The sequence below is a fragment of the Mesorhizobium sp. LNJC394B00 genome (assembly GCF_000502555.1).
Classification (GTDB): Bacteria; Pseudomonadota; Alphaproteobacteria; order Rhizobiales; family Rhizobiaceae; genus Mesorhizobium.
Window position 1 is genome coordinate 55686 of sequence record NZ_AYWH01000011.1, and the last position, 54839, is coordinate 110524.

The 54839-nt window shown below is 63.1% G+C and carries 60 protein-coding genes and 2 pseudogenes (2 of these 62 cut by a window edge); 33 read left to right on the forward strand and 29 right to left on the reverse strand.

The genetic code is table 11. The annotated features are described in order from the left end of the window. Nucleotides 1-1489, reverse strand: partial view of a phosphoribosylformylglycinamidine synthase subunit PurL gene (purL, locus tag X751_RS138475; protein ID WP_023745974.1) — the 5' portion only. Its footprint begins 743 nt before the window's first position; 1489 of the gene's 2232 nt are visible here — the first part of the coding sequence; its start codon is at nt 1487-1489; the stop codon falls past the left edge of the window. A 188-nt stretch (nt 1490-1677) separates the two neighbouring features. On the opposite strand from purL, the gene X751_RS1000000167605 reads away from it, so the two are divergent. Further along, nucleotides 1678-1842 carry a hypothetical protein gene (locus X751_RS1000000167605; protein WP_023669098.1) on the forward strand — a complete coding sequence of 55 codons (165 nt, stop codon included), beginning with the start codon at nt 1678-1680 and terminating at the stop codon, nt 1840-1842. A 42-nt stretch (nt 1843-1884) separates the two neighbouring features. Here the strand turns inward: X751_RS1000000167605 and X751_RS138470 are convergent, their stop codons facing one another. Then, on the reverse strand, nt 1885-3294 hold the full coding sequence (locus tag X751_RS138470) for a PLP-dependent aminotransferase family protein (RefSeq protein ID WP_023745975.1): 1410 nt from the start codon (nt 3292-3294) through the stop codon (nt 1885-1887). 93 nt (nt 3295-3387) lie between these two features. On the opposite strand from X751_RS138470, the gene X751_RS138465 reads away from it, so the two are divergent. After that, entirely contained in the window at nt 3388-3633 is a 246-nt protein-coding gene (locus X751_RS138465) for a DUF1127 domain-containing protein (RefSeq protein WP_023739389.1), read from the forward strand. A 12-nt stretch (nt 3634-3645) separates the two neighbouring features. Here X751_RS138465 and X751_RS138460 read toward each other — a convergent pair whose 3' ends face one another. The 6 genes from X751_RS138460 to X751_RS1000000168510 form a co-directional block, all read right to left on the reverse strand. After that, nucleotides 3646-4290, reverse strand: coding sequence for a Pr6Pr family membrane protein (locus X751_RS138460; protein ID WP_023684887.1), 645 nt, complete (start codon nt 4288-4290; stop codon nt 3646-3648). A 4-nt stretch (nt 4291-4294) separates the two neighbouring features. Next, nucleotides 4295-4705, reverse strand: a complete 411-nt coding sequence (locus X751_RS138455) for a hypothetical protein (RefSeq protein WP_023669094.1) — start codon at nt 4703-4705, stop codon at nt 4295-4297. A gap of 41 nt (nt 4706-4746) precedes the next feature. Next, nucleotides 4747-5415 carry a phosphoribosylformylglycinamidine synthase subunit PurQ gene (gene purQ / locus X751_RS138450; RefSeq protein WP_023684888.1) on the reverse strand — a complete coding sequence of 223 codons (669 nt, stop codon included), beginning with the start codon at nt 5413-5415 and terminating at the stop codon, nt 4747-4749. Between the two features lies 1 nt (nt 5416). Further along, a complete protein-coding gene (gene purS / locus X751_RS138445; RefSeq protein WP_023669092.1) occupies nt 5417-5659 on the reverse strand; it encodes a phosphoribosylformylglycinamidine synthase subunit PurS in 243 nt (80 codons plus the stop codon). An 88-nt stretch (nt 5660-5747) separates the two neighbouring features. Beyond that, complete coding sequence (gene purC / locus X751_RS138440; RefSeq protein ID WP_023745976.1) at nt 5748-6542, reverse strand: phosphoribosylaminoimidazolesuccinocarboxamide synthase; 795 nt, start codon at nt 6540-6542, stop codon at nt 5748-5750. Between the two features lie 105 nt (nt 6543-6647). Next, nucleotides 6648-6770 (reverse strand): hypothetical protein, encoded by a 123-nt coding sequence (locus tag X751_RS1000000168510; RefSeq protein WP_280790911.1) that lies wholly within the window; start codon nt 6768-6770, stop codon nt 6648-6650. Nucleotides 6771-6817: 47 nt separating this feature from the next. Between X751_RS1000000168510 and X751_RS138435 the strand changes: the two genes are divergently transcribed. Continuing rightward, nucleotides 6818-7138, forward strand: a complete 321-nt coding sequence (locus X751_RS138435; RefSeq protein ID WP_023669091.1) for a DUF1476 domain-containing protein — start codon at nt 6818-6820, stop codon at nt 7136-7138. 184 nt (nt 7139-7322) lie between these two features. After that, nucleotides 7323-8096, forward strand: coding sequence for an HpcH/HpaI aldolase/citrate lyase family protein (locus X751_RS138430; protein WP_023669090.1), 774 nt, complete (start codon nt 7323-7325; stop codon nt 8094-8096). Nucleotides 8097-8115: 19 nt separating this feature from the next. Here the strand turns inward: X751_RS138430 and X751_RS138425 are convergent, their stop codons facing one another. Then, complete coding sequence (locus X751_RS138425; RefSeq protein WP_023690188.1) at nt 8116-8670, reverse strand: alpha/beta hydrolase; 555 nt, start codon at nt 8668-8670, stop codon at nt 8116-8118. A 194-nt stretch (nt 8671-8864) separates the two neighbouring features. Between X751_RS138425 and X751_RS138420 the strand changes: the two genes are divergently transcribed. After that, nucleotides 8865-9680, forward strand: a complete 816-nt coding sequence (locus tag X751_RS138420; RefSeq protein ID WP_023726920.1) for a VOC family protein — start codon at nt 8865-8867, stop codon at nt 9678-9680. A 15-nt stretch (nt 9681-9695) separates the two neighbouring features. Here X751_RS138420 and X751_RS138415 read toward each other — a convergent pair whose 3' ends face one another. The 4 genes from X751_RS138415 to X751_RS138405 form a co-directional block, all read right to left on the reverse strand. Beyond that, nucleotides 9696-10424: a metallophosphoesterase family protein gene (locus tag X751_RS138415; RefSeq protein WP_023745977.1), complete on the reverse strand. Its 729-nt coding sequence runs from the start codon at nt 10422-10424 to the stop codon at nt 9696-9698. Between the two features lie 8 nt (nt 10425-10432). Further along, on the reverse strand, nt 10433-11734 hold the full coding sequence (gene purB, locus X751_RS138410) for an adenylosuccinate lyase (RefSeq protein ID WP_023745978.1): 1302 nt from the start codon (nt 11732-11734) through the stop codon (nt 10433-10435). Nucleotides 11735-11793: 59 nt separating this feature from the next. After that, nucleotides 11794-12213, reverse strand: coding sequence for a hypothetical protein (locus X751_RS01000000164200; RefSeq protein WP_245261990.1), 420 nt, complete (start codon nt 12211-12213; stop codon nt 11794-11796). A gap of 101 nt (nt 12214-12314) precedes the next feature. Then, nucleotides 12315-13040, reverse strand: a complete 726-nt coding sequence (locus tag X751_RS138405; protein WP_023745980.1) for a DUF2259 domain-containing protein — start codon at nt 13038-13040, stop codon at nt 12315-12317. 136 nt (nt 13041-13176) lie between these two features. Here X751_RS138405 and X751_RS138400 point away from each other — a divergent pair, with 136 nt between their 5' ends. Beyond that, nucleotides 13177-13431 (forward strand): DUF2171 domain-containing protein, encoded by a 255-nt coding sequence (locus X751_RS138400; RefSeq protein WP_023669083.1) that lies wholly within the window; start codon nt 13177-13179, stop codon nt 13429-13431. Nucleotides 13432-13438: 7 nt separating this feature from the next. Here X751_RS138400 and X751_RS138395 read toward each other — a convergent pair whose 3' ends face one another. Together X751_RS138395 and X751_RS138390 are read right to left on the reverse strand one after the other, a co-directional pair. Further along, the gene (locus X751_RS138395; RefSeq protein ID WP_023745981.1) at nt 13439-14458 is read right to left on the reverse strand and encodes a P1 family peptidase; all 1020 of its coding nucleotides are present in this window, start codon (nt 14456-14458) and stop codon (nt 13439-13441) included. Continuing rightward, nucleotides 14458-15528 (reverse strand): branched-chain amino acid ABC transporter substrate-binding protein, encoded by a 1071-nt coding sequence (locus X751_RS138390; protein ID WP_023745982.1) that lies wholly within the window; start codon nt 15526-15528, stop codon nt 14458-14460. Before X751_RS138390 ends, X751_RS138395 begins: the two co-directional genes overlap by 1 nt. Before the next feature lie 180 nt (nt 15529-15708). Between X751_RS138390 and X751_RS138385 the strand changes: the two genes are divergently transcribed. The 9 genes and pseudogenes from X751_RS138385 to X751_RS1000000168105 all read left to right on the forward strand — a co-directional run bounded on the left by X751_RS138385 (nt 15709) and on the right by X751_RS1000000168105 (nt 23588). Continuing rightward, nucleotides 15709-16236, forward strand: a complete 528-nt coding sequence (locus X751_RS138385; RefSeq protein ID WP_023745983.1) for a flavin reductase — start codon at nt 15709-15711, stop codon at nt 16234-16236. Further along, a complete protein-coding gene (locus X751_RS138380; protein ID WP_023711480.1) occupies nt 16233-17162 on the forward strand; it encodes a MoxR family ATPase in 930 nt (309 codons plus the stop codon). Before X751_RS138385 ends, X751_RS138380 begins: the two co-directional genes overlap by 4 nt. 4 nt (nt 17163-17166) lie before the next feature. Beyond that, a pseudogene (locus X751_RS01000000164205) lies at nt 17167-18500 on the forward strand (VWA domain-containing protein). A gap of 58 nt (nt 18501-18558) precedes the next feature. After that, nucleotides 18559-18897, forward strand: coding sequence for an XdhC family protein (locus X751_RS138375; protein WP_023734542.1), 339 nt, complete (start codon nt 18559-18561; stop codon nt 18895-18897). A 2-nt stretch (nt 18898-18899) separates the two neighbouring features. Further along, nucleotides 18900-19604, forward strand: coding sequence for an XdhC family protein (locus X751_RS138370; RefSeq protein WP_023745984.1), 705 nt, complete (start codon nt 18900-18902; stop codon nt 19602-19604). Further along, nucleotides 19601-21211 carry a molybdopterin-binding/glycosyltransferase family 2 protein gene (locus X751_RS138365; RefSeq protein WP_023736529.1) on the forward strand — a complete coding sequence of 537 codons (1611 nt, stop codon included), beginning with the start codon at nt 19601-19603 and terminating at the stop codon, nt 21209-21211. The genes X751_RS138370 and X751_RS138365 overlap by 4 nt, the downstream gene beginning before the upstream one ends. A gap of 185 nt (nt 21212-21396) precedes the next feature. Continuing rightward, a complete protein-coding gene (locus X751_RS138360; protein ID WP_245260151.1) occupies nt 21397-22308 on the forward strand; it encodes an alpha/beta hydrolase in 912 nt (303 codons plus the stop codon). 74 nt (nt 22309-22382) lie between these two features. Next, nucleotides 22383-22913 (forward strand): epoxide hydrolase, encoded by a 531-nt coding sequence (locus X751_RS1000000168100; protein ID WP_245265829.1) that lies wholly within the window; start codon nt 22383-22385, stop codon nt 22911-22913. Between the two features lie 51 nt (nt 22914-22964). Beyond that, nucleotides 22965-23588, forward strand: coding sequence for a hypothetical protein (locus tag X751_RS1000000168105; RefSeq protein ID WP_245265830.1), 624 nt, complete (start codon nt 22965-22967; stop codon nt 23586-23588). A gap of 36 nt (nt 23589-23624) precedes the next feature. On the opposite strand, the gene X751_RS138355 is transcribed toward X751_RS1000000168105, so the two are convergent. After that, nucleotides 23625-24683, reverse strand: coding sequence for a DUF1176 domain-containing protein (locus X751_RS138355; RefSeq protein WP_023690172.1), 1059 nt, complete (start codon nt 24681-24683; stop codon nt 23625-23627). 125 nt (nt 24684-24808) lie between these two features. On the opposite strand from X751_RS138355, the gene X751_RS138350 reads away from it, so the two are divergent. Further along, the gene (locus X751_RS138350; RefSeq protein WP_023690171.1) at nt 24809-25315 is read left to right on the forward strand and encodes a DUF1993 family protein; all 507 of its coding nucleotides are present in this window, start codon (nt 24809-24811) and stop codon (nt 25313-25315) included. Between the two features lie 58 nt (nt 25316-25373). Here X751_RS138350 and X751_RS1000000166165 read toward each other — a convergent pair whose 3' ends face one another. After that, complete coding sequence (locus X751_RS1000000166165) at nt 25374-25538, reverse strand: hypothetical protein (protein WP_023706483.1); 165 nt, start codon at nt 25536-25538, stop codon at nt 25374-25376. A 400-nt stretch (nt 25539-25938) separates the two neighbouring features. Here X751_RS1000000166165 and X751_RS138345 point away from each other — a divergent pair, with 400 nt between their 5' ends. The 3 genes from X751_RS138345 (at nt 25939) to X751_RS138335 (ending at nt 29284) form a co-directional block, all read left to right on the forward strand. Next, the gene (locus X751_RS138345; RefSeq protein ID WP_023745985.1) at nt 25939-26406 is read left to right on the forward strand and encodes a hypothetical protein; all 468 of its coding nucleotides are present in this window, start codon (nt 25939-25941) and stop codon (nt 26404-26406) included. A 495-nt stretch (nt 26407-26901) separates the two neighbouring features. After that, complete coding sequence (locus tag X751_RS138340) at nt 26902-27969, forward strand: aldo/keto reductase (protein WP_023745986.1); 1068 nt, start codon at nt 26902-26904, stop codon at nt 27967-27969. A 52-nt stretch (nt 27970-28021) separates the two neighbouring features. Beyond that, a complete protein-coding gene (locus tag X751_RS138335; protein ID WP_023745987.1) occupies nt 28022-29284 on the forward strand; it encodes a cysteine desulfurase-like protein in 1263 nt (420 codons plus the stop codon). 4 nt (nt 29285-29288) lie between these two features. Here X751_RS138335 and X751_RS138330 read toward each other — a convergent pair whose 3' ends face one another. From X751_RS138330 to X751_RS138315, 5 genes and pseudogenes are all read right to left on the reverse strand, one after another. Continuing rightward, nucleotides 29289-30317 carry a histone deacetylase family protein gene (locus X751_RS138330; protein WP_023745988.1) on the reverse strand — a complete coding sequence of 343 codons (1029 nt, stop codon included), beginning with the start codon at nt 30315-30317 and terminating at the stop codon, nt 29289-29291. After that, complete coding sequence (locus tag X751_RS138325; protein ID WP_031247278.1) at nt 30314-30817, reverse strand: GNAT family N-acetyltransferase; 504 nt, start codon at nt 30815-30817, stop codon at nt 30314-30316. The genes X751_RS138330 and X751_RS138325 overlap by 4 nt, the downstream gene beginning before the upstream one ends. Nucleotides 30818-31026: 209 nt before the next feature. After that, nucleotides 31027-31967 (reverse strand): annotated as a pseudogene (locus tag X751_RS01000000164215) (3-keto-5-aminohexanoate cleavage protein). Between the two features lie 10 nt (nt 31968-31977). Continuing rightward, nucleotides 31978-33351 (reverse strand): aspartate aminotransferase family protein, encoded by a 1374-nt coding sequence (locus X751_RS138320; protein ID WP_023745990.1) that lies wholly within the window; start codon nt 33349-33351, stop codon nt 31978-31980. Between the two features lies 1 nt (nt 33352). Beyond that, a complete protein-coding gene (locus X751_RS138315) occupies nt 33353-34984 on the reverse strand; it encodes a N,N-dimethylformamidase beta subunit family domain-containing protein (protein WP_023745991.1) in 1632 nt (543 codons plus the stop codon). 169 nt (nt 34985-35153) lie between these two features. Here X751_RS138315 and X751_RS138310 point away from each other — a divergent pair, with 169 nt between their 5' ends. The 6 genes from X751_RS138310 (at nt 35154) to X751_RS138285 (ending at nt 39232) form a co-directional block, all read left to right on the forward strand. Then, nucleotides 35154-35402, forward strand: a complete 249-nt coding sequence (locus X751_RS138310) for a ParB N-terminal domain-containing protein (protein ID WP_008875526.1) — start codon at nt 35154-35156, stop codon at nt 35400-35402. Between the two features lie 117 nt (nt 35403-35519). Further along, nucleotides 35520-36476 (forward strand): alpha/beta hydrolase, encoded by a 957-nt coding sequence (locus X751_RS138305; protein ID WP_023745992.1) that lies wholly within the window; start codon nt 35520-35522, stop codon nt 36474-36476. 187 nt (nt 36477-36663) lie between these two features. Continuing rightward, a complete protein-coding gene (locus X751_RS138300) occupies nt 36664-37062 on the forward strand; it encodes a GFA family protein (RefSeq protein ID WP_023697596.1) in 399 nt (132 codons plus the stop codon). Between the two features lie 116 nt (nt 37063-37178). Next, nucleotides 37179-37370, forward strand: coding sequence for a hypothetical protein (locus X751_RS138295; protein ID WP_023669058.1), 192 nt, complete (start codon nt 37179-37181; stop codon nt 37368-37370). Nucleotides 37371-37507: 137 nt separating this feature from the next. After that, nucleotides 37508-38572 carry a GH25 family lysozyme gene (locus X751_RS138290; protein WP_023684920.1) on the forward strand — a complete coding sequence of 355 codons (1065 nt, stop codon included), beginning with the start codon at nt 37508-37510 and terminating at the stop codon, nt 38570-38572. A 153-nt stretch (nt 38573-38725) separates the two neighbouring features. Further along, nucleotides 38726-39232 (forward strand): DUF2314 domain-containing protein, encoded by a 507-nt coding sequence (locus tag X751_RS138285; RefSeq protein WP_023684921.1) that lies wholly within the window; start codon nt 38726-38728, stop codon nt 39230-39232. On the opposite strand, the gene X751_RS138280 is transcribed toward X751_RS138285, so the two are convergent. Further along, on the reverse strand, nt 39222-40181 hold the full coding sequence (locus tag X751_RS138280; protein ID WP_023684922.1) for a LysR substrate-binding domain-containing protein: 960 nt from the start codon (nt 40179-40181) through the stop codon (nt 39222-39224). The genes X751_RS138285 and X751_RS138280 overlap by 11 nt on opposite strands. A 104-nt stretch (nt 40182-40285) precedes the next feature. On the opposite strand from X751_RS138280, the gene X751_RS1000000167610 reads away from it, so the two are divergent. The 3 genes from X751_RS1000000167610 to X751_RS138270 are packed head-to-tail and all read left to right on the forward strand — an operon-like array spanning nt 40286 to nt 41977. Further along, on the forward strand, nt 40286-40459 hold the full coding sequence (locus tag X751_RS1000000167610) for a hypothetical protein (protein WP_198022463.1): 174 nt from the start codon (nt 40286-40288) through the stop codon (nt 40457-40459). 28 nt (nt 40460-40487) lie between these two features. After that, nucleotides 40488-41096 carry a class I SAM-dependent methyltransferase gene (locus tag X751_RS138275; RefSeq protein ID WP_023684924.1) on the forward strand — a complete coding sequence of 203 codons (609 nt, stop codon included), beginning with the start codon at nt 40488-40490 and terminating at the stop codon, nt 41094-41096. After that, entirely contained in the window at nt 41093-41977 is an 885-nt protein-coding gene (locus tag X751_RS138270; protein ID WP_023745993.1) for a DMT family transporter, read from the forward strand. Before X751_RS138275 ends, X751_RS138270 begins: the two co-directional genes overlap by 4 nt. Nucleotides 41978-41997: 20 nt before the next feature. Here the strand turns inward: X751_RS138270 and X751_RS138265 are convergent, their stop codons facing one another. Then, nucleotides 41998-42939, reverse strand: coding sequence for a phosphoribosylaminoimidazolesuccinocarboxamide synthase (locus X751_RS138265; protein WP_023734562.1), 942 nt, complete (start codon nt 42937-42939; stop codon nt 41998-42000). 163 nt (nt 42940-43102) lie between these two features. Here X751_RS138265 and X751_RS138260 point away from each other — a divergent pair, with 163 nt between their 5' ends. From X751_RS138260 to X751_RS138250, 3 genes are read left to right on the forward strand one after another with little or no spacing between them, the layout of a single operon-like run. Then, entirely contained in the window at nt 43103-44074 is a 972-nt protein-coding gene (locus X751_RS138260; protein ID WP_023669050.1) for a DUF3592 domain-containing protein, read from the forward strand. Between the two features lie 13 nt (nt 44075-44087). Then, nucleotides 44088-44624 carry a hypothetical protein gene (locus X751_RS138255; RefSeq protein ID WP_245265831.1) on the forward strand — a complete coding sequence of 179 codons (537 nt, stop codon included), beginning with the start codon at nt 44088-44090 and terminating at the stop codon, nt 44622-44624. A 4-nt stretch (nt 44625-44628) separates the two neighbouring features. Beyond that, nucleotides 44629-45231, forward strand: a complete 603-nt coding sequence (locus tag X751_RS138250; protein WP_245265832.1) for a hypothetical protein — start codon at nt 44629-44631, stop codon at nt 45229-45231. A 23-nt stretch (nt 45232-45254) separates the two neighbouring features. Here the strand turns inward: X751_RS138250 and X751_RS138245 are convergent, their stop codons facing one another. From X751_RS138245 to X751_RS138235, 3 genes are read right to left on the reverse strand one after another with little or no spacing between them, the layout of a single operon-like run. Then, nucleotides 45255-45461, reverse strand: a complete 207-nt coding sequence (locus tag X751_RS138245) for a type II toxin-antitoxin system HicB family antitoxin (RefSeq protein WP_023669048.1) — start codon at nt 45459-45461, stop codon at nt 45255-45257. A gap of 4 nt (nt 45462-45465) precedes the next feature. After that, the gene (locus X751_RS138240) at nt 45466-45666 is read right to left on the reverse strand and encodes a type II toxin-antitoxin system HicA family toxin (RefSeq protein ID WP_023669047.1); all 201 of its coding nucleotides are present in this window, start codon (nt 45664-45666) and stop codon (nt 45466-45468) included. Between the two features lie 6 nt (nt 45667-45672). After that, nucleotides 45673-49437 carry a vitamin B12-dependent ribonucleotide reductase gene (locus tag X751_RS138235; RefSeq protein WP_023745995.1) on the reverse strand — a complete coding sequence of 1255 codons (3765 nt, stop codon included), beginning with the start codon at nt 49435-49437 and terminating at the stop codon, nt 45673-45675. A gap of 731 nt (nt 49438-50168) precedes the next feature. Between X751_RS138235 and gltX the strand changes: the two genes are divergently transcribed. Continuing rightward, a complete protein-coding gene (gene gltX / locus X751_RS138225; protein ID WP_023745996.1) occupies nt 50169-51542 on the forward strand; it encodes a glutamate--tRNA ligase in 1374 nt (457 codons plus the stop codon). Here the strand turns inward: gltX and X751_RS138220 are convergent. After that, on the reverse strand, nt 51460-52653 hold the full coding sequence (locus X751_RS138220; protein WP_023745997.1) for a DUF2865 domain-containing protein: 1194 nt from the start codon (nt 52651-52653) through the stop codon (nt 51460-51462). The two genes, gltX and X751_RS138220, sit on opposite strands and share 83 nt — an antisense overlap. 203 nt (nt 52654-52856) lie before the next feature. Between X751_RS138220 and X751_RS138215 the strand changes: the two genes are divergently transcribed. Beyond that, on the forward strand, nt 52857-53477 hold the full coding sequence (locus X751_RS138215; protein WP_023745998.1) for a DUF1287 domain-containing protein: 621 nt from the start codon (nt 52857-52859) through the stop codon (nt 53475-53477). 5 nt (nt 53478-53482) lie between these two features. On the opposite strand, the gene X751_RS138210 is transcribed toward X751_RS138215, so the two are convergent. Beyond that, nucleotides 53483-54839, reverse strand: the 3' portion of a protein-coding gene (locus tag X751_RS138210; protein ID WP_023745999.1) for an NADP-dependent malic enzyme. The gene runs 968 nt beyond the window's last position; 1357 of the gene's 2325 nt are visible here — the last part of the coding sequence; its start codon lies off the right edge, out of view; its stop codon occupies nt 53483-53485.

Consider the following 54839-nt stretch of genomic DNA (forward strand, 5'->3'; position numbering starts at 1 on the left):
TGAGGTTGTCGGTGGCCGCCAGCGGCAGCGCGCCGGTGGCGGTGAGGTTGCGCCAGCATTCGGCCACCGCCTGCTTGCCGCCTTCATACGGGTCGGCCTCGCAATAGCGCGGCGTCACGTCGGAGGAGAAGGCGAGCGCCTTGGTCGGATGGCCTTCGACGCGCACCACGCCTGCGTCGCCGCCCGGAAGCTGCAGCGAATTGCCCTGGATCAGCGTGTCGTACTGCTCCCACACCCAGCGGCGCGACGACAGGTCCGGCCCGCCGAGCAGTTTCAACAGCGCGTCGGCGACATCGGCCTTCGGCGCATCGCCGGCGGCAAGCGCCGCAGGTTTCTTCGGCTCGACCCAGGGGCGGTCATATTCCGGCGCCTTGTCGCCAAGGTCCTTGATCGGCAGGTTGGCGACCTCGTCACCCTGGTGAATGACGCGGAAGCGCAGATCGTCGGTGGTCTTGCCGACAATGGCGAAGTCGAGGCCCCATTTGTGGAAGATCGCCTCGGCTTCCTTTTCCTTCTCGGGGCGCAGCACCATCAGCATGCGCTCCTGGCTCTCCGACAGCATCATCTCATAGGCGCTCATGCGCTCTTCGCGCACCGGCACCTGGTCGAGGTGAAGCTCGATGCCGAGGTCGCCCTTGGCGCCCATCTCGACCGCCGAACAGGTGAGGCCGGCCGCCCCCATGTCCTGGATGGCGATAACGGCGCCAGACGCCATCAGCTCAAGACAGGCTTCGAGCAGGCATTTTTCGGTGAAGGGATCGCCGACCTGCACGGTCGGGCGCTTCTCGTCGATCTTGTCGTCGAACTCGGCCGAGGCCATCGTGGCGCCGCCGACGCCGTCGCGGCCGGTCTTGGCGCCGAGATAGACGACGGGCAGGCCGACGCCCTTGGCTTCCGACAGGAAGATCGCATCGGTCTTGGCGAGGCCCGCGGCAAAGGCGTTGACCAGGATGTTGCCGTTGTAGCGGGCGTCGAAATTGACCTCGCCGCCGACCGTCGGCACGCCGAACGCATTGCCGTAGCCGCCGACGCCGGAAACCACGCCGCTGACCAGGTGCCTGGTCTTGGGATGGTCCGGTGCGCCGAAGCGCAAAGCGTTCATCGCCGCAATCGGCCGCGCGCCCATGGTGAAGACATCGCGCAATATGCCGCCGACGCCGGTCGCCGCACCCTGGTAGGGCTCGATGTAGGAGGGATGGTTGTGGCTCTCCATCTTGAAGACGACGCAGTCGCCATCGCCGATATCGACCACACCGGCATTCTCGCCCGGACCCTGGATGACCTGAGGCCCGGTGGTCGGTAGCGTGCGCAGCCATTTCTTCGAGGATTTGTAGGAGCAGTGCTCATTCCACATCGCCGAGAAGATGCCGAGTTCGGTAAAGCTCGGTTCGCGCCCGACCAGGTCGAGGATGCGCTGGTATTCGTCGGGCTTCAGCCCATGCGCGGCGATGAGTTCCGGGGTGATCGGCACGGAATTGGAAATGGTCATGGGCGGCGATTGATGTCCATGGGAGAGGGGAATTTGAGTCCCCTCATATCGCAAGCTTTGGCGTGATACACCCCATTGGATGACGAAAAACGCCGGAAAACCACAGGGCGACGATGGTAGCGGGGAGCCGTTGGGGAACGCTATGGCATCCCGGCCGTTAGGCCTCAAACCAATCAGGAGATTTCGACATGGCCACCAAGCAAGGCAAGAAAGACAATCGCCTCTCCGACAAGGAGGCCATGCATATTGCCGAGACCACCGACGTGTCGCCCAAGCAGGCCAAGGACCTGGCCGAGAAGCACGGCAAGGACAAGGGCGCAAAGGAAGCCAAAAACTTCAAGGCAGAGGGCTGAACCTGAGATCGGTACACAGGCGCACGGTTTAGCGCCAACGATTCAGGACGAACTGTCGTAGCCGGCGCGGCCTTCCTCCAGCAGCCGCCGGATCACCGCGACGCCGCCGGTGATGTCCTCGCGCCGCCTTGGCTGCGAGACGCCGAAACGCACGCCGTGAAAAACCTGCTCGGAACGCCCCGCCTTGAACTCGTCCTCGTCGTCGAGGAGCACGCCATTTTCGAGGCATGCGCTCCTGAACGTGCCGGACAGCCAGGGATCGGGCAGCGTCAGCCAGACGAAGGGCACGCTGCCGTGTGACTTGAAGGCGAAACCCGCCAGTGTCTCGCGCACGATGGCGATGCGGGCGGCAATTTCGGCAATGCTGCGTTTGCGGATATCGCCAGCCTGCCCTGACAGCACCAGCCGCGCATTCACCTCCGCCAGCAGGAACGGCATCCCGCCGGTCATCATCTTGTGGGCGACGCGGATGCGATGGCGATAGGCGGGCGGGCAGGAGAGCCAGCCGCCGCGAACACCTGCCGCGACCGATTTCGACAGACCGCCGGCGACAATGGTGCGCTCGGGTGCATATTCGGCGATGAGCGGCGTCGGATCTTCGGTCAGGCCGCCATAGAGATCGTCCTCGATGACGATGACATTGTACGCGCGCGCGACACGAGCGATCGCCTCGCGGCGCGAACCCGACAGGATCGCCAGCGTCGGGTTCTGCACCGTCGGCATCAGGAAGATCATCTTCGGGTGCTTTTGCGCGCAGACGCGTTCGAAATCCTCGGGATCGAGGCCTTCTTCGTCCGATGCCACCAGTGCTATGCGCCGCCCGATCAGCCCGGCGCTGCGGGCGATCTGCGAATAGGTGAGGTGCTCGAAGGCGACATAGTCGCCCGGTGTGGTCAGTGCCGCAATCGCCGCCATCACCGCGGCATGTGTGCCAAGCGTGGGAACGATGGTGTCGGCCGCCGGACGGAACGAATTGCGCGACAGCCAGCGGGCGCCGGCCTCGAACCAGCGCTCCGGAAAATCCCTGGTGTAGCTCGAAATCTCGTGCGGGTGATCCTGCACCGTGCGCGAGAGCATGTCAGCGACAATGGCGCCCTGGCCGATGTCGGGCGCGGCAGTGCTGTCGAAACGCAGCTTGCCGGGCGGCGCATCGACATAGCGCGTGCCTTGCACGGCAGGCTCGGCGAATTCGGGTGACGGTTCCGATTGCTGCGCCAGCACATAGGTCCCGCGTCCGACTTCGCCGCTCACCAGCCCGCGTTCGCGCAGCAGCTGATAGGCTCGGCCGATCGTGCCGACCGTCGTGCCGATATCATAGGCGAGATCGCGCTGCGGCGGCAATTTTGCCCCGGCATCGATGACGCCCTTGTCGATGTCCGACTCGATGCTGTCGGCAAGGCGCTGGTAAAGCGGGCCGGAACCGATGGTGAGGTCAGGGAGCCAATTTGTCATGGTGACAATTCTGTATATTGCACCAGATCGGGTGTCAATGCATATCAGAACCGTACTAAGATGGGTACAATTTGCAAGGTTGGCAGAAAGACAATGGATACAATCGAGACAATCCGCTGCGCGGGCATTGAATTGGTCGGGCCGCGCCCGTCCAGCCGGCGAGGCTTTGTCGGCCGGATCGTGCATGTAGTCAGATCGCTGGCGCGATGGATCGACGTGCTGATCGAGCGCCGTCGCGGCCGCCTGGCTTTGCTCGAAATGACCGACGAGCAGCTCAGGGACATCGGTGTGTCGCGTGACGACGCTCACCGCGAAGGCATCAGGCGAATCTGGGACTAACTTGTAGTCTGGTCAGCGGCGTGTGCCCGGAGCCCTGAGGCGTGAGACGCCCTTATCGGCAAGCACGGCGAGGATGCACAGCACCAGGAAAACACCGGTGACGGCCAGCGCCGCAAGGGCGACGTTGGCCGCGCCGTTTTTCGCAACGTCGAGGAACGGGTAGGGCACTTCGCCTGCGATCGGTGCGCGCGCCAGCGCATAGGCGAGATAGGCGATCGGATAGGCCATCCACCACGAAATGTCGCTCCAGCGTGTCCTGCCGTCAGCGCCTGCAACAAGCCACCACAGCACGAACAGCACCGGCGTCACATAGTGCAGCAGCACGTCACAGAGCAGGAACAGCCCCTGCGGCTGCCAGAGCTGCGCCAGAACTGTCGCGTAGACGATGAAGACCAGGGCGATGGAAGCCGCCACGCCCGCCCGCATCCGCGGCCCGGCAAAGGCCGGCAGCCAGGCGTAGCCCGAAGGCGACAGCAGCGAGACATGGACCAGCACTGCACCGATGTTGGTCAGGATGGTGAAGAAGCTGAACAGAAAGACGATGGAGCCGAGAAAACTGCGGCCGGCTTCCATCGATGCCGGGATGGTGATGCACGCTTGCAGGACAAGCCCGGCCAGACCGATGATCAATCCCGCAAACTGCAGGAAGCGGCCCATGGCGTCAGGCGGCCGCGTTGCAGGAGGGGTTGCCCGTTTGCCAGCGCGCAATGTCGGATCCGATGCGCGCGCCGAGCGGATCGTCCATCAGCGGACCGAACACGTCGACGCGGCTGGAATTGCCTTGCGCCTGGACGACCAGCAGCGGCTTGCCGCCATAATGCTTGGCCGGCACCAGCAGGAAGCGGGGCGTGCCGCTGAACGAATTCAGCTCATTGGCCATCTGATAGGATTTGAAGGCGGGATCCTTGCTGGCGATCCAGCATTTGTGGGCCGATATCGCTACCTGTTCCATGGCCAGCAGCGAAGCGCTCTTGCCCGTGGGGACCGGCGCGCTCTTCGGGCTGGACTGGCAGGACGCCAACGCCAAGCCGGCAGCAGCCAGGGGACCTAGGCGAACAATCGTCAGTCTCATGGTCAACCGCCCCCGCGTTTTGAAAGGAATTCGAAGAGATATCAGGCGGCGATGCCGAGTGCGCCTTCGAACAGCGCCCGGCCGTCACTGCCGCCATGCGCGGCCTCGATCAGGTTTTCCGGATGCGGCATCAGGCCGAGCACATTGCCCTTCTCGCTGATGATGCCGGCAATGTCGTTGATCGAGCCATTGGGATTGGTGCCTTCGGCATAGCGGAACACAACCTGTCCTTCGCCCTCGAGGCGCGCAAGCGTGTCGGCATCGGCGAAATAATTGCCGTCATGATGCGCAACCGGCGTGCGGATGATTTGGCCCGGCTGATAGCGGCGGGTGAACATGGTGTTGGCGTTGGCGATCTGCAGCTTCACCTCACGGCAAACGAATTTCAGCGAAGCATTGCGCATCAGCGCGCCGGGCAGCAGGCCGGCCTCGACCAGAATCTGGAACCCGTTGCAGACGCCAATGACCATGACGCCCTTGGCGGCCTTTTCAGCGACTGCCCGCATCACCGGCATCCGCGCGGCAATGGCGCCGCAGCGCAGATAATCGCCGAAGGAGAAGCCGCCGGGAATGGCGATCAGGTCGACATCGGGGATTTCAGTGTCGGTCTGCCAGACGGTCGCCGGCGCCTGCCCGGAAATCTTGGTCAGCGCCGCAATCATGTCGCGGTCGCGGTTGAGGCCGGGGAGAAGAACGACAGCTGATTTCATATCAAGCGATCTCCACCGCGTAATTCTCGATCACCGTATTCGCCAGCAGCTTGTCGCACATGGCTTTCAGATCGGCTTCAGCCTTGGCCTTGTCGGTCTCCGAGAGCTCGAGGTCGAAGACCTTGCCCTGCCGCACCTGGCCGACGCCGCCGAACCCCAGTCCGGACAGAGCGTGCTCTATGGCTTTTCCCTGCGGGTCGAGCACGCCGTTCTTGAGGGTGACGGTGATGCGGGCCTTGATCATGCTGGACAGGTTCCTGTTCGAAGACTTAGCAATTCCAGGAAAAGTGTGAAGCGGTTTTCCGTCCGGAATTGCGTCAAGAAATGAAGACTTAATGCGGCTTGCCTTTGAGGCCATCGGTCGAGGCGACGAGCACCGGGCCGGTCGGGCGCGGCGGCTCGTTCTCGTTCATGATGCCGAGGCGGCGGGCAACTTCCTGATAGGCTTCGACGAGGCCGCCCATATCGCGGCGGAAACGGTCCTTGTCGAGCTTGTCCTGCGTTGCCACGTCCCACAGCCGGCACGAATCCGGCGAGATCTCGTCGGCAACGACGATGCGCATCATGTCGCCCTCGAACAGGCGGCCGCATTCGATCTTGAAATCCACGAGCTGGATGCCGACACCCATGAACAGGCCGGAGAGGAAGTCGTTGACGCGGATGGCCAGCGCCATGACGTCGTCGATCTCCTGCGGGCTTGCCCAGCCGAAAGCGGTGATGTGCTCTTCCGACACCATCGGATCGTCGAGCGCATCGGCCTTATAATAGAATTCGATGATCGAGCGCGGCAGAACGGTGCCTTCCTCGATGCCGAGGCGCTTGGACAGCGAGCCGGCGGCGATATTGCGCACCACCACTTCGAGCGGAATGATCTCGACTTCCTTGATCAGCTGCTCGCGCATGTTGAGCCGGCGGATGAAGTGGGTCGGAATGCCCATGCGGTTCAGATGGTTGAAGATGTACTCGGAAATGCGGTTGTTGAGCACACCCTTGCCGTCGATGACCTCATGTTTCTTCTTGTTGAATGCGGTCGCATCATCCTTGAAGAACTGGATAAGTGTGCCCGGTTCCGGTCCCTCATAGAGGATCTTGGCCTTGCCTTCATAAATGCGGCGGCGATTTTTCATCTGATTTTTCTCTGGATTTGCGGGCAGGCGGCAAGCGACCAGTTCCTGTCCGTCTGCCTAAATTGGTGCGGCGACGGGTGGGGTTCAATGCCGGGTCTATCCCAATCACAGCGTTTGCTCAATCGGCAAATCCTTTCCATCGACCGCTTTCAGGAATGAAATGCCGCAGCGCAGCAAGTGATGTAGCATATTGACCGGCCCGCGCCCTTTTGGTTTGTGCTGCGGCAACACACATATCCATCGCCAACGCGAATCGATTTCATCGGAGGGAAGCCATGAGCAGCATGAAAGACCGCGAAGAGGGTTTTGAGCGCAAATTCGCCTTCGACGAAGAACTTCGCTTCAAGGCTTCCGCACGCCGCAACAAGGCGCTCGGTCTGTGGGCCGCCGAAAAGCTGGGCAAATCCGGCACTGACGCCGACGCCTATGCCAAGGAAGTTGTGGTTTCCGATATCGAGGAAGCCGGCGATCACGACGTATTCCGCAAGATCCGCAAGGATTTCGACGCCGCCGGCGTCGACCAGTCGGATCACCAGATCCGCCGCACCATGGACGAACTGATGGCGCAGGCGATCGAGCAGATCAAGAACACCTGATCGGACCGAAACAGGTTCCGCAAAAGCGTTCTGCGTTTGTGACAGAACCTGCGACAAACCTGGAATGACTGGACCAATCGACCGCACGGCTCAGCCGGGCGGTTTTTCTTTGCCCTTTCAGCCTTTTCCGGCTGAAACTGTGCGTAGGCCTGTTACAAGGCTCTACCCAACGAGGAAAGCACCCATGTCCCTGAAGTCACGCCTGGCGGCGGATGAAACGCTGTTCACCGCCTGGTCCGGCGTTCCGGACGCTTTGACGGTCGAAATCATCGCCAAGCAGGGTTTTGACGCCGTCACCCTCGATATGCAGCATGGCGGACACCACGAAGACTCGGTCTTGCGCGGCCTGGTGCCGGTGCTGGCCGCCAACAAGCCGGCGCTGGTGCGCATTCCGGTCGGCCGCTTCGACATGGCCAGCCGCGCCCTCGATTTCGGTGCCGAGGCGGTGATTGCACCGATGGTGAATTCGGTGGCCGATGCAAAACTCTTTGCCGCGGCGATGAAATATCCGCCGATGGGCGAGCGCTCCTGGGGCCCGACCTATGCTTTTCCGCGCCATGGCAAAGGCGACCACGCCGAATGGCTGCGCGACACCAATCAACGCACCATGGCCTTTGCCATGGTCGAAACGCGCGCCGCACTCGATGCGCTGGACGGCATCCTCGACACGCCGGGCATTGACGGCATCTTCCTCGGCCCATCGGATTTCTCCATCGCCTGGTCGAATGGCGCCACCGTCAATTCGACGCTGGAAAGCATGATGGAAACCGTCGCCTCCATCGCCGAGCGGACGCGCAAGGCGGGCAAGCATGCGGCGATCTACGTCGTTGAGCCGGCGATTGCCGGCCGCGTCGTGGCGATGGGCTACCGGCTGCTGGCGATGGGCTCGGACCATGCGCTGATTTCGCTCGGCGCAAAGATACTCATCAAAAGCATGAACGATTCGATAAAGGGCTGAGGCGTGGTGCCTTGCCCGGTCAGGCCTTGAGGTCGGTCAGGAACTTGGCGAAGGTCATCGACCCTTCCGGCCACGGGCCGAAGCCGGCATCCTCATTGAGGTGACCGGTTTCGCCGGCATCGATGAACAGCGAACCCCAGGCAGCGGCAATGTCCTCGGCAACCTCGAAGGCGCAGAACGGATCGTTGCGGCTGGCGATGACGATGGACGGGAAGGGCAGCGGTTCGCGCGCATAGGGACCAAAGGTCATCAGGTGACGCGGCCTTATCTCCGGGTTGGCGACGTCGGGCGGCGCGACAAAAAACGCGCCGGCGACCGGCTTCCTGAACTGCGGAATGGCCTGCACCGCGGCCGCCACACCGAGCGAATGGGCAACGATCACCACCGGCCGCTCGGCCTCGTTGACAGCGTTCGCCACGCTCGTCGTCCAGTCCTCGCGCACCGGCTTCGACCACTCCGCCTGTTCGACCCGACGCGCTGTCGACAGTTTCGACTGCCAGCGTGTCTGCCAGTGTTCAGGGCCGGAATTGGTGTAGCCCGGCACGATCAGAATATCTGCGTCTTTGACTTTCATGGCGCTGAGATAGCGAGCGGCCGTGTCTCGTGCAACCCGCGCTGACGCATGCGGTGCATCACAATTGTGAACAACCTGTTCGATTCTTTCCATCTTGTGTGAACGATCAGGATCGACGATTTGAGGCAGGAAGAGATGGACGACAGAATAGACTGGTGGCGCGGCCTGGGATAATGCGCTGAACGGAGAGTTTTATGAGCGAACTGCCTTTTGCCGCGACGACCCCCGTCAGCGTGTCACGCGTGGGCCTGAAGGCGCGCGACGCCGAAGGACTTGCCGATTACTACCGGGCTGTTGTCGGCCTGCAGGAATTGAGCCGCGCCGATGGCGCCATCACGCTGGGCGCTGCCGAGCGCCCGCTGCTGGTGATCGAGCCTGATGCAGCGGCCAAGCCCGACGATCCGCGCAGCGCCGGCCTGTTCCACACCGCTTTCCTGCTGCCCAGCCGCGCCGATCTCGGCCGCTGGATAAACCACGCCGCCGCCAACAAGATCCGCATCGAGGGCGCCTCCGACCATCTGGTCAGCGAGGCTCTCTACCTGACCGACCCCGAAGGCAACGGCATTGAAATCTATAGGGACCGTCTGCCGCAGGAGTGGAAGTGGAACGGCGACAAGATCGCCATGGCGACCGAGCGGCTGAACCTGGCTGCCGTGGTTGGCAGCGTGCCGGCCGGTGACGCCGGCTGGCAGGGCGCGCCGCAAAACAGCATTGTCGGCCATGTCCATCTGCGCGTCGGCCGGCCGGAAGATGCCGAGGCCTGGTGGCACGACGAATTTGGCTTCGACACGGTCGCTAAGTATGGAGGGCAGGCGGTGTTCCTGTCGTCGGGAGGCTACCACCATCATATCGGTGGCAATTCGTGGCACAGCGCCGGCGCCGGGCGCCGCGATCCGTCCCGCTCAGGGCTGGCCTGGGTCGAGATGCGCTCGGACAGGACAACCGCTGAAACCACGCGGGAAGATCCGTGGGGCACGGTGATCCGCACCGTGCCGGGCGCCGCCGGCTGAGCGCCCGCTCGGTTCTTACAAGGAATTGGCGGCGTAGCCCGTCAGCAGCCCATGCGCCCAGCTGTCGAAGCCGGTCGCCGTGGAGCGGCCGGATGCCTCGGTCCAGTCATAATTGACCACGTGATGGCTGAAAAACCATTGTCCGTCCTTGCGCGTAGCGAGGGCGTAGCGGGCATGCGGACTGCCGGTCACGGTCAGGCCGGGGAATGCCTGGACGCCGACGCTGCCCGGATTGAGGATTGTCCGGTTGTCCGACAAACGCACAACGCGCGGCGTATGTGTATGGCCGCACAAGGTCAGCCCGGCGCCGGCGCTGCCCAGCTTGTGCCTGATCTGCTTTTCATTGGACGGGTGGAAGTGGCTGCCTCCGTCTTCCTCGAGCAGGAACACGTCGTCGTCACTGGGGCTGCCATGGCACAGCAGGATGTCCGGGGCAGGCGACAGGGTGACCGGCAAGGCCGAGAGCCAGGTCAGGGATGTCTCAGAGAGGCGTTGGTGGGTGAAAGCATCGACGTCTTCCAACCCGGAAGCAGGCGGCTCGATCAGCACACGGTCGTGATTGCCGCGCACGGTCGGCCAGTTCTGCGCCATCAGATATTGCGCGGTTTCTTCAGGCCATAGCGGCCCGGAAAGACAATCGCCCAGATTGACGATGATGTCGGGAGAAGCGTCTTTGATCTGCGCATGAACCGCCTCAAGCGCGCGCAGATTCCCATGGATGTCGGAAAGGACGGCCAGCCGCATCGAAAAACCTATCCGAAAACCCGCTTGAAGATCGTGTCGACATGCTTGGTGTGATAGCCCAGGTCGAATTTCTCGCGGATCTCGGCTTCGGGCAGCGCTGCGGTGACTTCCTTGTCACCCAACAATTCTTCAAGGAAATCAGCGCCTTGTTCCCATACCTTCATGGCGTTGCGCTGCACCAGGCGGTAGGCGTCCTCGCGGCTGACGCCGGCTTGCGTCAGCGCCAAAAGCACGCGCTGCGAATGCACAAGGCCACGGAACTTGTTCATGTTCTTCAGCATATTGTCGGGATAGACCAGCAATTTGTCGATGACGCCGGTCAACCGCGACAGCGCGAAATCGAGTGTTACCGTGGCGTCCGGGCCGATCATGCGCTCGACCGAGGAATGCGAAATGTCGCGCTCGTGCCAGAGCGCCACATTCTCCATTGCCGGCAAGGCCATGGACCGCACCATGCGGGCAAGGCCGGTGAGGTTTTCAGTCAGCACCGGGTTGCGCTTGTGCGGCATTGCCGACGAGCCCTTCTGGCCCGGCGAAAAATACTCTTCCGCTTCCAGCACCTCAGTGCGCTGCAGATGGCGGATCTCGGTCGCCAGCCGCTCGACCGACGAGGCGATGACCCCGAGCGTGGCAAAGAACATGGCGTGGCGGTCGCGCGGGATGACCTGCGTCGACACCGGTTCCGGCTTCAGCCCAAGCTTTTTCGCCACATGCTCTTCGACATAAGGGTCGATGTTGGCGAAGGTGCCGATCGCGCCCGAGATAGCGCAGGTGGCAATATCCTCTCGCGCGTGCACCAGCCGCTCGCGGCAGCGTGAGAACTCGGCATAGGCCTGCGCCAGCTTGACGCCGAACGTGGTCGGCTCGGCATGAATGCCGTGGCTGCGGCCGATGGTGACGGTGTCCTTGTGCTCGAAGGCCCGGCGCTTCAGCGCGGCGAGCAGGCCGTCGAGGTCGGCCAGCAGGATATCGCTGGCGCGGCCGAGCTGCACCGCAAGGCAGGTGTCGAGAACATCCGATGAGGTCATGCCCTGGTGGATGAAACGCGCATCCGGCCCGACGAATTCGGCGAGATGGGTGAGGAAGGCGATGACGTCGTGCTTGGTGACGGCCTCGATCTCGTCGATCTTGCCGACGTCGAATTGGGCGGCGCCGCCTTTTTCCCAGATGGTTTTGGCGGCTTCCCTGGGAATGACGCCGAGCTCGGCCAGCGCATCGCAGGCATGGGCCTCGATCTCGAACCAGATGCGGAAGCGGGTTTCCGGCGACCAGATGGCGACCATTTCCGGCCGGGAATAGCGAGGGATCATCCGTCAGTCCTGATGTGTCCGTGGTTAAGTGCGCGTCCTAACAGAGGCGGACCGAATGCTCAACGCTGCCGGCGTGCAAACCACACGCTGGCGGCGGCAAGCGCGATGAATCCGAGCGGAAAATAGAGCCTGATACCCAGCACCACGAACTGGTAGAGCGCCGTCAGCGAGGTGAAGACCAGTTCGAACGCCCACCGGGCGGTGAAGGCCTCCGCGTGCCATTCGGCATAGTAGGAGCGGTATTGCAGCGCAAACAACCCGCCGGTGAAGGCGAGCGTCGTGGCAAGCAGGCAGACGAAGGCGGCGGCGAACGCCACCTCCCAATGCCGGTCGAGCGAGACCAGCCGCGCCGCGAACAACCCGACGGGAAAGGCCAATGCCGCGCCGGTCGCAAACAGCAGGGCGACGAAGCGGATCTTTTCCGGGGTCTCCCAATTGTCGAGCCAAAGACCGGTCAGCGCGCTGGCGCCCATGGCCATCGCCCACAGCAAGGCGCCGACAAGCGCCGTGCCCGTCGCTGGTACGGCGCGGCTGACGCGTTTTCCGGCGCGCTTGCGCCAGCTGGATTGATCGAGCGCAGTCACAGGCGTCCGGTCACGGCGATCCAGCGAAAATCCGGCCCTTCGAAGCCGTATTGGCGCACCGCGATCAGCACCGCATAGGCGCTGATGCTGTCCATCGAGAACGTCTGCACCGCGCCGATCCTGTAGCCGTTCGGGCAGCCACGGCTTTTCGGGATCGATTTATCCTCATGCAGCAGATGGGTCTGGCCGCCATCCCTGGCCTCGATCCGCAGCAAGCGAAAACCGTTGATCTCGCCCTGGCTCTGGCAGCTTTCGGTGTCGTTCATGCCGATCTCGTCGAGCCGGAATTCCAGCGGCGGGTCGACCGGCGAAAAGATCGGCCGTGGGTTGACCACCATGCGGAACGGGTCGGCCGACAATTCGGTCACCGGGTTGAAGCCGGCGGTGATGCCGCGGTTGGCGGTAAGCTCGGCCTGGGCAATGATTGCTTCGCCTTTTTGCCTGGCTTGCTGACGGGCCGTCTCGAGCGAGGCGGTCTCATCCTTCAGCCGGACCCGGATTGGCGTGCCCTTCAGGAACGTGTCGTCGGCGGTGTTGATGTAGTAGCGATTGGCATAGGGAAAGCCCGAACCGTCTGCCACACCATATTCCTCGAAGGTGAAGACGCTGCCATCCTTGCTGAAGCCGAGGATTTCAAGCTCGGCGACATCGCCCGCTCGGGCGGCCATGGCGGATGCCAGATGGACCAGCAGGCAAACGCCAATCAGGACGAGATTTCGCATCGGGGTTCCGCTCCGCCTGCCTGGTTCGATCGTTCCCTATCACGAGACAGTCAAAACATCGTGCTATTCGAAAGGCGATGCATCCAATTTCGCCTCTGTTTGTTATCGTCGATCGTTTTCAAAAGGAGAACACCCCATGACTGAGGCCAGCAAGATTCGCGAGCATATGGAAGTGGTCGGCGCCGACGGCGTTCACATCGGCACCGTCGACAGGGTCGATGGCGAGCGGATCAAGTTGACCAAGGCCGACAGCGGCGAGGGCGCCCATCAGGGGCATCACCACTACATTCCCTTGAGCCTGCTTGCCGAGGTCGAGGGCCAGAAAGTCTGGCTGTCGGCGAATTCGGATGTCGCGGTCAGCTTCGAGGAAGAGGAGTCCGACCCGACCTGACTGAAAGTCAGCGCGACGACCACACCGGAAACAGATCGCCATCGGCCGGCGTCGCGGCATGGATGCCGCGGCTGATGGCGCGCGCCATGGTGGCGCCGGCGGCGGCAAAGAAATCGACGGCATCGTCGGCGCTGAGTTCTATGCCGCTCTTCCCCGTCGCCAGCGCGAACACCAGATCGCCGTCAGCCGGCGTGTGCACGGGCCAGATGGCGCGCACGAAGCCGTCATGCGCTGAAATGGCCAGCCGCTTGGCTGCCGCCTTGGTCAGCACGGCGTCGGTGGCGATGACGGCGATGGTGGTGTTGCCACCGGCCTCGGCTTGTCCACCGACACGCTTGTCGCGGTATTTCAACAGGATCCGCCTGGCATCGTCCGGCATTGGCGAGGGATAGCCGAGCCCGCCGAACTCATCGCCGATCTCGAAGGGCGCCGCCCAGAAATAGCGTGTACGGGCAATCGTCACCGAGCCGGTCGGGTTGGCGGCGGCGAGCGCGCCGATGGTGACGCCGCTGTCGAGCACAGTCGAGGCAGAGCCAAGGCCGCCCTTCAGCCCGGAACTCAGCGCCCCGGTGCCGGCGCCGATTGTGCCGAGCGGAAAGTCGACTGTTGCCGCCTGGGCGGCTTGGTAGCCGAGGTCGCGGTAGGGAGGATAACGGCCCCAATCCTTGTCGCCGCCATTGCGCAGGTCGAACAGGATCGCCGCCGGCACGATCGGCACGCGAAAGCCGCCGACATCGATGCCTATGCCGTTTTCACGCAACGCCGCCTGCACCCCCGATGCGGCGTCGAGGCCGAAGGCCGAGCCGCCCGACAGCACGACGGCATGAACCGCCTCGATGGAATTGTGCGGTTCGAGCAGGTCGGTCTCGCGCGTGCCCGGCGCGCCGCCGAGGATCTGCACGCCACCGACCGCCGGTTCATCGCACAGCACGGTCGTGACGCCCGATTTCAACCTTGCGTCCGACGCGTTGCCGACGCGCAGGCCGGCGACATCGGTGATCAGATTGCGCGGCCCGGTGCGAAACATCAATTCTTCTCCGCCGGCACGAAATGCGTCCCGTCGAAGCGGAAGGCGCGATAGAGGTTTTGGCTCAGATCGCCTTTGTCGTCGAACCGCAGCGGGCCGATCGCGGTGGTGAAATCATGCCCGGTTAGCGCGTCGGCCAGCCCCTTGCCCGAGGTCTCGGGCGCGGCCGAGGCCGCCTTGGCAATCTCCACCGCCGCGTAGGCCGGCAAGGCATAGCCATCCGGCGCGATGTTTTTGGCCGTAAACGCCGCCAGCACCTTGGGATCGGCGACATCGGCCCATTCCGGCGGCGCGATCATCAGCGTGCCGATGGCGTAAGGCACATCGCCGGGTGGCGTGCGCAAATTCTCGCCGCCGGCAAAGACGATGCCGGCCTCGAGCTGGCCGGCGTCGCGGCCCATAATGGCGATGTCGTCGCCGTCGCCACCGGCAAAGACATGCGTCGCGCCTGATTTCTTCAGCCGGCCGATCAGCCCGATCTGGTTGTCGAGCTGGGGCCGGAACGTGTCTGTGAAGACCGGCTTCAGCGCCGCCTGTTCGGCCGCTGCGCGCAGCGTCTCGGCGATTTCGCGGCCATAGATGGTGCCGTCATCGACGATGGCGAACAATTCGCTCTGCCACAGCCGGGTCAGGATGGCGGCCACCGCATTGCGCTCGTCGTCGCCGCGTGGCCCCAGCCGGTAGACCGGCCAGCCGGTTTTGGCGCGGCGGTCGGTCAGGCTTTCGGTGCGCACGCCAACGGTGATGACCGGTATGTCAGCGTCCTTGAGGATCGGCAGCGCCGCCTGGATCGCCTCGGTGCAGAGGAAGCCGACGACGATATCGACCTTCGCAGCGGCGAATTCCCTGGCGGCGGCAGCCCCGCCATCGGCGGTGCAGGCATCGTCGACCGTCTTGATCTCGGCGCTGTTGGCTTCTGCTGCCAGGGCAGCACCCGCCTCGATCTGCTTGCCCAGGATCGCCGACGGACCGGACAGGGGCGCGGCGACGCCGACAAGCAGCGTCTGCGCGCCGGCGCTTGCCGGCAGCAGCCAGAGCAGTGCCGCTATTACAGCTGTTGGGGGTCGCATTCTGACGACGAATTCCTCCGTGCCGGTCGCATGCTTCCAGCGTCTCTTCCGCCAAGACCTAAAGGCTGCCCGTCCCAGGCGCAACACGGGAATTTGCGGATTGGCGTCAACCACTTCGCTTGTGGCCTATTGTGTGCCGCCATATATAACGCTTGGATTCCCGCTTATGGAAAATCATCGGTGTTGAAGTTGAACGACATAGGGCCTCAGGCCTATCGCGACGCGATGGCGCATTTTGCCGGCCACGTCCATGTGGTGACCACCGACGGGCCCGCCGGCAAACGCGGCACGACGGTGATTGCGGCCTGTTCGGTGTCGGACACGCCGCCGACGGTTCTCGTCTGTCTCAACCGCGAGAATGCCAAGAACGAGCTCTTCGTGCAAAACGGCCGGTTTGCGCTGAACACGCTGGCTTCGCACCAGCAGCCCCTATCGGTGGCGTTTTCAGGCCTGACCGGGCTGTCTGCCGATGAGCGTTTCGGGTTTGGCGAGTGGGATGTCATATCGACGGGCGCGCCTACCCTGAAGGGCGCTCTTGCGGTTTTCGACTGCGAATTGATGGACACCAAGGATCTCGCCACCCATCGTGTGCTTTTTGGCAAGGTGACAGGCCTGCGCATGGGCGATAATTTGCGGCCGCTGATCTACCACGCCCGCGACTACCACGTGCTGCAGAGCGGAGCAGAGGCGGCAACGGAGAAAGAATGACCGAGCTGAAACCGCGCCCCGCGCCGCGGACGATCGACGAAACGCTCGATCTCCTGACCGGCGCGGACTATGTCGCGGACCGCTCGCTCGCAACGGTGCTGTTCCTGTCGCTGCGCATGCAGCGGCCGCTCTTCCTCGAGGGCGAGGCCGGCGTCGGCAAGACCGAGATCGCCAAGGTGCTGGCGCAGGCACTCGGCCGCCGGCTGATCCGCCTGCAATGCTATGAAGGGCTCGACGTCTCGTCCGCTGTCTATGAGTGGAATTACGCCGCGCAGATGATAGAGATCCGCATGGAGGAGGCGGCAGGCTCGGTCGACCGCTCCGACATGGAGCGCAATGTCTTTTCCGAAAAATACCTGATCCGCCGGCCGGTGCTCGATGCGCTGACCGGCAAGGCGGGTGCGGCCCCGGTGTTCCTGATCGACGAGCTCGACCGCACCGACGAAGCCTTCGAGGCGTTCCTGCTCGAAATCCTGTCCGATTTCCAGGTGACGGTGCCCGAGCTTGGCACGATCAAGGCGGAGGAGCCGCCGATCGTCATCATCACCACCAACCGCACCCGCGAAATCCACGACGCGCTGAAGCGGCGCTGCCTCTATCACTGGGTCGATTATCCCAATGCCGAGCGCGAGCTGGAGATCGTGCGGCGCAAGGTGCCGCAGGCCAACAGCCGGCTTTCGGCCGAAGTGGTGTCGTTCATCCAGAAGCTGCGCCAAGTCGAACTATTCAAGGCGCCGGGCGTTGCCGAGACCATCGACTGGGCCGGCGCGCTGACCGAACTCGACAAGGTGGCGCTCGATCCCGAAACCGTCTCCGACACGATCGGCGTTTTGCTGAAATACCAGGACGACATTGCCCGCATCGGCGCGGGCGAGGGCCGGCGCATCCTCGATGAGGTCAAGGCCGAACTGGCGGCGGCGGAGTAGGGCAGTGAAGGCGCCGGGTGCTTACCCCAAAGAGACCGAACCCAGAGAGGCGACCGAAGACGGGCGCATCGCCGACAACATCGTCTATTTCGCCCGCACCTTGCGCAAATCCGGCATGCGGGTCGGGCCGGCTTCGGTCAAGGATGGGATCGAGGCGGTGCTGGCAGCCGGCATCGGTTCGCGCGACGATTTCTACTGGACGCTGCATGCCGTGCTGGTGTCGCGGCACGAGGATCACCCTGTTTTCGACGAAGCCTTCCGGCTGTTCTGGAAATCGCGCGAGCTGATCGAGAAACTTCTGGTGATGTTCTCGCCGGTGGCGCCCGACACCAGGGAGAAGCAAAAGCCGCGCGCGGCAGAAAACCGCGTCAGCCAGGCCATGTTCGAAGGCCACGAGAAGAATCGGCCGGTCAGGGAAATCCCGGAGATCGAAGTCGACGCCCGGCTAACCTTCTCCGGGAATGAAGTGCTGCGCGGCAAGGACTTTGCCCAGATGAATGCCGACGAGATGGCAGACGCCAAGAAGGCGATTGCCCGGCTGCGGCTGCCGTTCGACATGGTCCGTACCCGACGCTTCAAGGCAGACCTGCATGGCCGCCGTATCGATCCACGCGCCATGATGCGCTCGGCCGCGCGCACCGGCGGCGAACTGNCCTGCATGGCCGCCGTATCGATCCACGCGCCATGATGCGCTCGGCCGCGCGCACCGGCGGCGAACTGATCCTGCCGAAATTCCGCTCAGCCCGCGAAGTGCATCCGCCGCTGGTGGTTCTCGCCGATATCTCCGGTTCGATGAGCCAGTACACGCGCATCTTCCTGCACTTTCTGCATGCGCTGACCGAAAAACGGCGGCGCGTGCACACCTTCGTCTTCGGCACGCGGCTGACCAATCTCACGCGGCAGATGCGCCATCGCGACCCCGATGCCGCCCTTGCCGACTGCTCGGCGGCGGTGAAGGACTGGTCGGGCGGCACCCGCATCGGCGATACGCTGGCGGAGTTCAACAAGCACTGGTCACGCCGCGTGCTCGGGCAGGGTGCGGTGGTGCTGCTGATCACCGACGGGCTGGAGCGCGACGATGTCGCCGGCCTGTCGGAGGAGATGGATCGCCTGCACAAATCCTGCCGGCGGCTGATCTGGCTGAATCCCCTATTGCGCTTCGACGGTTTCGAGGCCCGCGCCCGCGGCGTCAGAGCGATGCTGCCTCATGTCGACGAGTTCCGCTCGGTACACAATCTCGATGCGCTGGCCGACCTCTGCGCCTCGCTGGACAAGAAATCCGCCGCTTCGGTCGATCCGCGTCGCTGGCTGGACGCTGGTGTCAGGCGCGCCGCATAGCCATATTGGATTCCGAAAACAGGCTCCCAGAGAAAAACAGACTTTGAGGCAAGCGATCATGGACAACAGCATCTATCTCGATGAGGCCCGCGACCCCTTGATCATCGCGGAAGGCTGGATGAAGGACGGCAAGGATGTCGCCATCGCCACTGTGGTCGAGACCTGGGGTTCGGCGCCGAGGCCGGTTGGCAGTCATCTGGTCATCGACGCCGAAGGCAATTTCCACGGCTCGGTCTCGGGCGGCTGCGTCGAGGGCGCCGTGGTAAGCGAGGCGATCGACGTCATCGATAGCGGCAAGGCCAAAATGCTGGAGTTCGGCGTTGCCGACGAAACCGCCTGGCAGGTCGGCCTGTCCTGCGGCGGCCGCATCAAGGTCTATGTGGAGCGGCTTGGTTAGGCATGGATCCCTACGCTCTCAAAACGCTCAATGCCGAACGCCGGGCCCGCCGCGCCGCGATCCTGGTCACCGATCTCGGCGACGGCCGCGACCGCATCGTGCGCGAAGGCGACCAGGTTGCCGGCGATCTCGGGCAAGCGATCGCCAAGGCATTTCGCACCGGCAATTCCGGTTCGGTCGAGGCTGAAGGGCGCACCTTCTTCCTCAACGCGCATTTGCCGCAGCCGCGCCTGGTGGTAGTCGGCGCCGTCCATATCAGTCAGGCGCTGGCGCCGATGGCCAGGATCGCCGGCTATCCCCTGGAGATCGTCGATCCGCGCACCGCCTTCGCCACCCCGGACCGTTTTCCCGATGTAGCACTCCATGCCGAATGGCCGGAGGATGTGCTGAAACGCCAGCCGCTCGACAGCTATACGGCGCTCGCCGCCGTAACCCATGATCCGAAGATCGACGATTTCGCACTGAAGGCCGCGCTCGACGCCAACTGTTTCTATGTCGGCGCACTCGGCAGCCGCAAAACACACGCCAGGCGCGTCGAGCGCCTGCTGGCGCTCGGCGCCAGCGCCGACCAGATCGCCCGCATCCACGCACCGATCGGTATCGACATTGGCGCGGCGAGCCCGGCCGAGATCGCCGTCGCCATCCTGGCGCAGACGATCCACGCCTTTCGCTCGCGCGGGCTGGAATCGAAAGGCGCTGCGGCGTGAGATTCGGTCCGGTTCCAATCGACAAGGCGCAAGGCGCGGTGCTGGCGCATGCCACGACGGCGGGCGAGCGGCGTTTCCGCAAGGCGCACAGGCTGAGCACGCAGGACGTGGCGGTGCTGAAGGCGGCCGGCATTACCGAGATCGTCGTGGCGGTGCTTGCCGCCGATGACCTCAGCGAGGATGCGGCGGCCGAAAAGATTGCTGCCAGCATGGCCCACCGCAACATAGAGGCAAAACCGGCCGCGACCGGCCGCGTCAACCTCCATGCCAAGGCCGCCGGTCTCTTCACCGTCGATGCCGCCATGATCGACGCCATCAATGCGGTCGACCCGACCATCACCATCGCCACGCTGGCGCAGCACGCGCCGGTTGAGCAGGGCCAGATGGTGGCGACGGTCAAGATCATCCCGTTCGCCGTTGCCTCGGCCCTTGTCGATGCGGTGACAAAGATCTGCGCCGGCGGCGAGATCTTCGCCGTCAACGCCTACCATCCGGTGCGCATCGGCGTCATCCAGACGGTGCTGCCCGGCATCAAGGCGAGCGTGCTCGACAAGACGCTACGCGTCACCGAAGCGCGGCTGGCACGCTCCGGCGGCCGGCTGACGACGGAGCGCCGCACGCCGCACGAAATTGCGCCCGTCGCCGAGGCCGCCGCCGCGCTGGCGCGCGACAACGACATGGTGGTGATCTTCGGCGCCTCGGCGATGAGCGATTTCAACGATGTCGTTCCGGCGGCGATCGAGGCAGCAGGTGGCACGGTGATCCGCGCGGGCATGCCCGTCGATCCCGGCAATCTGCTGGTGCTGGGCACGCTCGACGGCAAGCGCGTCATCGGCGCGCCCGGTTGCGCCCGCAGCCCCAAGGAGAACGGTTTCGATTGGGTGCTCGACAGGCTGATCGCCGGTCTCGACGTCACCGCCAAGGACATCGCCGGCATGGGCGTTGGCGGCCTCTTGATGGAAATCCCGACCCGGCCGCAGCCGCGCGAGCCGCTGCCGGCGAGAGCCGGGCTGAAGGTCGAGATCGTGCTTCTGGCCGCCGGTCGCTCCAGCCGCATGGGCGGGCCGAACAAGCTTCTGGCGCTGTTCGACGGCAAACCGCTGGTGCGCCGGACAGTCGAGCGCGCACTGGCCTCGAAGGCAACCAGCACCGTTGTCGTCACCGGCCACCAGCGTGAGCGGGTGCACCAAGCCTTGACCGGCCTCGACGTGATCTTCGCCGACAATCCGGATTTTGCCGACGGCCTTTCCTCGTCTCTAAAAGCCGGCATTGCCCGCGTTGGAGCCGAGGCGGCCGGCGCCATGATCGTCCTCGGCGACATGCCGGGTATCTCATCGGCCGATCTCGACCGGTTGATCGAGGCCTTCCGTAGGGACGGCGGCCGCTCAGTGGTGCGTGCCGCCCATGACGGCCGCCGCGGCAATCCGGTGCTGCTGCCACGCGCGCTGTTTGGAGGCATCGCTCACCTCGAGGGCGACACCGGCGCCCGCCATCTGGTCGAGGCCGAGGGACTGGATGTCATCGACGTCGAGATCGGCGACGGCGCGTCGATCGATGTCGACACCCGTGAGGCGCTGGAAGACGCCGGCGGCGTGCTGCAGGATTGACAAAGCGAAGCCGAAAAACGCATGCCTTTAGCATGGCTCTCTCTTTACTTGCCTCAGCGCTTCTACCCCCCTCTGGCCTGCCGGCCATCTCCCCCTCAAGGGGGGAGATCAGCAGCCTCGATGGCGGCGTCTATCCTGCAGCTTTGAAGATTGGCGGAAGGCGGCGTGATATCCAATCTCCCCCCTTGAGGGGGAGATGGCCGGCAGCCCAGAGGGGGGCGGCCGCGCTCCATAGCCTTCTGATTTCGCTCTTTTTCCTGTTCTCTGCCGCCCACGCCGACGCGCTCGAACTAAAACCCTACAAGGATGACCTCTTCGCCTATCCGGCGACGCTCTCGTCCACGGACAAAGGCGCCTACACCGTCATCGACTATCGCGAGATGCGCGACATCAACGACCGCGACGAAGTGCCGGAAAAGCGCGTGCATGCGCAGTATACCGACACCGGCGTGCGCAAGGTGCAGCAGGATTTGATGCTGAAAACCGATGCCGGGGATGTCAGGCATGTCGCTGTCGGCAAGACCGATGGCGCCGGCATCATCGTGCTTTACCTGCACGGGCAGGGCGGCAGCCGCAAGCAGGGTGTCGACGACTTCACCTTCGGCGGCAATTTCAACCGCATCAAGAACCTGATGGCCGGCAATGGCGGCCTTTATCTCTCACCCGATTTCACCGATTTCGGCGACAAGGGCGCGGCGCAGATCGCAGCCCTGATCGGCCACTATGCCGAGGCCTCGCCGGACGCGAAGATTTTCGTCGCCTGCGGCTCGATGGGTGGTGCGCTGTGCTGGAAACTTGCCGGCCGCGACGATACCGGACGGCGCATCAGCGGGCTGCTGCTGCTCGGCTCGCTATGGGATGACAGCTTCCTTTCGAGCCCGGCTTACAGGCGTCACGTGCCGGTGTTTTTCGGCCAGGGCAGCAAGGACCCGGTCTTTCCCGTGGAGAAACAGGAAGCCTTCTTCCGCTCCATCATTGCGAACTCGAAAGCCTATCCGACCCGGTTCGTCCGTTTTGAAACGGGCACCCACGGCACGCCGATCCGCATGGTGGACTGGCGCCAAACGTTGAACTGGATGCTGTCAAAAGCGCCCTGAGGCATATGGCCCAGAGGTGCCCGTTGGTTTTGGCGATCATGGTTCGGCCGATATCCTTACTGGGGTAGGCTGATATGATCCAACAGATCGGAAGCACAGCGATGGACGCTCACCCCTTCAAGATCCAAATTCCGAACGAACAACTTGAAGATCTCCAGCGCCGGCTTAGCGCAACACGATGGCCAATTCCGCTAAGCGAAGCGGGCTGGAGTGATGGGGCCGACCTGCCGTTCATCAAGCGCCTTGCGGATTACTGGCGAGACCGCTTCGACTGGAGAGTGCAAGAGGCGCGGCTGAACCGGCTGCCGCAATATCTGACGAGGCTGAACAACCTAGATGTCCACTTTGTCCACCAGCCAGGCAACGGACCGGCGCCGCTGCCGCTGATCATAACGCATGGCTGGCCCGGCTCGTTCATCGAAATGGAACACGTCATTCCATTGCTGGCAGACCCAGCTGCCCATGGTGGTGACCCGGCCGACGCTTTCCACGTGGTAGTTCCCTCCTTGCCCGGATACGGCTTTTCCCAGGCGCCGACGGAACCAGGCTTCCATTCCGGCCGCATCGCGGAGTTATGGGTACAGTTGATGCGGGGGCTCGGCTAAGACCGCTTCGCTTCCCAAGGAGGCGACATCGGGGCGGGCGTTTCCGCCTGGATGGCACGGCTCCATTCCGAAAGCGTGCTTGGCGTCCACGTCAATTACATTCCCGGGAGCTATCGGCCACCCTTGGGTGCAGGTCTGCCACCCGTCACCGTTGAGGAGCAGGCCTTTCTGGACAACGCCGCGGCCTGGACGGCAACGGAGGGCGCCTATGCCCATCTGCAGGGCACGAAGCCTCAGACGCTTGCTTATGCTCTGACAGACTCGCCGATCGGTCTCGCAGCCTGGATGATCGAGAAGTTCCGTAGCTGGAGCGATTGCGACGGTGACGTGGAGCGCACCTTCGGCATGGACACGCTCCTTACGGATGTTTCGCTCTATTGGTTCAGCAACGCGCTCACCTCGTCCTTGCGGCTCTACAAGGAGAATCGACTGTTCCCTCTTGCGTTCGAGACGCTGGAACGCGTTTCGCCGCCATTTGGGGTAGCGCTTTTCCCTCGCGAGTTGCCGATGCCGCCTCGATCCTGGGTGGCGCGGGTCTTTGACGTTCAGCGATGGACATCGATGCCGCGAGGCGGCCATTTCGCTGCGCTGGAGGAACCGAGTCTTCTGGTCGAAGACATTCGCGCCTTCTTCCGGCCGATGCGTTCCCGGCCTGAAACGAGAAGGCGAATGTGAAGGACTGCTTGAGCGCGGCGGTTCCTGCTAAGACCCCTACGGCGCGGTGTTGTAGTCGACCACCGTCTGCGGGTTCTCCTCGCCATCGTAAGACGCGTCCACATCATATTGGACGAGGGAGAAATCGCCGTTACGGAACAGGTATATCCCCTTGTCCGAGGCGTCGCCGATGCCGCGCCATTTGTTGAACGTGGTCAGCGTCTTGGCTTCTTCGTCATATTCGGAATTGGCCGCCCAGCCGGTTGTGCGGAAGCCGATGATATCCATGCCCAGCAGTTTGCCGTCGCTGTCATTGTTCTCGTAACGGATATCCATTTCGGGCTCGGTGAACTGCAACTGCCGCACGCCCGATACTTCGTCGGTCATGTAGTAGACCGAACTTGCGTTATAGGCTGCCGCTTGGCAGTAGAACTCGAAAAGCCGCGTTTCCTTGTCGGGATCGCTGGCAGCCGCGTCCTTTGCCTTGTATTTGATCGAAAAGATGTTCGGCTCCTCGCCGAGAAATTGCTTGTCACACTGATCGCCATAATCAGCGGCGAACAGTTTCTTCACGTGCTCGAGTGCGGTGTCCTTCTTCGGCGGCGGCGGCCCGTCACCACAGCTTGGCGGCAGCGCCCCCTCGAAATCGGCCTTGGATGGCTTCAGCGCGCCCTTGTCGATAAAGATCGGTCGGAACGGCGGGGCCTGGATCTGAGCGCTGACCTGGCGCAGCGTGTAGCAGCCGGCGAAAACTGCTTCCTTGCCGTCCTTGTCGGTGGCGCGGATGGCGACCGGAACGCTGTAATAGATGCTGCCGGCCGCACCTTCATCGGAAATGGCGCCGGTTTCGACGTCGACCTTGTCGGTGCCGTCATAGCCCTTGACGAAGGTATCAAAATCCTTTGCCGGCTTGGTATCGCCGTAGTAAGCCCAGGCGCGGGCGAATTCGTGCCGGTTGATGGCGCTGTAGAGCGAGCGGATGACGGCTGCGGCGTCCGACCTGTCATCGACGTAAGGGGCTTGGTCATCGGCTGCCGGTTCATCGTCGGCGAACACAGCCTGGCCGGATGCGGCAAGGGAGCAAAAGGCGGCCGCTGCCAGAAAGACGCGTCTCATCGGAGAATCTCCACCACGAAAGGAGTCTATCATAGAGATTGCGGCGACGTGGTGACGCTTGAAAAATCCTCCGGGAAGGCGCTACGTCCCGCCGTCGGCGCTTCAGCCGCAATGGAGATTTGAACGTGACACTATCGATGTATGAAGCCTCGGTGCCGGTGTTTTCGGCCAGGCTGAAGGCGCTGTCCGGCGTGCTGTCGGCGGCCGAACAGAATGCAACCGAGCGCAAGATCGACCCGCAGGTGTTTTTGACCGCGAGGTTGGCGCCCGACATGTACGCGCTGGTCAGGCAGGTGCAGGTCGCCACCGACCACGCCAAGGGCGCGCCATCACGGCTGGCCCGTCGCGAGGTGCCGAAATACGAAGACAATGAAGCGACCTTCGCCGAGTTGCAGGCGCGCCTGACCAAGACGCTCGATCTGCTGGCGTCATTCTCAGCCGCCGAATTCGAGGGTTCGGATGAAAGGGTGGTCGAACTGAAGTTTGGCCAGCGCGAAGCCTCGATGCCAGGCATGCAGTATCTGCTGCATGTCGCCATGCCCAACTTCTATTTCCACGTGACCACGGCTTACGACATCCTGCGCCACAATGGCGTGCCGCTGACCAAGGGTGCCTATCTCGGGAATCGTTGACGAATTCGGCATTCCGAGGTTTCCCGGTCGCTGCCGGGAAACCTCGTCTCGCGCTGGTTCAGCGCACGGACATTTCGCGGGCTATGCGCGGGAAGTCGGCCGGCTTGATGCCGATGTCGGCGCGGTCGGCATTGCTCATCGAATGCAGCAACGCCAGTGCGGAACGATAACGCAGATGCTCCTGCGGACGCGGACGGGCAAACATTTCAGTGAAGAACCCCATGATTCGGCCCCTTGTTGATCCTCCACGGCGCCGAGTATAGGAAAATTGTGAAGATTGTGCAGTGCAGCATTTGCATGGCAGCCATTCCAAGCGAATTTTTTTCGGCACAATTGCCGCGTGCGCTGAAACTTGTGGCGCATCCCCACCGTATGCATAGACGCTGGCACATGGCCGGCTTTTCCTCGCCACTCCTGGCGAATTTCCGGACTGCATGCAAATGCAGTCCGGCTTTTTGTTGAGCTGCACCATCAACCGGTCGCGCAAGCCCGGCGAACGCCTAAACTGGTTAAGATCAGTGGCATTCATTTTTAACGAGCCGGTTCTATGGTGCGACCGGCTCTGTTCGCATGCGCAAAACGAGGGGGAGGCTGACATCGGCGCCAAGCGGGATTTCGCTTCCTTGCTCGACGATCTGTTCGTCGCCTCCGACAAGGACGAGGCTGGCGGGGAGACAGGCGCGCGGCCGTCGATCCCGTTCGACTATCTCTCCGTGGCCGACGAGCTTCATTCCGGCCGCATCAAGGTCTCCGGCGAAACCTTCACGGCCGAGTATCGCGAAGCGGGGTCCGATCTTGCCGCCGAATTCGCAGCCCTTCTCGACCAGGCCAAGCTGGCACTGGCCGGCGAGGAAGCAAAGCCCGAGGAGAAGCTGCCACCGATCGATCCTGACGCAATCGCGGTCGAACTCGGCCTCGATCATCCCGTCAAGAACGCCGATCTCGGCCGCATGCGCCGCAGCTTCGCTTTCGCCAACCATCCCGACCGTGTCGCGCCGCATCTGCGCCAGCGCGCCATGATCCGCATGCAGGTGGCCAACATGTTGATCGACGAAGCCAAGCGGCGGGCTTTGGCTGGGGCACGCCGTTAGAGCACTCTCACAATTCACGCAAAGGTTGGAGCCGAGTAGTGTATCAGCCTGGTCGATGAAAGAGCGTTGCGAGAAGATGGACGCGCGTTGCGCCAAAGCCGGAAAAGCGCGGACCTTGCAAAAAAAGCGACTGGGATGAGCACTGTACTCAAAACGATCTATCGAGATGATCGGCTTGCACGGGCCAATATCGTCAGATTTGAAGTAGGTGAAGCTTCTTATTACACGTTCCGTGAGGACGCTTGGTACGAAGGCGAACACGGTCTCGACGAGAGATATGCTTACTGGGCACCCTCCGAAAACAGCTTCGGAGGAGGATTTTACGAGACCGCTGAGGCGGCTGAGAGTGAATGCCGTGCGACTATCCCGTGGCTCAGGAATTCAAACTGAGGCACCACCCGGAGCCGGCAGGGGGTTGGAGAAGCCGCAGCCTTTGCTTTATGCTGGAATCTCCTCCCCGCGCCGTCCGCGCAAACCTCCCGCCGGAGAAACCCCATGCACAAACGCCGTCTCGGTCGGACCGATCTTCTTGTTACCCAGATCTGCCTGGGGTCGATGACCTGGGGCGAGCAGAACACCGAGGCCGAAGGCCATGCGCAGATGGATCTGGCCTTTGAGCGCGGGGTCAATTTCATCGACACGGCCGAGCTCTACCCGATACCGCCCAAGGAGGAGACGCAGGGGCGGACGGAGAAGTTCATCGGTAGCTGGATGAAGGCCAACGGCAACCGCGACAAGGTCATCCTGGCCTCGAAAGTGGTCGGCCGCACCGCCAACAGCTGGTTCCGCGGCGGCCGTCCGTCGAAGCTGGTGCGCGCCGACATCTTTGACGCCATCGACAAATCGCTGGCCAAGCTCGGCACCGACTATCTTGATCTCTATCAGATCCATTGGCCGGAGCGCGACATCCCCTGGGGCGCCAACCCGACCCGCGTGGGTGCTGTGCCGCGCCGTGCCGACGCCGTTGGCGCGCCGGCCGGCGAGACGCCGATCGCCGAGACACTCGCCGTCTTCGAGGAGCTGGTGAAGGCGGGAAAGATCCGCCATCTCGGCCTGTCGAACGAGAACTCCTGGGGCGTCATGCGCTTCATTGCCGAGGCCGACAAGGGCGTCGGCCCGCGCATCGTTTCGCTGCAGAACGCCTACAATCTGGTCAACCGCACCTTTGAGGTGAACCTCGCCGAAGTCTGCGACCGCGAAGAGGTTGGCTTTCTCGCCTATTCGCCGCTGGCGCAAGGCTATCTCACCGGCAAATACGACCATGGCGCGCGACCGCAAGGCTCGCGCTCGCAGCTGTTCAACCGCGGCCAGCGCTACGAGACGCCGAATGCCGCGGAAGCGCAGCTCGCATACAACGAACTGGCGCGCTCCTTCGGCCTTGAACCTGCGCTGTTTGCCAACGCCTATGTCGCCAGCCGGCCGTTCGTCACCTCCAGCATCATCGGCGCGACGACGATTGCCCAGCTTGAGATGGCGCTGTCGTCAGCCGACGTGACCTGGACCGACGAGATGCAGAAGGGCGTGGATGCGATCCACCAGCGCGTCGGCAATCCGTGCCCATAAGCAGACCGTTTGGCCGGGATTGCCGAGCAAAGACAAGGGGAAGGGGACAGCCATGGATTTTCCGATCGAGACCGTCAGGGGAAAATTTCCGGCGCTGGACCTGACCGACAAGGGCCGCCGGCGCATCTATCTCGACAATCCGGCCGGCACCCAGGTGCCGCAAGCGGTTGCCGACGCGGTGGCGCGCTGCCTCCTCACCACCAACGCCAATCTCGGCGGCTATTTCGAAACCACGCGTGCCGCGCAAAAGGTGTTCGACGACGCCCATGCGGCGATGGCCGATTTCCTGGGTGCAGCGAGCGCGGAGGAAATAATCATCGGCGCCAACATGACGACGCTGACCTATCACATGTCGCGCACGCTCGGCCGCGGCTTCAAGCCGGGCGACGAGATCATCGTCACCCGCATGGATCATGAGGGCAATGTCTCGCCCTGGCTGCAGCTGGCCGAAGATCTTGGCCTCGTCGTGCGCTTCCTGCCCTTCGACGAAAAGAGCTGGCAGGTCGAGGAGGCGGCGCTCAGCGCCCTGCTCACCGACAAGACTCGGCTCGTGGCGCTGAACTATGCCTCGAACCTCACCGGCTCGATCAATCGGGTGAAAGCGCTGACGGCCATCGCCAAACAGGCCGGCGCGGTGGTCTATGTCGACGCCGTGCAGTTCGCGCCGCATGGGCTGGTCGACGTGCAGGATCTCGGCTGCGACTTCCTGGTTTGCTCTGCCTACAAGTTCTTCGGCCCGCACATGGGCATTCTTTGGGGCCGCCGCGACATCATCGATGCGCTGCAACCCTACAAATGCCGTTGCTCGTCCAATGGCCTGCCGGAGCGCTTCGAACTCGGTACGCCGCAGATCGAACTGATGGCCGGACTTACCGCAGCGGTCGATTACTTAGCCGAACTCGGTGCTGCGGCCGGCGAGGGCGGTTCGCGAAGGCAAAAGATCGCAAAGGCATACGAAGTGTCGATCGCCTACGAAAACCCGCTGGCGCTGAGGCTGATCGATGGGCTGTCCGCCATTGAGGGCCTGACCATCCGCGGCATCACAGATCAGAAGCGTGTCATTGAGCGCGTGCCGACCGTGTCCTTCACCGTCGACGGCATCGTGCCAGAGACGATCGTGCGGCAGATGAATGCCGAGAACATTTTTCTATGGTCGGGTCACAACTACGCCTGGGAGATCGTCCACCATCTCGGCATTCCGGCCGAGCAGGGAGTCGTGCGCATCGGTATTGCGCACTACAACACGGCGGCAGAGATCGACGAGACGTTGGAAAGCGTGCACCGGGTGATCGCCATGCTGAGGCAGCAGCGCTAGTCAGCTATCGCTGTTTGCCGCCGAAACCGGTGAGGAACGCCGTGAGATTGTCGCCGAGCGCGTCGCAAAGATAGCCGCCTTCCTGGACGATAACCGTCGGCAGGCCGAGCTTGGCAATTGCCTCGCCGATCCGCGAGAAACCGGGCGTGGTCACCGAAAGCCCGCCGAACGGATCGCCCTCGAACGCATCGAGACCGAGCGCCACGACCAGCGCGTCCGGCGAAAAGGCGCGGATACGCTGGAACGCCACTTCGAGGGCCTCCAGAAACGCCGCGTCGGCTGATTTGCGCGGCAATGGCAGGTTGAAATTATAGCCGAGGCCCGGACCTTCGCCGCGCTCATCGGCATGGCCCCAGAAGAACGGATAGAAGCGCACCGGATCGGCGTGCAGCGACACCGTCAGGACGTCGGAACGCGTATAAAAGATGCCTTGCGTGCCGTTGCCGTGATGCAGGTCGACATCGAGGATCACCACCCGCCCCGCCTGCTTGCGCAACACCTGGGCCGCGACCGCTGAATTGTTGATGAAGCAGAAGCCGCCGGCGACATCGGCAAAGGCATGATGGCCGGGCGGCCGGCAGAGCGCATAAGCGGCAGGCGCGCCCGATATCACCGCTTCGGCTGCCTCGACTGCACTCCAGGCGCTCCACAGCGCGCTGTGCCAGGTTTCGGCCGAAATCGGGCAAGCGGTGTCGGCCATGTGGTAGCCGGCCTGGCCGACCGCCGAGGCCGGATAGGACCCTGTGCGGGCCAGTGGATGGATGTTGGGGATGACTTCCGCGGATGCGCCCTCGATGCGCTGCCAGCGCGCAAAAATGTGTTCGAGGAAGGCGAGATACTCCGGCGTATGCACGGCCGCCACTGGGCCTAGGCCATGTTCCCTGGGCCGCTCGATCGTCAATCCGGCGGATTTTGCGCCGGCTAACAATCGCTCTACCCGCTCCGGCTGTTCGGGATTGGGCTGCGGCGCACCGCTGGACAGAAAGGCCTTCGGGTCGTGGCGTTTCTGCTCCTCGGCAAAGAAGGCTTTCATTCCGCGTCCCCATCCTGCGCTGCATCGGCAAAGGCGAAAAAGGCATCGCCAACGATCTTCTGCGTCTGCTCGTAGCTCGACCAGGCGATGCCCAGCCGCTCATAAAAAGCCTTGGCGCCGTCATTGTCGGTGTCGACGGACAGCCTGAGATAGGCGCCGCCGTCCTTGCGGCAGTCGCGCGCGACCCGGCGCAGCAGTCTTTCGCCGATCTTGCGGCCGCGAAACCGGTCCTCGACATAGAGGTCCTGGATATAGACGCCGGGCCGCCCCATCCATGTCGAGAAGATCGGGAAATGCAGGCAGAGCCCCGCAAAATCGCCGCCGATCTCGGCGATCAGGGTGGAGAAGGCGGGTTTGTCGCCAAAGCCGTAGCGGCGGAGATCGTCGGCAGTGGACGTGATCTCCTGATGCGCGCCGATATGGGTGCCGAGCTTGAGCAGCGCGGCATGGATGGTGTCGACGTCGTCGATGGTGCCGGGGCGGAGGGTGACTGTACTCACGATAGGCAAGGCGCCCAGGCACCCCCCTCTGTCCTGCCGGACATCTCACCCTCAAGGGGGGAGATTGGCAGCTTTGGCGCTGCCATCCATTTTGCAACGATTGAGATTGGCGAAGGCCGCAGTGACATCCGATCTCCCCCCTTGAGGGGGAGATGGCCGGCAGGCCAGAGGGGGGTGTGCCAGAACGCCATCATCGCAGATCAATCATCTCAAAACGCCACCCTATCGCCACCCTTCAGCGCCAGCATCTCGCGCGCCTCGGTCGGCGTTGCGACTTCCAGCGACAACCCGTCGAGAATGGCGCGTATCCTGCGCACCTGATCGGCATTGGATTTCGCCAATTGCCGTCCATCGTAGAGACTGTCCTCCAGCCCGACGCGGACATTGCCGCCCATCGCCGCCGCGATCGAGATCAGGGGCATCTGATGGCNATCTGATGGCGGCCGGCGGCGAGCACCGAGAACTGGTAGCTGTCGCCGAACAGCTTGTCGGCGATGCGCTTCATATGGATGAGATTGTCGGGATCGGCGCCGATGCCGCCGAGAATGCCGAGCACGAACTGGATGAACAGCGGCCCCGACACCAGCCCGCGGTCGCGAAAATGCGCCAGCGAATAGAGATGGCCGACATCGTAGCATTCGAACTCAAAGCGCGTGCCGCAGCCCTTGCCGAGCTTTTCGAGCACGCCTTCCATATCGGCAAAGGTGTTCTTGAAGATGGTGTCGCGCGTGGCTTCGAGCAGCTTTGGTTCCCACTGGTGCTGCCACTCCCTTGGCTTGTCGAGCATCGGGAACAGCGCGAAATTCATCGAGCCCATGTTGAGCGAGCACATTTCCGGCTCGGCCCGCAGTGGTGCCGCCAGCCGCTGGTCGAGCGTCATCAGCGACGAACCGCCGGTGGTGATGTTGATCACCGCATCGGTCGCTTGCTTGATGCGCGGCAGGAACTGCATGAACACCTCAGGATCGGCGGTCGGCCGGCCGTCTTTGGGATCGCGGGCGTGGAGATGCAGGATTGAGGCGCCAGCCTCGGCCGCCGCGATGGCGTCGGTCGCGATCTGGTCCGGCGTCACCGGCAGATAGGGCGACATGGACGGGGTGTGCACCGAGCCAGTGACCGCGCAGGTGATGATGACTTTCCTCGGCGCCATTCTTTAGCCCTCAGCCTTCGACCGGCAGGTCGAGTTCGGCGGCCAGAACTTCCAGCGAATCGCCGATGATGGAAATGATCTCCCCGACCTCTTCAGCCGTGACGATCATCGGCGGCGCCACCATGAAATTGTCGCTGTCGACACCGCCCTTGACCCTGCGGCCGTAGATGATCAGCCCGCGCTCGTAGGCGAGGTCGAGCAGGCGCTGCGTGGCTTTCTTGCCCTGTTCGATCGGCCGTAGAGTTTCGGGATCGGCAACCATCTCGGCGCCGGTGAGCAGGCCTTTGCCTCGGACATCGGCGATGAACGGAAAACGCTTCGCCAGCCCTTTCAGCCCGTCCATCAGCACGTCGCCCATCGCGGCGGCATTGGCGATCAGGTCGAGGCGGTCCATCTCGCCGAGCACGGCGAGCCCGGCCGCGCAGGCGAGCGGATTGCCAGCATAGGTGTGGCCATGCTGGAAGCCGCCCGACGCCAGCAGCGGCTCGACCAGCCGCATCGGGGCGGCCAGCGCGCCGAGCGGCGCATAGCCGGAGCCAAGCCCCTTCGACAGCGCGACGATGTCGGGCTTGCAGTTCCAATGGTCGCCGCCAAGGAATTTTCCGGTGCGGCCGGCGCCGCTCATCACTTCATCATGGATGAGCAGGATGCCGTAGCGGTCGCAGATCTCGCGTATACGCGGATAATAGCTGTCCGGTGCGACGAGGGCCGAAGTCGCCGCACCGCCGATCGGCTCCATGATGAAGGCGAGCACGCTGTCCGGGCCCTCGGCCTGGATCTTCTCCTCCAGCATGTCGGCATAGCGGACGCCGCGCTGCTCCATCGAAAGATTGTCGCGGTCGCGCCATGCCGTCGGCGCCGGCACGGTCGGCATCACCCGCATCATCGGTGTGAACGTTTCGGCCAGCGCATCGTCGCCGGTTATCGAAAGCGAACCCAGCGTGCCGCCATGATAGGAGGGAAAACGCGTGATAACCTTCCAGCGCTTCGGCTGGCCGGTCGCGACCGCCCATTGCCGCGCCAGCTTGATGCAGGATTCCGTCGCCTCCGAACCGCCGGAGACGAAGAAGATTCGGTCCATGCCCTCCGGCAGTTTGCCGGCGAGCTCCCGCGCCAGTTCTTCCGCCGGTTCGTTCTCGAAATGCAGCCGGTAGGCGAAGGTGACGCGGTCCATCTGCCGCTTCATGGCGTCGAGCACGTTGCGGTTGGAATGGCCGATATTGGCGACCATCGGCCCGCTCGATCCGTCGATGAAGCGGCGGCCGTCCTGCGTCCACATATAAATGCCTTCGGCGCGGTCGATCAGCGGCCGGCGCAGGCTGGAGAGGTAGAACAGGTGCGAGGGCGCGCGCGTTTCTGAACCAGTTGATGAGGGCTTCTGCATGTCAGGACTTTCCGAGGTAGCGATCGATTACATTCCTGGTCACGCGCTCGACCATGGGATCCTGCCTGAGCAGGCCGGCGACCCATTCGCAGCTTCCGGCGTGGAAAACCTCGCCCTTGCCGCGCGGAAAATTGACGATCATGCCGTTGCCGCGTTTGACCTTTTCCAGATTGGCGTCGGTCGCCTCGCCAAACAGCGTTTCGGCCGTAAAGCGGCCATCCTCGTCGGCGAGAAACTGGTCCTCGATCGGGATATCGGCGCTTTCCTCGACCTGGCTCGCTATGCCGACGGCCAGCACCTGCAGCCCGTCAGGCGCACCGCTGTCCGGTGTCGGATAGGGCAGGCCGCCGCGGATCTCGAAATCGAGCCCGTCGACCTCATAGCCATAGACATGGCTGTCGGCGCCGAGCAGGTCGCCATAGTACATGCCGGTGCCGGCAAAGGCCCAGTGCTCGGGCCGATAGACCGGAAAGCCGCGCACGCCGCGCGGTGCGCATCCGCCCCAGCCGGAATAGACGCCCCTCGTTGCGTTAAGGCCGAAGGTCAGAGCGCCGGGACGGCCGATCTCCGGCGCTTCCCAGGAGTTGGTGGCGCGGGTGACGTCGCCGCCATAGGCCGGGTCTTCGGCCCGCGCGCGGTATTTGTAACAGACCTGCCGGCGGCCTTCGTCCTCGAGCCTTGTCTGCCACATGAAATTGCCGGCAAAGCGCGCCGCATGGCCGCCGCGCTCGACGTAGCTGTCGACGGCGTCCCGCATCTCCCAGGTCCAGTACTCGTCATGGCCGACGAAGACCACACAGTCATAACCATCGAGGATTTCGGGCGAGAAGTGCAAATCGTGCTGGCTGGCGAGATCGACGCCATAGCCGGCGCGCTCGGCAAAGCGGAAGAAGTGGCTGTCATAGCTCGCCCAGCCGGAGGAGGTGTATTTCTTCGAATGTCCGGTGGCGTACGCCCATTCCATGTGCGGATAGCGCGGCACGGTTTTCGGCGGCACCGCGACCTCCAAGGGCACGCGCGGCGCGTCCTTGGGCAGCACGACAAAGCCGCGGCACCACGGCCGCTGCGTCGACACCATGCGCGCATATTGGTCGCGGCCAGGTCCGGTGATACCCTGATAGGCGTTGGAGCCGCCCCAGGTGTTGTAGGACAGCCAGGTGCCCGTCGCCGCCACCTGCAGCACGCGACCGGGCTTTTTGCCGGGCAGGGGCGCGACGATGATGAGGTGATGGCAATGGATGGGCTCGCGCCCGTCCCCCGTCAGTGTCAGCCGATAGGCGCCGGATGGCCAATCGTTGCCTATGCGAAATTCGAAAGACGCCTCCCAGCCGCAGCCTTCGACCGAGCACTGGTCGGGCGTATCCTGCCAGCGCGCCGAAAGCCCCGTTTGCTCGAAGACTTTTGTCTCGCTGCCGCCGTCGCGGACAATGACAATGCTGAAGCGCGGCACTGTCGAACTGACATGCAGCGTCACGGTCTCGCCGGCGCGGTAGGAAAAGCGGTTGGAATAACACCAGATCTCGCCGCGCTCGCCGTCCATTCCCGGCCATTCATAGTAATGGCCGCGCACTGCCTCGCGGCGCTGCTCGGGCGTCAGTCCGAAATCGGGAAATTCGGTCGGCAGTTGGGTCATGAACACCGGAAAAGTGACAGGCCGCCATTTCGGCCATCTGCCGGCCAAGCGTCAAATGGAAACGATCGGGCCAGCAATTGCATACGACACAATTGCTTGGCCGCTCTTGGCCGCACCTGGCAAACCGACTATCTCAGGCGAGGCGGCATTTTCCGCCTCGGGAGCCGGTATGCTGAGAGTGCAGAAGGTCAAGGTCGATGACATCTACGTGCCGACGGCGCGCAAGAAGACGCTTCATCCCGAAACGGTCCGGCACCTGGCCGAAGACATACTGGAAAACGGCATGAAGACGCCGATCCAGGTTCGCCATGACGGCAAGCGCCACATCCTGGTCGAGGGCCTGCACCGGCTGGAAGCCGCCAAATGGCTCGGCGAGACCGAGATCGACGCCTATCTGGTGCAGGCCAAGCGCCACTGAGGCGCGCGACCCGATCGACAACAGCCAAACCGATCATTCTTCCGCGGATTTTTTCGCAGGGCATGTCGGCACGCGGCGTGCTTGCTCGTCCTTGGGGCGGAACCCGAGGAGACCGACATGTCCAGACCAATCTATTTCGCCATTCTTGCCTCGGTCGCTGCCTTGTTCGTAGCGCCCGGCCCAGCCAATGCAGAGGAGACCAAGCCCGCCATGACCACCGAAGCAACAGCCATGCCGAAGCCGGAAAAGTCCGGCCTGCTGCTGATCGACGGCCTGAATTACTACTATGCCGTCTACGGCAAGGGCGAACCGCTGCTTCTGCTGCATGGCGGCCTTGGCACGTCGGACATGTTCGCGCCGCTGCTGCCTAGACTGGCGGAAAACCGCACCATCATTGCCGTCGACCAGCAGGGCCATGGCCGCACCGCGCTCGGCGAGCGACCCTTCAGCCTGGAGGGGATGGGCGACGACATGGCTGGTATCGTCAAGGCGCTCGGCTATGACAAGGTCGACGTGCTTGGCTATTCGCTGGGCGGCGGCGTCGCCTTCCGCATGGCCGTTCAGCATCCCGAGACGGTGAGACGTCTGGTCCTGGTCTCGACCGGCTTCGCCGCCAATGGCTTCTATGACGAGATGCGCGGCCAGCAGGCGCAGGTGAGCGCGGCCGCCGCCGATTTCATGAAGGACACGCCGATGTACAAATCCTACGTCGCCGTCGCCCCACGTCCCGACGATTTCCCCAAACTGCTCGATGCGCTGGGCAATTTCATGCGCAAGGATTACGACTATTCCGCCGATGTGGCGAAGCTGAAGATGCCAGTCATGCTGGCCTATGGCGACAGCGACATGTACAAGCCCGAGCACGAGATCAAGTTCTACCAGATGCTCGGCGGCGGGCTGAAGGATGCCGGCTGGATGCGTGAGAACCTGTCGCAGAACCGGCTGGCCATCATTCCCAATCGCACCCACTACGACGTCTTCTTCGCACCGGAGCTGACGGCTGCGGCACTGCCCTTCCTCAATGGCGAAACCAAGGTGAAGACCTGGGACGAAGTCCTCAGCGAAACGAAATAGCTTGCCTGAAAATACATGCCGGCCGTCTCGAAGAGGCGGTCGGCTTTTTTGTGCCTGCGAAGCTACGGAGCCTTGGCGCAGCCATTGATCCTATCGGCGCAATCGATGGCGCCATCAGGGCTTTTCAATTGACCGAAAGGTACCTATCGATATCATCAAGAGACCTTCAGTGTGATGGGTTCGAATGATGACGAAATACCAGGGCGGATGCCATTGCGGGGCAGTGCGCTACGGCACCGAGGCGGCGCCGCTCAACCAGCGCGTCTGCCACTGCCGGCGCTGCCAGAAGGTGATCGGCGCGGCCTTCAACGCCCGCCTTTTGTTTCGCATCGACGATGTCACCATCGAGGGAGAGGTGGCGACGGTCAACACCTCTCCGGACCTAAAGCGCGGCTTTTGCGCCGCTTGCGGCACCACGCTGTTTTCCCGACGCGACTCCGCCGGCATCGTCGGCATCACCACCGGCTCGCTCGACGATCCCTCACTTTTCAAGCCGGAGATGCATATGTGGACCGCCTCGAAGCAGCCTTGGCTGCAGCTCGAAGACGGCCTGCCGCACCATGAAGGCGCGCCGCCTCCGAACTGACGCCGGCCTTACCGGAAATTAATCCCGAAACCACGACATAGCCGGCAAAGCGTCATTGGCGGGCCATGATTGCCTGCCTATCTGTCGTCTGCGGGCCGGTATCGAGGAGACGACCGATGAGCGACAGAATCAGCACCCTGGACGAGCTTTTGAGCGATCCGATGGTCCTCCTCGTGATGGAGCGTGACCGCGTGCGCCCCGAACAGGTTCGCCTGCTGCTCGAACGTGCCCGCCGCCCGGCCGCCGACGCCGTGCCACCGGCGCATGTGGTGGCGAAAAGCTGCATGCAGCAATGGCTGGGAAGGTAAGGCTATGATCCTTCGTCCGGCCAATTCCTAATAACTTGATTCAAACTTTGTTGGTAATTTCTCGTTAGTAATCGAGGCCGGTTTGTCCGGCGGCGTCTGTTTGCCTTCGGTCTGTTGTGTTTTGCGTACAGGTCCAGATGCGGATTTCAGGCGTCGTCAGTTTCATGTTGGCATCGCTGTGGCTTGCCGGCTGTTCGTCCACAGCGGGCGTCGATGGCTTGCAGCCGTCGAACGAGACGACCAGTTCGGTCGTGCGTCCGAGCGCGCCGGTCACAGCGGCTCCGGCGGAGACCGCCGACCTCGCGCCGATGCGGTCCGACATGGTGGCCGACAACGCTGTGGCCGACAATGCGCCGCCCTTTTCCATGGTCGAGGAAGAAGAGGCCATCGTCGCGGGCACGCCGCAGGGGAGCACCAGACCACAGCTCGAGCCCGCCGCTCTGATGTCTGCGCCGAAGCGGTTGACGCGCGCGGCGCCGGCCATGCTGGCCTCGCCGGTCACCCGCTACGGTTTCCGCGACGCCAAGCCGATCAATTTCGGCAAGGCTTCGCCACGCTACCTTGCCGTCCACGGCGTCGACGTCTCGCGCTGGCAGGGCAATGTCAACTGGGGCAAGCTGCGTGCCCAGGGCGCCAACTTCGCCTACATCAAGGCGACCGATGGCGGCGACCATCTCGACCCGATGTTCATGAAGAACTGGCGCAATGCCGACGCCGCCGGGCTGAAGCGCGGCGCCTATCATTTCTTCTACTGGTGCCGCACTGCGGGCGAGCAGGCCGACTGGTTCATCCGCAATGTGCCGAGGGTCGAAGGCGCGCTGCCACCGGTGATCGATGTCGAGTGGAACGGCGAATCTTCCTGCAAGCGGCGGCCGTCGCGGGCCACCGTGCTGGAAAAGATGAAGGTGTTCATGGACAAGCTGGAGCGCCATTACGGCCAGCGGCCCATCATCTACACCGCACCGGATTTCTATCGCGACAATCTCAAGGGTGCGTTTCTCGATTATCCGTTCTGGCTGCGCGCCGTGGCGCGGCATCCCTCAAAAGTCTATCCCGGCCGCAAATGGCTGTTCTGGCAGTACTCCGGCTCCGGCCTGTCGCACGGCGTGACCGGCCGCATCGACCTCAACGTCTTCCATGGCGACGAGCGCGCCTGGCGGGCATGGGCAGGCGGGCAGACGACCGTCGCCGACGCCGACTGAACGTCAGGCCGGTGCCGGTGCGCCTGCGCTGCCTGCCGCTGCGCCTTGGGTTGAATTTTCAGCGTCTCGCTAACGATCCGCTCACTGTGTCCTTTAGCGGTATCGCAACAGCCTTCCGGTAACGTGCCCGTGATCGGGTTTTCGGAGGGATCCATGCGCAATCCAGTTGTGGCTGTCGCACTTGCCGCCGCCGTCGGCTACGGGTTTTTCAGTTCGCTCGGCCACATGCCGGGCGGAAGTGGCGCTTCGCTGGCGGAGTCGAAGCAGAACGTCGTGTCCTATTCCACCGAGGACAAGGCGATGCAGGCCGCCAAGGACAGCGGCCGCTCGACCCTCAAGCGCTTCCACGAACTGATGGACGCCGGCACACCCGGCACCTACACGGTAAAATTCCCGCTGACCCAGAACGGTGCCACCGAGCATATCTGGCTGCAGCTGGTCGGCTACAGCGACGGCTCCTATATCGGCCTGCTCGCCGACGTCCCGGTCAATGGCAACAAGTACAAGATGGGCGACAGGATGACGGTGACCGAGGCCGACGTCGAGGACTGGATGATCAAGAACGGCAAGGTGATCTATGGCGGCTACACCACGCGCCAGGCGCTTGCGGATATGCCGAAGGAACAGGTTGCAAGATACGGGTTGACCTTCAAGGACTGAGGGTTGAGGCGGGGGCGAGTTTTATCGCGGTGCCTAGAGGGCTGTCGCGCTTTTCGCGTTCGCGTATCTCAGCCGTCTGCGCCAGCACCCAGTCGCGAAACACCTTGATTTTGGGCGCGTTGCGGCGGCTCTCCAGATGCACCAGCCAATAGCCGTCGCCGTCCGAGCCAAGCACGTCGAATGGCTGTATCAACTGGCCCTTTTCCAACAGGGCGCTGTAAAGGTTTCTGGTGAGGATCGCGGCGCCCTTGTCGGTCAGCGCCGCCATCGCATCATAGGCCTGCGTACCCAGCTTCGGGCCAGCGATGACGCGATCGGGCTCGAACGGCACGCCGGCAGCCTTGAACCAGATTTCCCACCAGGGATCGTCGGCACAGCATAGCGGCAGTTGGTAGAGATCCTCAGGGCGGTGGATGCCGCCGACGCTTTCGGCGAGTCTCGGGCTGAGCATCGGCGTATAGTCCGCCTTGAACAGATAGTGAGCCGTCAGGCCCGGCCATTTTCCACTGCCGGTGCGAATGCCGACATCCATGTCGCCGCGCGTGAAATCGACCAGCCCGTGCGATGTATTCACCTTCACGGCAAGATCGGGATGCATCAGCTGGAATGTTCCAAGCCATACGGCCAGCCAGTTCGATGCGAAGGTTTCCATGGTCGTCACCGACAGCACGCCGGTCGCTCCACCCTTGGTGGCGACCCATGCGTCGGCCAGGGTCGAGAACGCGCCTGTTGCGTGCGGCGCCAGCTGCTGTCCGGCCTCGGTCAGCGCGATCTGCCTTGTTTTTCTTATAAAAAGCGGCGTTCCGGCACGTTCTTCCAGCACCTTTATCTGATAGCTGGCAGCTGATTGGGTCATGCCGAGTTCTTCGGCTGCCTTGGTGAAACTGCCCAGCCGGGCCGCGGCTTCAAAGACCCTGATGGCTCCTAATGGTGGTAGTTCCCAGCTCATGACGCATCAATCCCGCTGATGCATACTACGCGACGTTCGATTGGAAACCAAGCCCGGAAAACGGCATGCTGCATTCATTGGATCAAACCCTGGAGGATACGGCAATGACCACCACCATCGCTCTCTACAACACGCTTCGCCGCCCGGTGCTCGACCTCTTCACCGCGCCGTTCAGGCCTCGCAAGCACGGCCTGCTCGACCGCCGCTCGCTGTCGGATCATTTCCTCAGGGATATCGGTATGCTTGACGGACGCGTGCCTCCCGGCACCATTGGCTAAGCAAGCTCTTTGACCAGGGGAGGGAAAGATGACTGTGTTATCCGAGGATCTGGCGAAGAGCCGACAAACGATCAACGCCTATGAGGACTATGCCGAACGCTACGACGCTCTGGTGCGGCACGTTCCGAACCAAAGAGAACAGAAATGGCTGAAGCGCCTGGTGAAGATCGCCGGCAAAGGTGGCCGGATTCTGGAAGTCGGTTCGGGACCCGGATACGATGCGGACTTCGTCGAAGGGCTCGGTGTCCAGGTTCGGCGCACAGACGCAACGAAGCGGTTTCTCGAGTTGCAGGCCGCACGCGGCAAGCAGGGTGAGTTTCTCGATCTCGTCACCGACGATCTCGGCGGCCCCTACGACGCGGTGCTCGCATTGTGCGTCCTGATCCACGTGCCGCGCGAGCAGGCCGACCAGGTGCTTGCCAAGATTGCCGGGTCGCTGCGGCCGGGCGGCGCCTTCCTCGTCTCGATGCGCATTGGCGATGGCGAGAAGAGCGGCGAATATCATACGGTCTACTGGCGCAGGGACGACTTCGCGGCCCGCCTCGAAAACGCCGGGCTGGTCCTTGTCGGAGACGAATTCAACGTCGGCCGCGATCGCGAAGAGTGGACCACCTTTCTGGCTTTGAGGCCGTCATGACGCGCCGCGGACTGTTTTTGTTCGTGCTGCTCAGCCTCCTGTGGGGCATTCCCTATTTGTTGATCAAGCTGGCGGTTGCCGAGGTGTCGGTGCCCTTCCTGGTCTTTGCCCGAACAGCCGTCGGCGCCCTGGCGCTGCTGCCCTTCATCCTTGTCCAGCGCAGTTTCGGATGGCTGAAGACACATTGGCGGGCGGTCGCCGCATTCTGTCTGGTCGAGATGATCCTGCCATGGGGGCTGATCACCCATGGCGAAGTCAGCATCGACAGTTCCACCGCCGGACTGCTGATTGCCATGACGCCGGCCGTAACCGTCGCGCTCTCAAAGCTGATGGGCTCGGATGAGCGGCTGGGGATACGCCGCTGGACCGGCCTTTTCCTCGGTTTTGCCGGTGTCTTCGTGCTGGCGCTGCCGACCTTGGGTGGCGGATTTCTCGCGGTCGTCGAGATTCTCATGGCCGCGGCCTGCTATGCCTCGGGTTCGATCATCGCGTCGCGCTGGCTGAACGATGTGCCGGCAACCTCGCTGACGGCAGTCTGTCTGGCAGGGGCCGCGCTGATCTACGCCGTGCCGGCGGCGTTGGCCTGGCCGGCGGCCATGCCGTCGACAACGGTGGTTGGCGCAATCCTCGGTCTTGGCGTGTTTTGCACGGCGATTGCCTTCGCCACCTACTTCTTGTTGGTGCGGGAGATCGGCCCCGAACGGGCGGTCGTCATCACCTATGTGGCGCCCGCCGTGTCCGTGGCAGCCGGCGTGCTCGTCCTTTCGGAGCCGCTCGATATCGGCATTGTCGCGGCCTTCGCGCTCATCCTGTGCGGATCATATCTCGGCACGTGGCGCGCTCCGCCAGAACCGTCCGTGTCCGCGACCTCGGCAAGTTGACCGGCGGCCGCCAGCCGCCGTCAGAAATAAGGTCGCAGGTTCTCGCGAATGCGGTCCAGCACCGTCTTTCCCGAGATATCGGCGGTGAAGGTCTTGCCGGTGATGGTCTCAAAGGCCTGCGTGTAAACCCGCGATGTCTGCTCGATGAGCTCGGCGGGGATTTTCGGAATACGATCCTTGTAGGGATCGCAGCGCGCGGTCACCCAGGCGCGAATAAAGTCCTTGTCGAAACTTTGCGGCCGCTCGCCTGCCTTGAAACGCTCTTCATAGCTTGCCGCAAGCCAGTAGCGGCTTGAGTCGGGCGTATGGATTTCATCGGCAAGGATGATGGCGCCATCCTTGTCCGTGCCGAACTCGTATTTGGTGTCGACCAGGATCAGGCCGCGCTTGGCGGCCAACGCTTTGCCGCGCGCAAACAGCGCCAGCGCATAGCGCGAGACTGTGTCCCATTGCTCTTCCGATAACAGGCCGCGCGTCAGGATCTCGTCGCGCGTCAAGGGCTCGTCATGGCCGCCATCGAGCGCCTTGCTGGTCGGCGTGATGATGGCCTGCGGCAGCTTCTCATTGTCGCGCAGCCCGTCCGGCAGGCGGATGCCGTACATATCGCGTTCGCCGTTCTTGTATTTCGTCAGCACCGAAGTGCTGGTGGTGCCGGCGAGATAGTCGCGAACAACGATTTCCACCGGCAGAATGTCGAGCCTGGTGCCGACAACGACATTGGGGTCGGGATAATCGAGCACATGGTTTTGGCAGATGTCCGCCGTTTCCTCGAACCAGTAGCGCGCCGTCTGCGTCAGCAGCTCTCCCTTGAGAGGTATTGCGGTCAGGATCACATCGAAGGCGCTCAGCCGGTCGGTGGCGATGATGATGCGGCGGCCATCCGGCAGATCGTAATTCTCGCGGACCTTGCCTTTGTAGTGGTTCGGGAGTTCCGGAATGAAGGCATCCGAGAGAACGCGCAGTGCTGTCATCCTGGTCTCATGGCTCCTAACAGTTTGGGCGACTCTTAACAAAGTTGAGGGGGCTTCGATACCCGAGGAAGGGCGGTTCGTCCTTCGCGAATAATCAAGACATTGCCTTCGCCGTGCTATCTATTCGCAGCTTCCGACACTCCTGGGGGACGCGGTGGACGTAGAGCTCAAATTTCTGATTGTCGGATTTGCCTGCGCGATCGCGGGCGGTCTGTCGTTCATCACTTTCGTCAAATGGCGCGAGGTGCAGGCGATGAGCCACTGGCTGCCGGCGCCGGGCAAGATCATCTCGTCGCGCGTCGAGGCGCGTGAAGTCAGAAGGTCGGGCGTCGGCTCGGACAGCAGCGACACCACCGAGATGCGCAATTTTCCGGCGATCACCTTCGAATACAAGGTCGGTAAAAAGAAATTTCAAAGCTCGCGCTACAGCGTGAAGGAGAATCTGGGGAATTTCGAAGTCACCGAAACCCTGGCGCAGTTTCCCACCGGCGCTGAAGTGACCGTCTTCTACAATCCGGCCGATCCGGGCAAGGCCGTGATCGAACGTACCCTGCCGGACGGCGCCTTCAAGTTCATGGTCAAGCTCTCGGCCGGGCTGGTGATCGGCACGGTGGTGCTGGTGTTTTCGCTCGGTGGCGTGCTGGAGGCGATCCGGCCGCACCTGCCCAAGCCGCAGAACCTCGGCGCCGGAGCGCTGCTGCTGTTCATGGGCCTGATGATCCTGCGCATGGCCTTCGTCCAGAAGTCGCTTGCCGAGCAGGCGGCAAAATGGCCGGTCGCGCCCGGCCGCATCGATTCCTCCGGTCTGCAGGCGCTACGAAACTACAGCGGCCACCGACGCTGGAGCACCGTTTTCAAATCCCGCATCGTGTACAGCTACGGCGTCGCAGGCCAGCACTACACCTCAGACCGCGTCACCTTCGGCGCCACGGTCACCGCTTCAATGCCCGGCCTCGTCAGCAGCCAGGCGCGCAGCTATGCCGAGGGCGGCAAGGTCGACGTGCATTACGACCCAGCCAACCCCGCCTCGGCAGTGCTCGAATGCAGGGTGCGCGGGCTTTGGCTGCTGTGGGTCTGTTCGGCCGCGTTTCTGGGCGGCGCGGCTTGGCTGGTCGGTTTTATCTGAGGCGCCCACTTTCATGACAAGACATCCAATGATCGTCCGCAGGCTGGCCGTCGTTTGCCTGGCTCTGCTCGGCGCCGTGCAGGCAGCGAGCGCAAAGGAATGTCTGCTCAGCCACGCCACCTATCGCGAGCCGCGTTCGGGCGCGGTGTTGCAATTCCGGCCGCTAGACAATGAGCCGGCGGCACTGACGGCCGAAGTGTTTTCGGTGACCGTGCCCAACACCGACACGCGCTTGCCGGCCGACATCGCCTGGACCAATGGCAAAAATTCGTTTCCGCTCGGCACCATCCGCCACGCCTGCACCGACGACGACCGCGAAGCGGGGCTGGAGGATGGCAGCGGTCTCTGCCGGATATGGATGGGCCAGGTCTATGCCTTGACCGGAGGCGGCGCCGAGCAGCTGAATTCGCGCGAAGCGACACCGGCGCCGAAAGGGCTGTTGCTGCCCGATTTCGGCGCGGGCTTCACCGAATTTGCCGATTTCGCCAATGCCAATCCGGACGGCTCGGCGTGGGACGCCTTCACATTGACAGGATGCAGCGATGAATAGCGCCATGAGACCGATTGTCTGGATCTGCACGCTGTTTGCCTCGGCGACGATATCAGCCGCAGCGCGGGCGGACGAGCCGGCGCCATCGCGCCCGCCGATCGACAAATGCGTCTGGGAAAAAATGGCCGACAAGACGGTTGGGCTGGCCGCCTGGGTGCAGCGCTGCGATTTCGGTTTTCGCCAGATCCACTTCGAATTCGTCGGCAACGCGCTCGCCATCAAATACAGCGATGGCGGCGCGCCCGATCCGCTGGTCGAGGTGTTCGACATCAAATCAGGCGAAACCGCCGAGGCCGCGGTGTTGCGCCTGTTGCTGGAAAAGACCGACAAATCAGTCAGCGCCCGCTGCGTGCTGACGCCCTACACCGAGGGCACCGTGCCCGCGGGCGTCAAACGCTACACATTCAGCCCCGATGCTGCCTATGCGAAAGAGCTGAAGGCGCTAGCCAATGACGAAGTTCCCGAACCGCCCTGCGGCGACTGGGGCGAAATGCCGGATGGTATTCAGTATTTCGAGGCGCCGGCGGGTGAGGGGCGGAGGGTGCTGTTCGTTCGGGCGGGGCAGGACGAGCCGCTGTTCGACGATCAGACGCTAAGGGCGCGGTAGGAGGTTGTCCTGAAGGTTACCGCTTATGCCTCTACGTATTCCGCGAGACTGATTCCTTTGGGCACCTCCAGCCCATCGGCACGCAAGCCCTCGATGTGAAAGCGTATAGCGTCGCGAATTTCGATTTCTACTTCTGGCACGGTAGCACCAGTTGCGATGCAGCCGGGTAGGTCCGGCACATAGGCAGAGAAATTGTTGCCTGCTTTTTCAATCACCACCGCGTAACGCATATAGTCACTCCTTCAAACCGGACTGCTTGAGGATGCTGTTCAGTGTTCCTGGCGCAACCTCTTCAGACGGTTTGCCGGCCACGGTGACGCGGCCGGCTTTGGTTTTGTGCTTATATTGGCGATGGCTGCCCTTGGTTGCAACCAGATACCAACCGTCGGTCTCCAGCAGGCGAATGACTTCGCGGACTGTAAGCCGAGGCGGCATGATTTCTCAGCTGCACCCGCTCGTCGAGCCGCAGGTATCGCACTTCTCGCAGGTGCCGTTCCGCACCATGGTGAAGTTGTGGCATTCCGAGCATTCGTTGCCGGTGTAGCCTTGCATCAAGGATTGCTGACGCCGCGTAGAGGCAAGCGCCTTTGCCTCGGCCGCTTCTTTCGCTGCTTCGTCGGTGAACAACCCGGTGGGATCGGCTGCCTCCTCGGAAACAATATCTTCGACCAATTCCTTGGCTCGCTCCTCATAGTCGCGCTTGTAGGCGATGGCTTCGTCGCTTGCTGGTTTAAGCGCCAGCACATTGGAGCCTGAGAACGCAGTTGGGGTGACCCGGGCAGGGGCCGCGGCAGGTGATCCGGCAAAACCCTTGGGTTCGCCACCTAGGCCAGACACCAACTTGACCGGCGAGGCGCCGCGGGTAAGGCCCTTCGAGAACGGCGTCGCCTTGCCTTCGTTGATGCCGCGTCCGAGCGCCGTTTTGTCGAAATCCGACTGGTCGACATGGGCGAGGTCGTGGCGGCCGAGGTAGGACACGGCGAGTTCGCGGAACACGTAGTCGAGGATCGACGTCGCATTCTTGATGGCGTCATTGCCCTGCACCATGCCGGCCGGCTCGAATTTGGTGAAGGTGAAGGCCTCGACAAATTCCTCGAGCGGCACGCCATATTGCAAGCCAAGCGAGATGGCGATGGCGAAGTTGTTCATCATCGCTCGGAAAGCGGCGCCTTCCTTGTGCATGTCGATGAAGATCTCGCCGATGCGGCCGTCGTCGAATTCGCCCGTGCGCAGGTAGACCTTGTGGCCGCCGACGACTGCCTTCTGGGTGTAGCCCTTGCGGCGATTCGGCAGTTTTTCACGATCGCGGTAGAGGCGTTCGATGACGCGCTCGACGATCTTCTCGGTGACCTGCACGGCACGCTGTGAAGCGGGCGCCGCGATCAACTGCTCGACCGCGTCGTCCTCGTCGTCCTCGCTGTCGGCGAGCAGCGACGAATTGAGCGGCTGCGACAGCTTCGAGCCGTCGCGATAGAGCGCGTTGGCCTTCAGCGCCAGCTTCCACGACAGCATGTAGGCGCCCTTGGCGTCTTCCACCGTCGCATCGTTGGGCATGTTGATGGTCTTGGAGATGGCGCCGGAGATGAAAGGCTGTGCCGCCGCCATCATCTGGATGTGGCTGTTGATGGACAGCGAGCGCTTGCCGATCTTGCCGCACGGGCTGGCGCAGTCGAACACCGCGAGATGCTCGGCCTTGAGGAAGGGCGCGCCTTCCAGGGTCATCGCACCGCAGACATGGATGTTGGCGGCTTCGATGTCCTTCCTGGAGAACCCGAGCGCCGGCAGCATCTCGAACGAGAAGTCGTTGAGCTGCTCGTCGGTGAAGCCGAACGTCTCCTTCACCCAGTCGGCGCCCAGCGTCCACTGGTTGAAGACGAACTTGATGTCGAAGGCCGACTTCAGCGCCGCATTGAGCGCCGCGATCTTGTCGTCAGTAAAACCCTTCGCCTTGAGCGAGCCGGGGTTGACCGCCGGCGCCTGGTTCATGTTGCCGTGGCCGACAGCGTAAGCCTCGATCTCGGCGAGCTGGCTCTCGGAATAGCCCAGCGTGCGCAGCGCTTCCGGCACGGCGCGGTTGATGATCTTGAAGTAGCCGCCGCCAGCGAGCTTCTTGAACTTCACCAGCGCGAAGTCGGGCTCGATGCCGGTGGTATCGCAATCCATGACCAGGCCGATCGTGCCGGTCGGCGCAATCACGGTCGCCTGCGCGTTGCGGTAGCCATGCTCTTCGCCGAGTTCGATGGCGCGGTCCCAGGCAGCCTTGGCGTGCGTGGCCAATTCCTGCTGCTTCAGGTCGGACGCGACCAGCGGCACCGGATTGACGGCGAGTTTCTCGTAGCCCTGTTTCTCGCCATAGGCGGCACGGCGATGGTTGCGCATGACGCGCAGCATGTTCTGCGCATTGCGGTCGTAATCGGCGAAGGCGCCGAGCTCGCCAGCCATCTCGGCCGAGGTGGCATAGGCAGTGCCGGTCATGATGGCGGTGAGCGCTGCGCAGATGGCGCGGCCCTCGTCGGAGTCATAGGGAATGCCGGACGTCATCAGCAGGCCGCCAATGTTGGCATAGCCGAGGCCGAGCGTGCGGTATTCGTAGGACTGCTTGGCGATCTCCTTCGACGGGAACTGCGCCATCATCACCGAGATTTCGAGGACGACGGTCCACAGCCGCACCGTGTGCTCGTAGGCGGCGATGTCGATCGTGCCGTCGGCATTGCGGTAGGGCAGCAGGTTGATCGAGGCCAGGTTGCAGGCCGTGTCGTCGAGGAACATGTATTCCGAGCACGGATTGGAGGCCCGGATCGCACCGGCCGAAGCGCAGGTGTGCCAGTCGTTCATCGTCGTGTTGAAATGCAGGCCCGGATCGGCCGAAGCCCAGGCGGCGTAGCCGATCTTTTCCCAGAGGTCGCGTGCCTTCAGCGTCTTCAGCACCTTGCCGTCCTTGCGGGCGGTCAGATGCCAGTCGGCGTCGTCCTCGACGGCGCGCAGGAAGTTGTCCTTCAGCGACACCGAATTGTTGGAGTTCTGGCCGGAAACGGTGAGGTAGGCGTCGGAATCCCAGTCGGTGTCGTAGGTCTTGAACGACATCGCGGTGTAGCCCTGCTTGGCGAACTGGATGACGCGGTAGATGTAGTTCTCCGGCACGGCCGACTTCTTGGCCGCCTTGATCTCGCGCTTCAGCGCGGTGTTGATCGACGGGTCGAAGCAATCGTCATCATGGCCTTCGCAATTGATGCAGGCCTTCATGATCGCTTCGAGATGTTTTTTGACGATCTTGGAGCCGGTGACCAGCGACGCCACCTTCTGCTCTTCATTGACCTTCCAGTCGATGAATTCCTCGATATCGGGATGGTCGGCGTCGACAATGACCATCTTGGCCGCACGACGCGTGGTGCCGCCCGACTTGATTGCGCCCGCCGCGCGGTCGCCGATCTTGAGGAAGCTCATCAGGCCGGACGAACGGCCGCCGCCCGACAGCTTTTCGCCTTCGCCGCGCAGCATGGAGAAATTGGAGCCGGTGCCCGAGCCATATTTGAACAGACGCGCTTCACGCACCCACAGGTCCATGATGCCGCCTTCGTTGACGAGATCGTCCTGCACGCCCTGGATGAAGCAGGCATGCGGCTGCGGATGCTCGTAGGAGGACTTCGACTTGGTCAGCTTGCCGGTGAACGGGTCGACATAATAGTGGCCCTGGCTCGGGCCATCGATGCCGTAGGCCCAGTGCAGGCCGGTATTGAACCATTGCGGCGAGTTCGGCGCAACGCGCTGGGTGGCGAGCATGTAGGCGAGTTCGTCGCGGAAGGCGCTGGCGTCTTCTTCCGACTTGAAGTAGCCGCCCTTGTAGCCCCAATAGGTCCAGGTGCCGGCCAGCCGGTCGAAGACCTGGCGGGCGTCGATTTCGGAACCGTAGCGCTCGGCTTCCGGCAGCTTGGCAAGCTCGGCCTCGTCGGCGACGGAGCGCCACAGGAAGGAGGGGACGTCGTTCTCCTCGACCTTCTTCAGGCGCGCGGGCACGCCGGCCTTGCGGAAATACTTCTGCGCCAGGATGTCGGCGGCAACCTGCGAGAACTGCGCCGGCACATCGATATTGTCCAAGCGGAACACCACCGAGCCGTCCGGATTCTTGATCTCCGAAAGCGCCTTGCGGAATTCGATCTCCGCGTAAGCTGATTGGCCTGGCTTGGTGAAACGACGCTCGATGCGCATTGGTCCGGTCCCTTTTGTCTATATATAGCGCTTTTCCCCGGGGATTTCTGCCCCCAATGCGAAACGCGCATGTCCGCCGTCTGCCGGCGTTCGAAAACACCGGCTCTCCTTGTGGCAGTCTTCGTCGCCTTGCTGGTCGAGCTTCTTACGAAGCCGCTGTTCCAACTCTGCGCCGAACCCTGCGGGTCCCTCAAAACTGAATTTTTCCTCGATTCCCTCGACCGAGGGAAATTCACACTATCTAGCGTCGAACCTGCCTGCAAACACTAAATATAGTGTTAACAGACAATTTATTCCAGTCCGACAAATCTCCCTTTTCGCTCCCGAAGCCCCCACGATCCAACGCTTCCGCCAGCCACGTAAACAGGCGGAAATCATGGCCAAAACGCACAAAATCCGGGAAAATGACCGGGCTCGAAACTCTCCGGTCGCGCCCTCAACAAGAGCACATGGCACATAAAAGGCGACTCGGTTTGCGTCGTCAAGGATTCGTTTGCGTAGCTTTTGTGACCCCAACATCTTGTGTGTCACATATGTGGATAACGGGGACAAAAAGCGGCTGAGGAAAGCCCGATTCTGCCGGCGTGGACCGCTGGTGAGCGGTTCACCCGAGACAGGCCCGGCCGGATTCTGGCTCACAGCCTTTTCATTTTAGCTGGCGTGCATTATGTCTTTGGCGTCGCGCGGGGGCGCGTCTTGTCAATTCCAAGAGCATCCGTTACGCCCCGCCCATGACAGTTACCGTCCGTTTTGCCCCCTCACCAACCGGCCGCATTCATATCGGCAATGCCCGCACCGCCTTGTTCAACTGGCTGTTTGCCATGAACAACAAGGGCCGTTTCGTCCAGCGCTTCGACGACACAGACATTGCCCGCTCGAGGCAGGAATTTTCCGACGCCATCCTCTACGACCTGCACTGGCTGGGGATTTTTCCCGACGCCACCGAATACCAGTCGCGGCGCTTCGAAACTTACGACGCGGCGGTGGAGCGGCTGCAGAGAGCCGGCGTTGTCTATCCCTGCTACGAGACCCCCGAAGAACTCGACCTGCGCCGCAAGGTGCGCCGCACGCGCGGCCTGCCGCCGGTCTATGGTCGCGAGGCGCTGGCGCTTTCGCAGCAGCAGATCGCCGAATACCGGTCGGACGGGCGCCGGCCGCACTGGCGCTTTCTGCTGCCGAATTTCACCAGCGATCCGCTGCAGCCCGAACGCACCGAAGTGCACTGGAACGATCTGGTGCGCGGCGAGGAAACCGTCGATCTGGCCTCACTGTCCGATCCGGTGCTGCGGCGCGAGGACGGCACTTATCTCTACACGCTGCCTTCGGTCGTCGACGACATCGAGATGGGGGTCAGTCATGTTATCCGCGGCGACGACCACGTCACCAACACCGGCGTGCAGATCGCGCTGTTCAAGGCATTGGGCGCCGAGCCGCCTGTCTTCGGCCACCACAATCTCTTGACCACGGCCTCGGGCGAGGGCCTGTCGAAGCGCAGCGGTGCGCTGTCGATCGAAAGCCTGCGCGAGGAGGGCATCGAACCGATGGCTGTGGCTTCGCTGGCCGTCCTTGTCGGCACCTCGGAAAATGTCGCGGCGGTGCATGACATGCCGGCACTGGCCGCGCGCTTCGATCCCGCCGCTACGTCGAAATCGGCGGCCAAATTCGACCCGGACGAGCTGTTCGTGCTCAATCGTGCGCTCATGCACCACATGCCGTTTTCCGAGGCGCGGGATCGGCTGATCGTGCTCGGCATCTCCGGCGACAAGGCCGAGCCGTTATGGCTGGCGGTGCGTGGCAATCTCGACCGGCTGAGCGACGCGGTCGGCTGGTGGCGTATCCTTGCCGACGGCCCGCAGCCCGCGCCGGAATTTTCCGACGAGGATCGCGACTTCCTGCAGCAGGCCTTCGACCTGTTGCCGGAAGAGCCGTGGACCGGAACGGTGTGGAAGGACTGGACGGCCAGGATCAGGGAAGCCAGCGGCCGCAAGGGCAAGGCGCTGTTCATGCCGCTGAGACTGGCGCTTACCGGACTTGCTTCCGGGCCGGAGCTTGCAGATCTATTGCCGCTGCTGGGTCGGGAAGGAACGTTGGCCCGACGACCCTGACCTTGCGCTGGTCCGGCGGGATCAGCGACACCGGCGACACCACCGGTTTGACGGCAAGGCGCTTGATGGCAGCGCGGTCGAGCCCGCCTTGTACGTTCGCCAGCGTCTCCGGATCCGCGCCCGGATCGGGTTTGGCCGCCGGCACCGGAATGAATGGCGTTGTCTCGGTATCAGGCTGCGATTGCTCGGGCGGTGGCGGGTTGCCGCCGATGATCTCGAAATTTCCGGCCTGCGCATTGCAGCCACAAGCCAGCGGCCGCGACATGTTGGGCTGTTTGTAGAGATAGGCGGTCGGCAACTCGCTGTAGGGCCTGCCGGTCACCGACGACGTCATGTTGGCCGAATCGTCTTCCATGCCGCGCGAATAGAACACCTGCATTTCGGTGCCGGGGCAGCTCGATTCGCAATTCTTCTGGTCGCGCTCGAAATCGCCGAGCGAAGCCGAGTTCGACATCGGGAAGAAATAGCCGTCGCAGGTGCGCACGCAGCTCGTATGGAACTCGCCGCCGACCGTCGGGAAATCCGGCACGCCGGGCTGATTGAGCACCCGGCGCACATTGCGCTCCTCGCCGGGATCATCGGGCTGATCGAGCGTGTCGATCTGCCGGTTGCCGCCGAAAAGCTGGTCGAACAGATTGCCGTCGTCGGGTTCGCGGCTGGCTTCCTGCAGCGGCTCCCGGCGCGGCGCGGGCTCGTCGCGGCAGCCATTGGCGTCGAGCGCGGCCAGGATGCGGCCGCGGTCGCCCCGCGAGCCGCCGGCAAGCTGCGCGCGCTTGGCTTGCAACGCATCGAGATTGGCGTTCATGCGATCGATGCTGCTGTTCAGCGCAGCACATTGGCTGACATTGCGCGAAAACAGCGAAAACCCGCAATTCGCATCGCTCGCACGACCGCGCACCTTTGATAGCTGTTCGAACTGGCGGGAGATGGCCTTGTCATACTTCCGCACCATGCTGGAATTGCCGCCGCCATTCGATGAAGAAGCAAGCTCGGCTTCCAGTTGACGGCAAACGCGGGAGGCGGCCTGCGTTTCAGTGGTGGCGACGGCCGAAAGCACAAGCGCGCCGAGCAGCGCAGCCAGGTGCTTCAGCCTCCATCGTCCGCCCGTCATTGCCCGAACCCCGCTTGCCTGCCTGTCTACCGGATTCGCGGTTAACCGTTCCCTCAATCTACAACCAAAGATGGTCTTAGCCCATAGAGGCGTTGCAGGAGGCGTTTGGATAGGGCGGCAACTGTGCGATCTCACCGCTGCATGAAAAAGGCGCAATCGCCCCGGAATTATCCCACGATCCAGCAATGCCCCGGGGACCTGGCATGACCGCGATTACCCGTCGAACCGCACTGCAGTTCGGCCTCCTGTGCCTGGCGGCGCCCGCCGCCCGGGCGCAGGAAAATCCAGCCGCTCCGGACTGGCGCAGCAAATTGGTCGAAGCCGCGCGTGAGCAGATCGGCGTCACCACCTTCTACGACCCGGCCTATGTCCGCCTCGGCTATCCCGGTGGCGACGTCGCGCCGGATAGGGGCGTGTGCACGGATGTCATCGTGCGCGCCTATCGCCGCGCCTTCAATCTCGACCTGCAGAAACTGGTGCATGAGGATATGGCCGCCAATTTCGCCGCCTATCCCAAGACCTGGGGTCTGAAAGCGACCGATCGAAACATCGACCACCGACGGGTCGGGAATCTTGCCGCATTTTTCGGGCGCAAGGGAGTTTCCTTGCCCGCCAGCGAGTATCCTCCCGACTTTCAGCCGGGCGATATCGTCACCCAGATGCTGCCCGGCAACCTGCCGCACATCGTCATCGTCTCATCCGAACGCACGGCGGACGTGCCGGAACGAGCGCTGGTCATCCACAATATCGGGTCGGGCGCCCGCGAGGAGGACACGCTGTTCGCCTTCAAGCAGACCGGGCATTACCGCTTCGCGCCTGCGTGAGAAACTCAGCCGAAATGAACCACCGCCTGCGCCTTGTGCGCCGCCTCGACCACCGCCAGCGCCGTCATATTGACGACGCCGCGCGACGTCACCGACGGCGTCAAAATATGCGCCGGCTTGTCGGTGCCAAGCAGGATCGGACCGACATGCAGCGCATCCATCATCGTGCGCAGCGCGGTCAGCGTGATGTTGGCGGAGTCGAGGTTGGGGAACACCAGGAGATTGGCTTCGCCCTTCAGCCGCGAATGCGGATAGACGCGCTGGCGCAGATGCTCCGACAGGGCTGAATCGGCATGCATCTCGCCGTCGCATTGCAGGTCGGGCGCAACGCGCGCCAGGATCGCCGCTGCCTGCCGCATCTTCAGCGCGCTGGGAGAATCGCGCGAGCCGAAATCCGAATGCGACAGCAGCGCCGCCTTCGGCTCGATGCCGAAGCGCTGGATTTCCTCCGCCGCCAATATGGTCATTTCGGCGATTTCCTCGGCCGTCGGGTCGACCGAGACATGGGTGTCGGTGAGGAAGATGATGCCGCGCTGCGAGATTAGCATCGACAGCGTCGACAGGTCGCGGTCCTTGACGCCCGCGCGTGGTCCGATGACCAGCGTCACATTGCGCAGATGCCGCTCGAAACGGCCCTCGAGGCCGCAGATCATGGCGTCGGCGTCGCCGCGTTTGAGGGCCAGTGCCGCAATCACCGTATTGTCGGTGCGCACCATGGTGCGCGCGGCCTCCGTCGTCACGCCGCGCCGGCCGGCAAGCTCGATCAACAGGTCGACATAATGGCGGTAGCGCGGATCGTCTTCCGGGTTGATCAGGCCGAAATCGACGCCCGGCTTGATACGCAGGCCGTAGCGCTTCAGCCTGACCTCGATGACGTGCGGGCGGCCGATCAGGATCGGCTCGGCAATGCCTTCCTCCAGCACCACCTGGGCTGCGCGCAACACGCGCTCATCCTCGCCGTCGGCATAGATGACGCGCTTGGCGGTCGACGCCTTGGCCGACGAAAACACCGGCTTCATCACCAGGCCGGAGCGGAAGACGAAGCGGTTGAGCTGGTCGATATAGGCGGCGAAGTCGGTGATCGGCCTTGTCGCGACGCCGGTGTCGCAGGCAGCCTTGGCCACCGCCGGCGCGATGCGCAGGATCAGGCGGGGATCGAAGGGCGAGGGGATCAGGAAGTCGGGTCCGAAGATCGGCGTCTCGCCGGAATAGGCGCGGGCGGCGACGTCGGATGGTTCCTCGCGGGCAAGGGCAGCAATTGCCCTGACCGCGGCCATCTTCATCTCCTCGTTGATGGCGCTGGCGCCGCAGTCCAGCGCACCGCGGAAGATGTAAGGAAAACAAAGCACGTTGTTGACCTGA

Bases quoted from the DNA above. Each gene is read 5' to 3' on its own strand.
- purC (WP_023745976.1), bottom strand. From the start codon at position 6,542: ATGAAAAATCGCCGCCGCATTTATGAAGGCAAGGCCAAGATCCTCTAT.
- X751_RS138380 (WP_023711480.1), top strand. From the start codon at position 16,233: ATGACCGAGCTGAAACCGCGCCCCGCGCCGCGGACGATCGACGAAACG.
- X751_RS138335 (WP_023745987.1), top strand. From the start codon at position 28,022: ATGGATTTTCCGATCGAGACCGTCAGGGGAAAATTTCCGGCGCTGGAC.
- X751_RS138310 (WP_008875526.1), top strand. From the start codon at position 35,154: ATGCTGAGAGTGCAGAAGGTCAAGGTCGATGACATCTACGTGCCGACG.
- X751_RS138305 (WP_023745992.1), top strand. From the start codon at position 35,520: ATGTCCAGACCAATCTATTTCGCCATTCTTGCCTCGGTCGCTGCCTTG.
- X751_RS138285 (WP_023684921.1), top strand. From the start codon at position 38,726: ATGCGCAATCCAGTTGTGGCTGTCGCACTTGCCGCCGCCGTCGGCTAC.
- X751_RS01000000164200 (WP_245261990.1), bottom strand. From the start codon at position 12,213: ATGGCCATGGGCGCCAGCGCGCTGACCGGTCTTTGGCTCGACAATTGG.
- X751_RS1000000168100 (WP_245265829.1), top strand. From the start codon at position 22,383: ATGATCCAACAGATCGGAAGCACAGCGATGGACGCTCACCCCTTCAAG.
- X751_RS1000000167610 (WP_198022463.1), top strand. From the start codon at position 40,286: ATGACCACCACCATCGCTCTCTACAACACGCTTCGCCGCCCGGTGCTC.
- X751_RS138465 (WP_023739389.1), top strand. From the start codon at position 3,388: ATGGATACAATCGAGACAATCCGCTGCGCGGGCATTGAATTGGTCGGG.
- X751_RS138425 (WP_023690188.1), bottom strand. From the start codon at position 8,670: ATGAAAGTCAAAGACGCAGATATTCTGATCGTGCCGGGCTACACCAAT.
- X751_RS138295 (WP_023669058.1), top strand. From the start codon at position 37,179: ATGAGCGACAGAATCAGCACCCTGGACGAGCTTTTGAGCGATCCGATG.
- X751_RS138290 (WP_023684920.1), top strand. From the start codon at position 37,508: ATGCGGATTTCAGGCGTCGTCAGTTTCATGTTGGCATCGCTGTGGCTT.
- X751_RS138415 (WP_023745977.1), bottom strand. From the start codon at position 10,424: ATGCGGCTGGCCGTCCTTTCCGACATCCATGGGAATCTGCGCGCGCTT.
- X751_RS138370 (WP_023745984.1), top strand. From the start codon at position 18,900: ATGGATCCCTACGCTCTCAAAACGCTCAATGCCGAACGCCGGGCCCGC.
- X751_RS138220 (WP_023745997.1), bottom strand. From the start codon at position 52,653: ATGACGGGCGGACGATGGAGGCTGAAGCACCTGGCTGCGCTGCTCGGC.
- X751_RS1000000166165 (WP_023706483.1), bottom strand. From the start codon at position 25,538: ATGGGGTTCTTCACTGAAATGTTTGCCCGTCCGCGTCCGCAGGAGCAT.
- X751_RS138235 (WP_023745995.1), bottom strand. From the start codon at position 49,437: ATGCGCATCGAGCGTCGTTTCACCAAGCCAGGCCAATCAGCTTACGCG.
- X751_RS138320 (WP_023745990.1), bottom strand. From the start codon at position 33,351: ATGCAGAAGCCCTCATCAACTGGTTCAGAAACGCGCGCGCCCTCGCAC.
- X751_RS138240 (WP_023669047.1), bottom strand. From the start codon at position 45,666: ATGCCGCCTCGGCTTACAGTCCGCGAAGTCATTCGCCTGCTGGAGACC.
- purQ (WP_023684888.1), bottom strand. From the start codon at position 5,415: ATGAAATCAGCTGTCGTTCTTCTCCCCGGCCTCAACCGCGACCGCGAC.
- X751_RS138245 (WP_023669048.1), bottom strand. From the start codon at position 45,461: ATGCGTTACGCGGTGGTGATTGAAAAAGCAGGCAACAATTTCTCTGCC.
- X751_RS138270 (WP_023745993.1), top strand. From the start codon at position 41,093: ATGACGCGCCGCGGACTGTTTTTGTTCGTGCTGCTCAGCCTCCTGTGG.
- X751_RS138375 (WP_023734542.1), top strand. From the start codon at position 18,559: ATGGACAACAGCATCTATCTCGATGAGGCCCGCGACCCCTTGATCATC.
- X751_RS138395 (WP_023745981.1), bottom strand. From the start codon at position 14,458: ATGTTTCGCACCGGGCCGCGCAATCTGATCACCGATGTCGCCGGCCTG.
- X751_RS138430 (WP_023669090.1), top strand. From the start codon at position 7,323: ATGTCCCTGAAGTCACGCCTGGCGGCGGATGAAACGCTGTTCACCGCC.
- X751_RS138255 (WP_245265831.1), top strand. From the start codon at position 44,088: ATGACAAGACATCCAATGATCGTCCGCAGGCTGGCCGTCGTTTGCCTG.
- X751_RS138405 (WP_023745980.1), bottom strand. From the start codon at position 13,040: ATGCGAAATCTCGTCCTGATTGGCGTTTGCCTGCTGGTCCATCTGGCA.
- X751_RS138460 (WP_023684887.1), bottom strand. From the start codon at position 4,290: ATGGGCCGCTTCCTGCAGTTTGCGGGATTGATCATCGGTCTGGCCGGG.
- X751_RS138340 (WP_023745986.1), top strand. From the start codon at position 26,902: ATGCACAAACGCCGTCTCGGTCGGACCGATCTTCTTGTTACCCAGATC.
- purS (WP_023669092.1), bottom strand. From the start codon at position 5,659: ATGATCAAGGCCCGCATCACCGTCACCCTCAAGAACGGCGTGCTCGAC.
- X751_RS1000000168105 (WP_245265830.1), top strand. From the start codon at position 22,965: ATGGCACGGCTCCATTCCGAAAGCGTGCTTGGCGTCCACGTCAATTAC.
- X751_RS138250 (WP_245265832.1), top strand. From the start codon at position 44,629: ATGAGACCGATTGTCTGGATCTGCACGCTGTTTGCCTCGGCGACGATA.
- X751_RS138355 (WP_023690172.1), bottom strand. From the start codon at position 24,683: ATGAGACGCGTCTTTCTGGCAGCGGCCGCCTTTTGCTCCCTTGCCGCA.
- X751_RS138315 (WP_023745991.1), bottom strand. From the start codon at position 34,984: ATGACCCAACTGCCGACCGAATTTCCCGATTTCGGACTGACGCCCGAG.
- X751_RS138280 (WP_023684922.1), bottom strand. From the start codon at position 40,181: ATGAGCTGGGAACTACCACCATTAGGAGCCATCAGGGTCTTTGAAGCC.
- X751_RS1000000167605 (WP_023669098.1), top strand. From the start codon at position 1,678: ATGGCCACCAAGCAAGGCAAGAAAGACAATCGCCTCTCCGACAAGGAG.
- X751_RS138455 (WP_023669094.1), bottom strand. From the start codon at position 4,705: ATGAGACTGACGATTGTTCGCCTAGGTCCCCTGGCTGCTGCCGGCTTG.
- X751_RS138470 (WP_023745975.1), bottom strand. From the start codon at position 3,294: ATGACAAATTGGCTCCCTGACCTCACCATCGGTTCCGGCCCGCTTTAC.
- X751_RS138215 (WP_023745998.1), top strand. From the start codon at position 52,857: ATGACCGCGATTACCCGTCGAACCGCACTGCAGTTCGGCCTCCTGTGC.
- X751_RS138420 (WP_023726920.1), top strand. From the start codon at position 8,865: ATGAGCGAACTGCCTTTTGCCGCGACGACCCCCGTCAGCGTGTCACGC.
- X751_RS138400 (WP_023669083.1), top strand. From the start codon at position 13,177: ATGACTGAGGCCAGCAAGATTCGCGAGCATATGGAAGTGGTCGGCGCC.
- X751_RS138330 (WP_023745988.1), bottom strand. From the start codon at position 30,317: ATGAAAGCCTTCTTTGCCGAGGAGCAGAAACGCCACGACCCGAAGGCC.
- X751_RS138275 (WP_023684924.1), top strand. From the start codon at position 40,488: ATGACTGTGTTATCCGAGGATCTGGCGAAGAGCCGACAAACGATCAAC.
- purB (WP_023745978.1), bottom strand. From the start codon at position 11,734: ATGATCCCTCGCTATTCCCGGCCGGAAATGGTCGCCATCTGGTCGCCG.
- X751_RS138435 (WP_023669091.1), top strand. From the start codon at position 6,818: ATGAGCAGCATGAAAGACCGCGAAGAGGGTTTTGAGCGCAAATTCGCC.
- gltX (WP_023745996.1), top strand. From the start codon at position 50,169: ATGACAGTTACCGTCCGTTTTGCCCCCTCACCAACCGGCCGCATTCAT.
- X751_RS138390 (WP_023745982.1), bottom strand. From the start codon at position 15,528: ATGCGACCCCCAACAGCTGTAATAGCGGCACTGCTCTGGCTGCTGCCG.
- X751_RS138300 (WP_023697596.1), top strand. From the start codon at position 36,664: ATGACGAAATACCAGGGCGGATGCCATTGCGGGGCAGTGCGCTACGGC.